This is a genomic window from Saccharopolyspora hordei (assembly GCF_013410345.1).
GTDB lineage: Bacteria > Actinomycetota > Actinomycetes > Mycobacteriales > Pseudonocardiaceae > Saccharopolyspora > Saccharopolyspora hordei.
The window spans coordinates 227415-284220 of the sequence record NZ_JACCFJ010000001.1; the positions used below are offsets into that span (position 1 = coordinate 227415).

Here is a 56806-nt window from a genome sequence, read left to right on the forward strand (position 1 = left end):
CCACGATGTAGGGCAGTCCGCGGTCGTCGAAGAAGTCGATGGACCCGAAGGCGTCCGCCAACCGGCGGGTGTCGACCAGGACCACCGCGCCGATCGCGCCCTTGACCAGGTCGTCCCACATGAACCAGAAGCGGTGCTGGCCCGGGGTGCCGAACAGGTAGAGGATCAGCTCCTCGTCCAGCGACACCCGGCCGAAGTCCATCGCGACGGTGGTGGTGACCTTGCCGGGCGTGGCGCTGAGGTCGTCGACCCCGACGCTGGCCTCGGTCATCACCGCTTCCGTGGTCAGCGGCACGATCTCGGAGACCGAACCGACGAACGTCGTCTTCCCGACGCCGAACCCACCGGCGACCACGATCTTCGTCGAAGTCTTCCGGCCACCCGGCGTCATGCGGGGATCAGAGCCTGCGAAGCCCACTGAGCACCCTCTCCAAGAACTCCATGGACGGCCGATCACCGACGACCATGCCACTGTCGTGAATCAAGACCAGGCCGGTGTCGGCCATGTCGCCGATGAGCACCCGCACCACCCCCAGGGGCAGGCGCAGGTGTGCGGCGACTTCTGCGACCGATCGGGCTTCCACGCACAGCTCGGAGATCGAGCGGTGCTCCGACCTGGCCTGGGCCGCCTGCTTGCGACCGCGTTCGCTGGTGGTCACCAGCGTCTCGATAGCAAGATCATAATCGGTGCGCGTCCGTCCCCTGGTGCGGGCGTACGGCCGCACCAGCGAACCGCTGTCGAGCTCGTCGTCCTCGGCGTCGGCGCTCGGGATGGCCGGCATCGACCCGGAGATCGACGGCATGGACTGCGAGATCGGTGCCATCGGCTGCGAGATGGACGGCATCGACTGCGAGATCGGGGACATCGACTGCGAGATCGACGGCATCGAAACCGAGGGCGGGCCGCCGCCGTCGGACGGGCGGGGCGCAGCCGGCGGCTCCGCGGACGTGTCGTAGCCAGAACCGAACAGGTCGGCCCCGGGACCGCCGAACAGCGCCCGGTCGTACTCGCCGTACGACTCGGTGTCCTGCCCGGACTCGTCGTCCACGAGATCGTCCTGCCAGGACTCGGTGCTCAGCCTCTTGTTGTAGAGGCGGAACAGGTCACCGTCCCAGCTCGGCTCCGAACCGGTGGTCATCGCGAGCTCCCCTCAGCGTTCTCCTGCCCCAGTCACCGGCGCCCCATGCCCTGCAGCTGCGCGCGCAGTTCCGGTGTGAGCTGACGCCCGACCCGCTCGACGAGCAGGGTCATCTCGTAGGCGATCAGGCCGATGTCGGCGTTGGGCGCGGCCAGGACCGCGAGGCAGGAACCGTCGCTGATGGACATCAGGAACAGGTAGCCCTGCTCCATCTCCACGACGGTCTGGGTGACCTCACCGGCTTCGAAGCAGCGCGCTGCCCCCTGGGTGAGGCTGACCAGACCGGAGGCGACCGCGGAAAGCTGCTCGGCGCGGTCCCGCGGCAATCCCTGTGATCCGGCGAGCAGCAGGCCGTCCGCAGACACGACCACCGAGTGCGCCACGCCGGGGACCCGACGCACGAAGTCGGTGATCAGCCAACTGAAGCTGTTGCTGCTCATCGGTTGCTGCACGGACCCGTTCACTCCTGCTCCTCGGGACGGCTCGAATTCGAGCGAGGTTCGGTGGAAACCGGTTCGGCTCTGGAGTGCCTACCCCGTTTGACACCCTGCTGGAAGTTCGTCATCCGGCCGCGCACCGCATCGGCCGAACGCGAGGTGGCGGGCTTGCGGCGGGGAGCCTGCGACGAACGCGGGGTCGCCGAGCCCGGCACCAGGTTCGTCTTGGGCACCCGCTTGGGCAGCCCGGCCGCAGTGGTCTCGTGGACCTGCGGGGCTTGCAGCAGCGCTTCGGCCGCCTTCCAGCCGACGTCGGCACCACCCCACCCCGGGTCGGGGGTGGTGGTGCGCGGGACCTCGGCACTGGGTTCTGCCGCGGTCTCCGCCTGTCCCGCCGCCGACTGGGAGGTCGAGGTCTCGGCCGGCCCCGGCTCCGCACCCAGCGACGGTTCGTCCACATCGGACTCGCGGAACCACTGCGAGAGCACGGCTTCGTAGATCGGCAGGCGTTGCGTCGGCGCGTCGTCCATGTCCCAGGAGGCCCCTCTCGGCTCGTCGTCGGCGAACGCCGGCGGCTGGCCTTGGGCGCCCTGATCCGGGCTCCCCCCTGGGGTCGAGGCGTCCGAGACCGCGTCCTGCCGGGTTCCGTTGTCCGCGGCGCGCTCGGAATCGGTCCTGCTCTCGGTGCCGTACCCGGCCCCGTTCAACGCACTCCCGTTGTGCGCCGGCTCGTCCCGCTCGTCCGGGAACTCCGTCGGCGTGAACTGAGCGGTCTTCTCCGCTTCGAACGGGCTGTGGAACAGATCGGTCGTGGCGGCGGGGACCCCGCACCGGCCGTCGAAGCCGTTCGGGTCCTCGCCGCTCGGCCATTCCTCAGCGCGGACGTCGTCGTCCGCGGGCGCCGTCCGCTCATCCTCCCACCGAGGGACGTCAGTCGCCCCCAACGAATCGCCGGACGACAGCGTGACGGAGTACTCGGTCGGCAGCGCGGTGCCCTGCTCGTCCGGTTCCGGCTCCGGCTCGTCCTGCGGCTGCGGGGCGGGCGCAGCGGGCTGGTCGAGGTCGAGCTTCGGCAGCGGGGCGCGCTCGGTGGGCGGCTCGGCAGCCCGCTCGCTGCGCCCACCGCCGAAGGCGGCGGCCAGGCCGAGGTGCGAGCCGGTCTCGCTGACCGCGTCGCGCCGGTCGTCACCGCGGCCGGTGCGCGGCACGTCGGGCATCGGCATCGGGCCGTCCGGGGTGAGCTGGACGACGTGCTCGCCGGAGAGCCGGACGGTGGCGGTGGCACCGCCCTCCAGGCCGTCGTTGTTGTGCAGCTCGACGCGGATGTCGTGGCGCCGGGCCAGCTGGCCGACCACGAACAGACCCATCCGGCGGGACACCGAGACGTCGATCTCCGGCGGGCGGGTGAGCCGCTCGTTGATCTCGTCGATCTCCTCGGCGTCGATGCCCACGCCGCGGTCGCGGATCTCGATGACGAGCTCCTGCCTGCGGTAGGCGGCGCGGACGGTGACCTCGGTGTCCGGGTTGGAGAACACCGTGGCGTTCTCCAGCAGCTCGGCGACCAGGTGCACGAAGTCGTTGACCACGCGGCCCTGGATGGCCAGGTCCAGCGTGTCGACCACGTTGATCCGCGCGTACTGCTCGACCTCGGACACCGCGGCGCCGAGGACCTCGTTGAGCGGCACCGGGCGCATCATCCGGCGGGTGAGGTCGGTGCCACCGAGGATCAGCAGGTTCTCGTTGTTCCGCCGCATGCGGGTGGCCAGGTGGTCCAGCTCGAACAGGCTGCTCAGCTGGTCCGGGTCCTGCTCGTCCTGCTCCAGGCGGTCGATCAGGGACAGCTGGCGCTGCACCAGGGTCTGGCTGCGGCGGGCGAGGTTGACGAACAGGTCGTTGATGTTGGTGCGCAGCAGCGCCTGCTCGGAGGCCAGCCGCAGCGCCTGCTGGTTGACCGTGTCGAAGGTGCGGGCGACCTGGCCGATCTCCTCGCTGGTGTGCACCGGGACCGGCGGCACGGTGATCTGGCTCGCGGCGGTGGGGTTCTCGTTCACCCGCTTGATCGCGTCCGGCAGGCTCTGCTGCGCGATCTCCAGGGCGCCGTAGCGCAGGGTGCGCAGCGGGCGGAGCATCGAGCGGGCGATGAAGGCCGCCACGCCGAAGGCGACCACCAGCAGCAGCGCCAGCAACGCGGAGTCGCGGACCAGCGACCACCACGCGGAGTCGGACAGTTCGGCGGCGTCGTCGTGGAAGTCGGTGAGCACCGCGTCCTCGACGGAGCGCACCAGGTCGGTCCGCTCCCCGGCGACCTGGCCCCAGGTCTGGGCCGGGACGGACAGCGAGGCGGACTGGTCGCGCTCGGCGCGGATCAGCGCGGTCTGCCGGATCTGCTCGGAGGCGTCGACCGCGGCGCCGGCGACGCGGGCCGCGTAGAGGGACTGCTGCTCGGGGTTCGCCGCGTTCTGGAACTCGCTGTAGGCGGCGTCGAACCGCGCGTCGGCGGCGCGCATCTCCTCGGTCTGGCCGGTGAGGAACCGGTCGCGGAGCGCGGCGCTGAGCAGGATGGAGCGCTGCTGGGCGAGCTGCTCCTTGGCGCGGCCGAGCGCTTCGGACGCCCGCGCGGTCTCGCTGAGCTCCGTGTTCGTCGCGGAGGTCGCGACCGTGCGGTTGACCTGGAGCAGCGTGTCGATGACCGAGTTGTAGGCGACCAGCGTCTGGGGGCTGGTGAAGCTGCTGTTGACGGTGTCGCGCAGTGCGCCGAGGCTGCCGACGCGGTGCACCGCGCTCCGGTAGGCCTGGCGGACTTCTGGCGAGAAGTCGCCAATCCGGCTCTCGAAGTCGCGCAACTGCTGCACGGCGCTGTCGACCGTCCCGGACTGCGCCGCGTAGTCCTCAGCGGACTTGGAGCCGCGGACCGTGGTGTACACCACCGCGAAGTCGCGTTCGCGCTGCAGTTCGTGGGTGAGGCCGGCCGCCTGCTGGGCCAGCTCGACCTGCTCGACGATGGTGCTGAGCCGGCTCTGGGTGGTCACGCCGTCGTAGACGCGGATACCACCGACGGCCAGCGCGGCCAGCGTCGGGACGAGCAGGACGGCGGCCATCTTGTACCGGAGGCGCCAGTTGCGCAGCCACCACCGCTTGGTGCGGGTGGCTCCCAGCTGGTCGGGCCCGTCGGCTCCGGTCGCGGGGTCGTTGTTGAGCATCCCTGTTTCCTGCGCTGCGGCGGACATGTGCGTCACCGCCACGGCCGACTCGCTCTTCGCGCCACGGCGGTGTTGATCATGGTGCTGGGAGTGTGCCCGCGAACCGGCGTCGCCACGCCGAGGACCCACGAGCGGATCCACGAATCCTCGACTCCCGTCGAGCAGCCGCAGACCCAGACTCTGTCAGCCGGGCTTGCCATCACACTCCCTGGTCACAACGTGCATCCCCCGAAGCAAGAGGCCAGTCACCTCGACGGGCGAGACTATACTTAACTGGGCGTCACAAGTCAGGCCCCCGACGCTGGCGTTCGTCACACGGTTGAGTGGTATGGACAACATTTGGGCCAATAGTGTGACAACGAGCTAGTTACAGCTGGTTGTGGGCATTTCGGCGACGTCCTAGAGTTCGGGTGCCCCGCCACCGAACCGCACCGTCGGGGTGCACCGACTGACCGCGAACCCGCAGCCGCGCAGCCGGTGGTCGCCAGTGCCACGAACCGTCCACAGCGCATCCAACGGGCACGCATGCGCTCGGTCGTCGAGCATCGGGCACCGGTCCGTTCTCGACCAGTCCCACCCCGCATCCGAGGAGGAACACATGAGCCCCGTACCCCGCGCCCTCCCTCGCAGGAGCCTGCTGAAGATGGCGGGTGGAGCCGTCACCGCCGGTGCCCTGCTGGGGACGAGCGGCTGCGGACTCCTCGGCGGGTCGCAGGGTGACAGCGGCGGCAACGAGCTGGTGGAGAAGCAGAACCTGCGGGTCGGCGCGCTGCCGATCAACGACCTGGCCCCGCTGCACCTGGCCGTGAAGAACGGCTACTTCGAGGAAGTGGGGCTCAAGGTCGAGATCGTCAACGCCAGTGACGGCAGCGCGGCCCTGGCCAGCACCATCGGCGGGGACTACGACATCACCTACAGCAGCTACGTGCCGTTCTTCGCCGCCCAGGCCAGCGGCACCGCGCAGCTGAGGATCGTGGCGGACTGCGCCTCGGCCGCGCCGAACACCACGGTCATCATGACCTCGAGCAAGACCGACGTCCGGCAGCCGCAGGACCTGGCGGGCAAGAAGATCGCCATCAGCGGCCCGAACACCATCACCGAGCTGCTGGTCAAGGCCACGCTGGACGCGCACGGCGTGGACTACAGCGAGACCGAGCTCACCCCGGTGCCGTTCATCAACATGCCGGCCGCGCTGGACCAGGGCCGCGTGGACGCGGCGATCGTCACCGAGCCGTTCCTCACCATGGCCGCCCGCAACGGTGCGATCCCGGTCGTCGACACCGCCACCGGGCCGCTGGAGGACCTGCCGCTGACCGGCTACGGCGCGACGGCGAAGTTCTGCGAGGAGAACCCGAAGACCGTGGCCGCGTTCCAGAAGGCCATGGACCGCGCGGTCACCGAGGCCCAGGACCGCAGCAAGATCGAACCGCTGCTGCCCGAGTTCGCCAAGATCGACAAGGAAACGGCCGCCATCATCACGCTGCTGAAGTTCAACTCGCGCGCGGACGCCACGCGCCTGCAGCGGGTGCCGCGGCTGATGAAGCAGTACGGCTTCATCGACGCCGACATCAACGTCGAAGAGATGATCGTGGCCCCGAAGGCCTGACCCGGTGGGCGGTGAGCGCGGGACCACGGGTCGTGCGCTCACCGTCACCCGCGGTTCACCGCGGGTTCGGCGCGCGGTCACGCGCGCCGACCGCCAGCGGCCCCGCACGACCGTCCGCCCACCGCGGGTGGTGCAATCCGGTCACACCAACCACGAGCGCCGCGTCGCACCGTCACAGAGCTGGATCGGGTCATGACGAAAACTCTCCGGGGACTGCTCGGACTGCTGGTCTTCCTGGTCGCCTGGGAACTGTTCAGCTGGTCCGGGACCGTTCCCCAGCAGTACTTCCCCCCACCGTCCACGGTGTTCCAGCGCCTCTTCGAGCTGCTCGGCGACCAGGCGTTCTTGCTCGACGTCATCGCCAGCGTGCTGGCCTGGGCCATCTCGCTGGGCATCGCGATCGCCCTCGCGGTCCCGGCCGGACTGCTGCTCGGCAGCGTCCGCAGCATCCGGACCGCCACCCGCGCGATCATCGAGTTCCTGCGCCCGATCCCCTCGGTGGCGCTGATCCCGCTGGCGATCGTGCTGGTCGGGGCGGGCCCGGAGACCAAGATCTCGCTCGCGGTCTACGCCGCGGTCTGGCCGATCCTGTTCAACACCATCTACGCGCTGGACGAGATCGACCCGGTGATGGTCGACACCGCGCGCTCCTTCGGCCTCGGCCGCGGCCGCGTCATGTTCACCGTGGCGCTGCCGAACGCGGCGCCGTTCGTGCTCACCGGCGTCCGGATGTCCGCCGCGGTCGCGCTGATCCTGGTGGTCAGCACCGAGTTCCTGGCCGGCGGCAGCAGCGGGCTGGGCAGCTTCGTGCTGGACGCCAGCTCGGGTGCCGGGCGGATGGACCTGGTGCTGGCCGGGACGCTGGTCGCGGGCGTCATCGGCTACCTGATCAACGAGGCGCTGGAGCTGCTGCACCGGCGCGGTCTGCGCTGGAGCACGGTCGACCGGGAGGCAGCATGAGCAGCCCGCACCACCCCGAGTCCGGCGCCACCGCGGTCCAGGCGCGCCCGGACGACGAGACCACCGCTCATCGTGAGGAGGCGGGACGAGTGACGAGCCGGGTCCGCGAGTTCGTGCGCCGCTGGCTGGTGTTCGTCATCGCGGTCGTGCTGTGGGAGCTGGTCACCCGCCTGGTGCAGAACCCGTTCTTCCCGCCGCCGACGGAGATCGCGGCCGCCGCCGGGCGGAAGTGGTTCAGCGGCCCGGCTTCCTCGCTGTTCCTGACCGAGGAGGTCCACACCGACCTGCTGGTCAGCCTCGGGCGCGTGTTCGGCGGCTGGCTCATCGCGGTGGTCCTCGGCGTCGGCCTGGGCACGCTGCTCGGCCGGTCCCGGACCGGCATGGACTACGTCGGCCCGTTGATGGCGTTCGTGCGGGCCATCCCGCCGCCGGTGCTGGTCCCGGTGTTCCTGGTGCTGCTGGGCATCGGCTCGGAGATGCAGATCACCGTCATCGTCTTCGGCGTGGTGTGGCCGATCCTGCTGAACACGGTGGACGGCGTCCGGTCGGTCGACCAGGTCAAGGTCGACACCGCGCGGTCGTTCCGCATCCCCCGCGGGCAGTGGGTGTTCGGCGTGGTGCTGCCCGCCGCGACCCCGAAGATCTTCGCCGGGCTGCGGGTGAGCCTGTCGCTGGCGCTGGTGCTGATGGTCGTCTCGGAGCTCGTGGGCTCCACCAACGGCATCGGCTACCGGTTGATCTTCGACCAGCGCGCGTTCGACCTGCCCGGCATGTGGGCGGGCATCGTGCTGCTGGGCGTCCTCGGGTACCTGCTCAACACGCTGTTGCTCGCCGTGGAACGCCGCGCGCTGAGCTGGCAACCGTCGTCGGCGAACGCAGTCGGAGGCTGAACTGACATGAACCGAACCGAGACCATGCTGGACGTCTCCGGGCTCGGCCACCGCTACGGCGGACCGAGCGGCCACCAGGCCATCGCCGACCTGACGTTCCAGGTGCGCAGCGGTGAGCTGGCCTGCATCGTGGGCCCGTCCGGCTGCGGCAAGTCGACCCTGCTGCGCTCCATCTCCGGGCTGATCGAGCCGACCAGCGGCGAGGTGAAGCTCAAGGGATCGCCGGTGCAGGGCGTGCCGGAGGACCTGGCCGTGGTGTTCCAGGACTACAGCCGGTCGCTGTTCCCGTGGCTGTCGGTGCGCTCCAACGTCGAGTTCCCGCTGCGCTCGCGCGGGATCGGGAAGGCCGAGCGGCGCCGGCGCGCCGACGAGGTGCTCGAGTGGGTGGGGCTGTCGGAGGCGGCGAAGAAGTACCCGTGGCAGCTCTCCGGCGGCATGCAGCAGCGGGTGTCCATCGCCCGCGCGCTGGCCTGCCGGCCGGCCCTGCTGCTCATGGACGAGCCGTTCGCCTCGGTGGACGCCCAGACCCGGTTCGAGCTGGAGGACCTGCTGCTGCGCGTGCGCAAACAGTACGACAGCACGGTGCTGCTGGTCACCCACGACATCGACGAGAGCATCTACCTGGCGGACCGCGTGTTCGTGCTGTCGAAGTCGCCGGCGAACATCGTGGCCGACCTGGAGGTCCCGCTCGGCGACCAGCGCGACCAGATCACCACGCGCGAGTCGGAGACCTTCGTGCACCTGCGCAGCGAGGTCGCCCGCCTCCTCGACGTCCGCACCGCCGCCGCACCGGCAGCGGCGTCCGATGTGGACGGTTCTGGCGGCTCGACGGCCCAGCAGTGGGCCGAGGCCGAACGCGCCCTCCACAGCTGACGAGGCGAAGGGCGCCGCCCGCCGGCCCAGCTGGCGGGCGGCGCCCTTCACTCCTCCCCAGCTCGAGGGCTCACCGCTCGAAGCGACCAGCCTTGATCGCGGCGATGAACGCCGACCACTGCGCCTGATCAGCGACGAAGTACCCGGCGGCGCGGTCCTTGGAGTCCCGCACCGCGGCACCGTCGGCCACCGCGCCGACCTCGACGCAGGCGGTGTTCTGCCCTGACCGACTCGACTTCCGCCACGACTGGGGCTGCCCGTCGGCGCGGCAGGCGGAGCGAAGCGACAACTCGTGAGCATCGCGTGACGTCATGTGACTCAGCGTACTCACTGAGTGCGGTGTCAGCGCTCGAAACGACCAGCCTTGATCGCGGCGATGAACGCCGACCACTGCGCCTGATCAGCGACGAAGTACCCGGCGGCGCGGTCCTTGGAGTCCCGCACCGCAGCGCCGTCCGCCAACGCACCGACCTCGACACAAGTCTGCGTGGCCGTGGTGTAGCTACTCGTCCGCCACCTGCTGACGTCGTCGTTCTTCATCAGCTTTGCTCTCCCACTCGTCAGCGCTCCGTGACAACAGCGCCACGGACTCGTCGGCGCTGAGTGCTGTTGAGAGAACGGTATCCCGCAGCTGCATGTATGCGGAAACGTCTTCAGGTTCGTCGAGGAAGCCCGATGACCTGTGGTGTTCCAGGTGAACGACAGCGGGCGCCTTGGGGAACTCGAACAACGAGAAAGAGCCATCGATGCCGGGGTGGACGCCGAAAGGCAAGATGCGGATCTCCACGTTCGGCATGGCAGCTACCTTGATCAGGTGCTGCATCTGCTCGGCCATGACTCCGGCGTCGCCGACCGGACGCATCAACGCACCTTGGTCGATGATGGCCACGAACGTCGCCGGATTCCGTCGAACCAAGACGTCTTGCCTGCCACGCCTGATAGCTACGCGCGCTTCCACGTCGGGTTCCGGCACCCCACCACCGATCATGAGCGCACGTGCGTAGTCGTAGGTCTGGAGCAAACCTGGCACCAAGCTGATCGCCAGCTCCGTGATGCGACAGGCATCGCGTTCGAAACCCAGCACGGCAGTCAGCTGCGCAGGCAAGCCAGTCGGCGCAGGAGTCTCCCACCAGACCGACTGATCGAGCTCACGAGCAAGGGTGAGCAGCCTCTCGCGCTCGTCTCCGGTGACGCCGAGGACAGCGAGGATCGCTGAAACATCGGCTTCGTCGACACGCCTCGTGCCGCTCTCGATCCGACTCATGGTCGACTTCGACCAGCCGAGCTTCTTCCCCACCGCCTGAGCCTCAAGGCCTGCTCGCAAACGTGCGGCGCGCAGCTCGGCACCCAAACCACGCGCACGTGCACTCCTCGCCATGGGGCCAGCCTAGATCGAGGATCAGCTCGGTTGCGTGCACTCGATCGAGGAATTGTGCGGTTGCCGCAACTCTCTTAGTTTCTGAAATCGAAGAAACTGAGCGTAGGAGCGCAACTATGTACCCCTTCCACTGGGTTCCGGCTGCTGGGCGGCGGCATGCGAGCACGGATCGGCGGCCGGAGGGGGCGTTGGCCTATCCGAGCGGGACGTCCGTGACGACCCTGTGCCGGGAGCGGCTGACCGCCGACAACTCCGAGATCGGGTGGCTGTGGCCCACCTGCGCCGAGTGCAACGGCGAGGCGCACCGGATCGTCCGCGACCTGCCCGCGTCGTCGACCGGGTGGAGCGCCTGAGATGACCACCGCACTGCCCGGCATCATCATGATCAGCAGCGGCGTCCTCTGCTACCTCTTCGCGCTCTGCTGGAACACCCGCGGTCCGCAGCACGCCGGTGGCCGCGAGGGCGCGCTGCCCGTGTGGCAGCTCATCGCGCACGTCGAAGCCGAACGACAACGGGAACCCACCGGACGACACCGGCTCCGCGAACCCCGCACCGGACCACCGTCCACTCAGGACGACCCCGCGCCGCCGACCGCAGAGGCACCGACCTCAGCACCACCGATCACGGCGCCACCGGTCGAACTCCAGCGCCGGGTCCTCGACGCGCTCCGCCGCCTCTAGAGACGAAAAGCCCCACCAGGGCAGAGATTTCCCGACCTCGGCCCGGCCGCGACCGCGCCCCCGACGATGCGGGCGGGCCCTGCGGGCCGGTCGGTGCTGCGCCCCTCCCCACAGCGCCGACCGGCCACCCCCGGCACCGGCGTGCCGGTGCCCGACACACCGACACCCCGCAACTCCCACCGGAGTTGGACGTGCCACTTCCATGGGAATCGCACGCCCGGCCTCCCTTGACGTCGCGCCCAGAGCACTGGCGTGCGCCCCCAGGGTGCGTGCCCGGTCAGTACAGGTAGCGCTGGCCGGGGTCGACCTTGACGTGCAGCAGGGTGGGGCCCTGCTTGCCCTCGGCGAACTCCTCGGCCAGGGCGGCGTTGAGGTCCTCCGGGGTCTCCACCCGCTTCGCCGGGCAGCCCATGCTGGTCGCCAGGGCGGTGAAGTCGATGCCGCCGAGCTCCACGCCGGGGAGCTTGTCGCCGCCCGCCGCTTCGCCGAGCACCGCCACCGCCGCGTAGCGGGCGTTGTCCAGGATCACGAAGGTGACCGGGGCCTGCTCCTGCACCGCCGTCCAAACCGCCTGGATGCCGTACATGCTGGAGCCGTCGCCCAGCACCGCCACGGTGCGCCGGTCCGGGTCCGCCATCGCGACCCCGACCGCGGCGCAGATGCCGTAGCCCAGCGCACCCGACGAGCCGGTGAAGAACCCGCCGTCGGTGGAGCGGATCGGGAAGAACTCGTGCAGGTCGTTGCGGTGGCTCGGCGTCTCCTCCACCACCGCCGCGTCCGCGGGCAGCGCGTCGGCGATCCGGTCGAACACGTACGCCGCGGTCAGCGGCGTGCTCGGTTCCGGCTTCGGCGGCCGCTCGTAGGTCTTCGGCGCGGGACGCGGCACGTCCTCGACCTGCGCGTTGACCTGCCGCACCGCGTGCCCGAGGCTGCCCAGCACGCCGCGGCCCCGGCGGGCGCGGGCCAGCACCTCCGGGTCGTCGTGCACCAGGAACACCTCCGGCAGCTCGACGTCGCTCTCCCCGCGGTACACGTGGTAGGTGAACGCCGGAGCGCCCCACACCACGACCAGGTCGTGGTCGGCCAGCTCCGCGCTCAGCGACCGCTGCTCGGGCTGCAGGAAGCCGGCGAACTGCGGGTGGTCCTCCGGGAAGGAGCAGCGCGGCGACATCGGCGCCACCAGCACCGCCGCCTTCGTCTTCTCCGCCAGCTCCACCATCTCGTCGACGACGTTGTCGTGGTCCACGGCCGGGCCGACCACGAACGCCGGCCGCTGGCAGCTGCGCAGCGCCTCGACCAGCTCGAACACCGCCGTCGGGTCCGGCGCGAACGCCGGGGTGCGCGGCCGCGCGGGCACCGGGACGCCCGGCTGGTCCCAGTCGTCGGCCGGGACGGACAGGAAGACCGGCCCGTACGGCGGTGTGGTCGCCAGCTGGTAGGCGCGCACCAGCGCGGCCGGCACGTCCTCGGCGCGCGCGGGCTCGTAGCTCCACTTCACGTACGGCTGCGGGAAGGTCGGCGCGTCGGTGGCCCCGAGGAAGGGCTCGCCGAACATCAGCGTGCGGGTCTGCTGGCCCGCCGTGACGATCATCGGCGTGCGGTTGCGGTAGGCCGTGAAGATCGCGCCCAGCGCGTGCCCCACACCGCCCGCGGAGTGCAGGTTGACCAGCACCGGTTCGCGGCGCGCCTGCGCGAACCCGTCGGCCATCGCCACCACCGCGGACTCCTGCAGGCCGAGCACGTACCGGAAGTCGTCGGGCCAGTCCGTCAGGAAGGGCACCTCGGTCGTGCCCGGGTTGCCGAACACGGTGGTCAACCCGAGTTCCCGCATCAGCGTCCGGACGTTGTTGCGGACCGTGCGGTCCTCGCTGCGCATCGAAGCCTCCCTCATCGTGCCGACACCCCCGCTCACCAGCGAGGTTGCCCTGCAACGACACCACATCGAGCAGGTCTGGACCAGGTCGCGTCCATCACCCGCCAACAGCGGCGCACAGCGAGGTGACCGGGACCACCCGGCGAGCGGTCTCGCCGGGTGGCCCCGCGGGTCACACGGACTTCACGCACACGGTGAGCGGCGGCTCGTCCCAGGTCAGGTACTGCTCGGAGTCCTCGCGGCACGCGGCCTCACCGCTGCTGTTGTTCACCGCGGTGGTCACCTGCTGCGCGGCGTCCGGGTCCGAGCACGGCACCTTCGTGGAGATGTCCAGCGCCGGCGCGGTCAGGCAGTCGCCGACCGAGACGTCCGGCACCATGCACATGGTGTAGTCACCGGACTTGGTCAGCGAGTCGTAGTCGCTGCCGCAGCTCTTCATCCCGTCGAGCTGCTTGGCCACCTTGAAGTCGGACTGCGGCGACCCGCACGGGGCGGTTTCCCACTCCGGCGCGGTCGTGCTCGGGTTGGTGAGGTCGATGCACTCGCCCACGGCGATCCCGCCACCGTCGACGGTGCGCAGCAGGGCCACGACCACCACGACGATGATGCCGACGACCACGGTGCCGACCAGTCCCAGCACCTTCTGCACGACGCCGTTCCCCTTCGGCGCCTGCGGCGGCGGACCACCCGGGAAGCCCTGCGGCTGGCCGCCCGGGTAGCCGCCCTGCGGCGGCATCGGCGGCGCGCCGGCCGGGGCACCCTGCGGAGGCACCTGGGGCGGCGGGCCCCACTGCGGTTGCTGCTGCTGCGGGTACTGACCGAATTGCTGTGGATGAGTCACGGACTCCCCCAGTCGGTGGATCTTGGACCCGCGAGAAACTAGCGAACCCGGTGCCACCGCGTGATCAGGTCAACCGCTTCGCAACGCAGGTCACGTCGCGGTCTCACGCACCCCGGACGTTGTTGAAGCAGAACGTCTTCTCGGCGAAGGTGTAGTACCCGTCGCCCTCGCCGCACACCTGCGCCGGCTCACCGCGCGGCGCGACCCGGGTGATCTGGTCCTCCGCCACGGCGCAGTCCAGCTTGAGCGGGATCCGGTCGCTCGCCTCGCTGTAGGGCGTGATGCAGTCGCCCACCTCGACGTCGAGCACGATGCAGTAGGTCTTGCCGTCGATGACGTTGCTGTAGTCGTCCCCGCACACCGAGCGGTCGGTGCCGTTGGCGACCTTGACGACCTGGTAGTCGGAGTCGAGCGTCCCGCAGGTCTCCTCGGTCATCTCGCCGCCGCGCTCGTCCAGCAGCCCGATGCAGTCCCCCGCGGTGACGGAGCCGCTGCCGGACTCCGAGGTGCGGCTCGTCGTCTGCTCGGCGGGGACGGTCCGCTGCTGGTCGGCCTCGTCGCGGCTGTTGACGTTGATGATCATGACCACGACCAGCGTGATGACCGCGAGCACCGCGACCCCGCCACCGACCAGGCCGAGGACCATGCCGGTGGACTTCTTCTTCGGCGGCATCGGCGGCTGGCTCCCGGCGACCTGGCGCCAGAAGTCCTCCGAACCGCCCTGGGGGTAGCCGCCGGTCGGGTAGTTCCCGGTCGGGTACTGCCCACTGGGGTACTGCTGGCCCGAGTACGGCCCCGACTGCGAACCGTAGGGATCAGGCTGCGGTGGGTAGCTCACTGCTCCTCCGTCTCTCCGTTCACCGTGAGCAGGCTATCCGCCCGCCCGAGCCGCGGTGGCTGAACGGCGGATCTCGGACACGCCCCACACCGGCGGGCGGCCGCGAGCTCGGTCACCCGCACCGTCGGCCGTGGCCAGTACCCTCGTCGGTGGCGCGTGACCAGCGCACGCAGGCCGCCCGCTGCCGGCGACCTCACTGAACGCCTGCGGACCCGAGGGAGCTCGCACCCGTGACCGACGGACCCCTGATCGTCCAATCCGACAAGACGCTGCTGCTCGAGGTCGACCACGCCCTCGCCGAGGAAGCGCGCACCGCGATCGCGCCGTTCGCGGAGCTGGAGCGCGCCCCCGAGCACGTGCACACCTACCGCATCACGCCGCTGGCGCTGTGGAACGCGCGCGCCGCCGGGCACGACGCGGAGCAGGTGGTGGACGGCCTGGTGCGCTTCTCCCGCTACCCGGTGCCGCAGCCGCTGCTGGTCGACATCGTCGAGACGATGGGCCGCTTCGGCCGGTTGCAGCTGGTCAACCACCCCGCGCACGGGCTGGTGCTGAAGTCCCTCGACCGCGCGGTGCTCGAAGAGGTGCTGCGCAACAAGAAGATCAAGCCGATGCTGGGCCAGCGCATCGACGACGACACCGTCGTGGTGCACCCCAGCGAGCGCGGCCGGCTCAAGCAGATGCTGCTCAAGGTCAGCTGGCCCGCCGAGGACCTGGCCGGGTACGTCGACGGCGAGGCGCACCCGATCACGCTGGAGCAGAACGGCTGGCAGCTGCGCGACTACCAGGCGCAGGCGGTGCAGTCGTTCTGGGCCGGCGGCTCCGGCGTCGTGGTGCTGCCCTGCGGCGCGGGCAAGACGCTGGTCGGCGCGGCGGCCATGGCCGAGGCGCAGGCCACCACGCTCATCCTGGTCACCAACACCGTCGCCGGCCGGCAGTGGAAGCGGGAGCTGGTCGAGCGGACCTCGCTGACCGAGGACGAGATCGGCGAGTACTCCGGCGAGAAGAAGGAGATCCGCCCGGTCACCATCGCCACCTACCAGGTGATCACGCGCAAGTCCAAGGGCGAGTACAAGCACCTGGAGCTGTTCGACTCCCGCGACTGGGGCTTGGTCATCTACGACGAGGTGCACCTGCTGCCCGCCCCGGTGTTCCGGATGACCGCCGACCTGCAGTCCCGGCGGCGCCTGGGGCTCACCGCGACGCTGGTCCGCGAGGACGGCCGCGAGGGCGACGTGTTCTCGCTCATCGGCCCCAAGCGCTACGACGCGCCGTGGAAGGACATCGAGTCGCAGGGCTGGATCGCCCCGGCCGAGTGCGTCGAGGTCCGGGTGACGCTCACCGACGACGAGCGCCTGCAGTACGCCACCGCGGACGCCGAGGAGCGCTACAAGTTGTGCTCCACGGCGCGCACCAAGACCCCGGTGGTCAAGGCGATCCTGGACCGGCACCCCGGCGAGCCGGCCCTGGTCATCGGCGCCTACCTGGAGCAGCTGCACGAGCTCGGCGAGGCGCTGGACGCCCCCATCGTGGAGGGCTCGACGAAGAACAAGGAGCGCGAGGCGCTGTTCGACGCGTTCCGGCGCGGGGAGATCAACCGGCTGGTGGTGTCGAAGGTCGCGAACTTCTCCATCGACCTGCCGGAGGCGTCGGTGGCGGTGCAGGTGTCCGGCACCTTCGGCTCGCGCCAGGAGGAGGCGCAGCGGCTCGGCCGGCTGCTGCGGCCGAAGGCCGACGGCAAGCAGGCGCACTTCTACTCCGTGGTCTCGCGGGACACGCTCGACACCGACTACGCGGCGCACCGGCAGCGGTTCCTCGCCGAACAGGGCTACGCGTACCGGATCGTCGACGCCGACGACCTGCTCGGTCCCGCGGTCCCGGAGGTCGGGTGACGAAATTCCCCGACACACACGGTCACCTGTCACCCAAATGTGTCCACGGTGGGGCTGGCAGCCGCTACGGTTGCGGTGACGCACGCGAGCTGACCAGGCACGTCGGACCCCGGCCCCGGTCGCCGCGGCCGCGCGGCACCGCAGCCCCCACCGCACTGCGGTCCGCGCACACTGCGGGTGACCGGGCGATCGCGGGCGACGCCGGGAGCAGGACGAGTGCGCCGCGCGCACCGCAGGCAGGGACACTGGAGAGCGGATGACCACCGAGCAGGAACGCACCGCCATGGGCGGGGCGCACCGGTTCGTCGGACTCGCGGAGAACCTCGAACGCCACGCCGGCACCCCGACCGGCGCCGAACCGCCGAACGTGCGCGGCACCAACCGCGGCTACGGGCTCGTCTTCTTCTACCTCGAGCGCTACCACCTGACCACGGTGATCAGCAGCGGCCTGCGCTTCCAGCCGCTGGGCGCCGACCCGGCCCAGGAGCTGGCCTGCACCGTCTACAAGGAGCAGGCCGAGGCGGCGCGGCACCTGGTCGACCTCACCGCCGAGGTGCTGGTGCAGCAGCGCACCCACCTGGTGCCCGACCAGATCGTGCCGAACGAGCAGCCGCTGCTGCCGGGCACCGAGTTCCACGGCGTGCTGGCCAGCGGCCACCCGATGTTCCCGCCGGAGTTCACCCGGTTCACCGACCAGGACGGCGTCGAGCAGCTCCAGGTCTTCACGCTGCTGCCGGTGACCCTCGGCGAGCTCAACTACATCCTCGACCACGGCGTCACCGCGCTGCGCCAGCAGTGGGCGCGCTTCGAGGTCGACGTCTTCGACCTCGGCCGCCCGAGCGTCGCCTGACCGGCGTCCCCTCGGCCCGCCGGCCCGGGGGCGGGGTGACAGGATCGAGGGCATGGACCCTGCGGTGATCGACCTGGCGGACCTGGACGCGGTGCGGGTGTACGCGCTGCCGATGCGCAACGAGTTCCGCGGGGTCACGGTGCGGCGCGGGGTGCTGCTCAGCGGTCCGGCCGGGTGGGGCGAGTTCTGCCCGTTCGAGGACTACGACGACGCACAGGCGGTGCCGTGGCTCACCGCCGCGCTGGAGGCGTGCACCCAGGAGTGGCCGGAGCCGGTGCGCAGCAGCGTCCCGGTGAACTGCACGGTCCCGGCGGTGCCCGCGGAGAAGGCGCACGCCATCGTCGCCGCCTCCGGCTGCCGCACCGCGAAGGTCAAGGTCGCCGAGCCCGGGCAGAGCGCGGGCGAGGACGTCGAGCGCGTCGCCGCCGTGCGGGACGCGCTGGGGCCCGGCGGCGCGATCCGCGTGGACGCCAACGCCGCCTGGGACGTCGACACCGCGGTCGCCCGGATCCGCGAGCTGGACCGGGCCGCAGGCGGCCTGGAGTACGCCGAGCAGCCCTGCCCGTCGGTGGACGAGCTCGCCGCGGTCCGGCGCCAGGTGGACGTGCGCATCGCGGCCGACGAGAGCATCCGGCGTGCCGAGGACCCGCTGCGCGTCGCGGTGGCCGAGGCGGCGGACGTGGCGATCATCAAGGCCACGCCGCTGGGCGGGGTGCGCCGCGCGCTGCGCGTGGCCGAGGCGTGCGGGTTGCCGTGCGTGGTGTCGTCGGCGGTGGAGACGAGCATCGGCCTCTCCGCGCAGCTCGCCCTGGCCGGGGCGCTGCCGGAGCTGCCGTTCGCCTGCGGCCTGGGCACGGTGGCGCTGCTGGACGGCGACGTCGTCGCGGACTCCCTGCTCCCGGTCGACGGGCGGCTCCCGGTGCCGCGCCGCCCGCCGGAACCGGCCCCGGCGCTGGTCGCCGCGGCCACCCCCACGGCGGAGGTGCAGCAGTACTGGCTGGAACGCCTCCGCCGGGTCAACGCCCTGCGCCGCGCCTGACGGGCACGGTGGGGCGGGCCCACCGTGCCCGTGACGGTCTCAGCCGCGACGGCGGCGGCGACGGCGGACGAGCCGGAAGACCACGCCGAGCACGACGACCGCCACCGCGATCGGGGCGAACCGCTTGAGCACCGGGGCGCCCGCGGTGCCGAGCAGGTCGATCGCCTCGTCCGAGGAGGTCTCGCCACCGGTGACGATCGCGTCCGCGCGGCGCGACGGCTGCTCCTTCGCCGAGCTGGAGAAGTCGCTGCCCCCGGCCGCCGGCGTGACCCGCCAGCTCGGCTCCTCCTTCTTGCTCGCGGGACCCGACCCGTCGGTGGAGCCGGCCTCCGCGGCCGCGGGCTTCGCCGCGGCGGGCTCGGCTGCGGCGGCCTCGGCGGGCTTGCTGGCCGCCGGGGCGCCCTCCTCGGTGAGCTGCTTGGCGAGGTTCGCCGCGAACTGGTCGATGATCTTGCCGCCGACCTCGGAGATCAGGCCGCGGCCCAGCTGCGCGGGCTTGCCGGTGACCTTGAGGTCGGTGTCGACGGTGACCGCGGTGCCCTCGCCCTCCTCGGTGAGGACCGCGGTGACGGTCGCCGCGGCGGTCCCGCTGCCGCGGGAGTCCTTGCCGCTGGCGTCGATGACCACGCGCCGGGCCTTCTCGTCGACCTCCTTGAACGTGCCGGTCCCCTTGTACAGCAGGGTCACCGGTCCGAGCTTGACCTTCACCGAGCCGGAGAACTCGTTGCCCTCGGCCTTGGTGAGCTTGGCACCGGGCATGCACGGTGCGACCCGCTCCGGGTCGAGCAGCGCCTGCCACGCCACCTCGACCGGTGCCGGAACGCTGAACTGGTGCTGCATCTGCACGGGGATGTCCTCCTGGTTCGAACTCGGCCCGGCGGGCCGTCCTTGTGCTGAGGCGTCTCCCTCCAGCTTCCCAGCCCGAGCGCCCCACCGATACCCCGTTCGGATCATCGGGGAGTTCGCCTCCGCGGCGGCGTGCCCGGGTCCGACCGGCCGCCCCGGGGCCGGGCCGGCCGCGGCTCGCCCCGCGGCCGGCCCGGGGCTCGCGCCTACCCGCCCGCGGCGGTGAGCACCGCCCGGCCGGTGAGCACCTCGGCGAGGTGCTTGCGGTAGTCGACGTCGGCGCTGGCGTCGGCGGTCGGGCTGGTGCCCTCGGTGGCGTGCCGCGCCGCCTCGCGCACGGCCTCCGCCGTCGCGGGCCGGCCGACCAGGGCCTGCTCCACCCCGGTCGCGCGGACCGGCGTCGGCCCCATGTTGGTCAGCCCGATGCGGGCTTCGGCGATCTGCCCGTCCTCGACCCGCACCGCGGCCGCCACGCCGACGATGGACCACGCCTGCGCCACCCGGTTGAACTTCTCGTAGTGCGCGCGCCAGCCGGTCCACTTCGGCAACCGCACCTCGACCAGCAGTTCGCCCGGTTCCAGCACGGTGGTGAAGTAGTCGACGAAGAACTCCGACGCCGGCACGGTGCGCCGACCGGACGGCCCGGCCAGCACCATCTCCGCGTCCAGCGCGAGCGCCGGGGCGGGCAGGTCACCGGCCGGGTCGGCGTGCGCGAGCGACCCGCCGAAGGTGCCGCGGTGCCGCACCTGCGGGTCGGCGACGGTGCGGGTGGCCAGCGCGATGAGCTCGGCGTGCTGCTGCACCAGCGGGTCCCGCAGCACGTCGTGGTGGGTCGTCATCGCGCCGATGACCAGCGCGTCGCCGTCCTCGCGGACGCCGCGCAGCTCCTCGATGCGGTTGAGGTCGACCAGCAGCTGCGGGTCGGCCAGCCGCATCCGCAGCACCGGCAGCAGGCTCTGCCCGCCGGCCAGCACCTTGCCCTCGTCACCGACCTGGGCCAGCGCCGTGACCGCTTCCTCCACTGTGGAGGGTGCGACGTACTCGAACTGGGCGGGGATCACCGGGCACCTCCCTGGGGGTCGACCGAACCGAGTCCGCCACCGGCTTCCGGTGCGGTGGCACCGCTCGCGCGGGCGCCGGTGATGGCGCGCCACACCCGCTGCGGCGAGCACGGCATCTCCACGTCGGAGACGCCCATCGGCCGCAGCGCGTCCACGATCGCGTTCACCACGGCCGGGGTCGAGGCGATGGTGCCCGCCTCGCCGACGCCCTTGACGCCCAGGACGTTCGAGGTCGCCCGCGTCTCGGTGCGGTCGGTGGTGAACTCCGGCAGGTCGGCCGCCGACGGCACCAGGTAGTCGGCCAGCGTGCCGGTGGTGAGGGTGCCGCTCTCGTCGTACACGGCCTCCTCGAACAGCGCCTGCGCGATGCCCTGCGCGAGCCCGCCGTGCACCTGGCCCTCCACGATCAGCGGGTTGACCACGGTGCCGATGTCGTCCACGCAGACGTACTCGCGGATCTTCACCTGCCCGGTCTCGGTGTCCACCTCGGTCGCGCACAGGTGGGTGCCGTGCGGGAAGGAGAAGTTCTCCGGGTCGAAGGTGGCCTCGGCGTCCAGGTTCGGCTCGACCCCGTCGGGCAGGTCGTGCGCGGCGAACGCGGCGAGCGCCACCTCGCCGAGCGCGGTGCCCCGGTCGGTGCCGCGGACCCCGAAGCGCCCGGAGGTGAACTCCACGTCGTCCTCGCTGCACTCCAGCATGTGCGCGGCGATCTTCTTGGCCTTCTCGATCACCTTGTCGGCCGCCTGCACCACCGCCATGCCGCCGACGGCCAGCGACCGCGACCCGTAGGTGTCCAGGCCCTTCGGCGAGACCTGGGTGTCGCCGTGCAGCACCTCGACGTCCTCGAACGGCACGCCCAAGCGGTCGGCCACGATCTGGCTCCACGCCGTCTCGTGCCCCTGCCCGTGCGGCGAGGACCCGGTGACGACCTCCACCTTGCCGGTCGGCAGCACGCGGATCGAGGCGTGCTCCCACCCGCCCGCGCCGTAGGACAGCGAGCCCAGCACCCGCGACGGGGCCAGGCCGCACATCTCGGTGAACGTCGAGATGCCGATGCCCAGCTGCACCGTGTCACCCCGGCGGCGCCGCTCCTCCTGCTCCTCGCGCAAGCCCTGGTAGCCGAACAGCTCCAGCGCCTTGTCGGTGGCGGCCTCGTAGTTGCCGGAGTCGTAGGTCAGCCCGGCGACCGTGGTGTACGGGAACTCGTCGTGGTTGATCCAGTTCTTGCGCCGCAGCTCCACCGGGTCCATGCCGAGCTCGGCGGCGAGCTCGTCCACCATCCGCTCGATGGCGAAGGTCGCCTCCGGGCGTCCGGCGCCGCGGTAGGCGTCCGTCGGCGTCTTGTTGGTGAACACGTTGGTGCAGCTGAAGTGGTACGCCGGGATCTTGTAGATCGCGTTGAACATGAAGGCGCCCAGGATCGGCACGCCCGGCGTGACCAGCCGCAGGTAGGCGCCCATGTCGGCGAGCAGCTCGACCTTCAGCCCGGTGATCGTGCCGTCCCGGGTGGCCGCCATCGACAGCTTCTGGACCTGGTCTCTGCCGTGGTGGGCCGACACCATCGTCTCGGAGCGGGTCTCGGTCCACTTCACCGGCCGGCCGAGCTTGCGGGCCAGCACGAAGGCGATGAACTCCTCCGGCGTCACCTGCAGCTTGCCGCCGAAACCGCCGCCCACGTCCGGGGCGATGACCCGGATCTTCTGCTCCGGCACGCCCAGCGACATGGCCAGCATCAGCCGCAGGATGTGCGGCACCTGGGTGGCCGACCACACGGTGATCTGCTCGCCGGTCGGGTCGACGACCACCGAGCGCGGCTCCATGAACGCCGGGATCAGCCGCTGCTGCCGGAAGGTCCGGTCGATGCGCACCTCGGCGTTGCGCAGCGCTTCCTCGACGTCCCCACCGGTGCCGGCCTCCGCCGAGTCGAAGGTCCAGGTGGCGTTGCGGTTGGTGCCCAGGTCCTCGTGCACCAGCGGAGAACCCGGCTGCAGCGCGGACTCCATGTCGAGCACCACCGGCAGGTCGTCGTAGTCGACGTCGATGGCGTCCAGCGCGTCGCGCGCCTCGGCCGCGCTGCGGGCGGCGACGACCGCGACCGCCTCACCGGCGAAGCGCACCTCGTCGACCGCCATCGGCGGGGCCGCCGGGGCCTTCATGTCCTCGGTGATCGGCCAGGCGCACGGCAGGCTGCCCTGCTCGTCGGCCAGGTCGCGGCCGGTGAACACCGCGGTGACGCCGGACATCCGCCGCGCGGCCTCGGTGTCGATCGACCGGATGCGGGCGTGCGCGACCGGGCTGCGCAGGATCGCCAGGTGCAGGGTGCCCGCGGGGGTGATGTTGTCGGTCCAGCGGGTGCGGCCGGTGATCAGCCGCGCGTCCTCCTTGCGCTTGCGGGAACGTCCCAGTTCGGGTTCCACGACCGAGGTCATGCCTGCTGTCCTCCCGTCACCTTCGGCTGGGCGTGCTCGTCAGCGGGCGTGCGCGGTGCTGGGGCGTCTCCGGTCCGTTCCGCCTCCGGCCCGGCTCCCGGTTCCATGCGCTGGGCGGCGTCGGAGACCGCGCGGACGATGTTCTGGTAGCCGGTGCAGCGGCAGAGGTTGCCCTCCATGCCTTCCCGGATCTGCTGGTCGTCGGGGTCGCGCACCTCGGCGAGCAGGTCCAGCGCCTGCATGATCATCCCGGGGGTGCAGAACCCGCACTGCAGGGCGTGGTTGTCGTGGAAGGCCTGCTGCAGCGGGTGCAGCCGGCCGTCCTGGGCGAGACCTTCGATGGTGGTCACGTCATGTCCGTCGGCCTGCACAGCGAGGACGGAACAGGACTTCACGCTGCGGCCGTCCAGGTGGACGGTGCACGCGCCGCAGTTGCTGGTGTCGCAACCGACGACGGTGCCCACCTTGCCCAGTCGCTCGCGGAGGTACTGCACGAGCAACAGGCGCGGTTCCACCTCATCGGTGTAGTGCGTGCCGTCGACGTTGACGGTGATGCGCGGCATTTGGGCGGCCTCCTCGGAGGAACTGGCCCGCGGTGCGCGGACGATCGGGAACCTGGACTACTCCGCCTGGGTGACGGGCGTCACATCGGTAGAGCCTGCTACGCCACACAGGCGCGGGCAAGCGCGCAAACGGCTGGCTACCTGATCGCGTTCCGTAGCGACCGGGGCAGTGCCGGCGGAATGGAGTGGAGGAACGCGGAGATCAGCCCCACCGTCCGCAGTTGATGACGACGCCGCAGGAGTTCGCCCGCCATTCCCGCTTCACCGATCCGGGCGAGTACGCGCCGCTGCTCGAGGCGCTGCCCACGGACGTCCGGCAGCTGGTGGGCGTCACCGGCGGCCTGGTGGTGCACTACCGGGGTGCCAGGATCCCGTTCACCGGTGACCGGCTCGCCGAGATCGACTCGCGCTGGGCCGAGCGCCTGCTCGCCACCGACCAGAGCCGGTTCCCGGTGCCGCTGACCGAGCCGCGCCCGCTGGAGGAGCGGGTGGTCGGCTGCTGCCGGGACGTCACGCTGCTGACCGTCGCGGCGCTGCGCCAGCACGGGATCCCCGCCCGCAGCCGCGTGGGCTTCGCCGCCTACTTCCACGAGGGCTTCCACGCCGACCACGTGGTCGTCGAGCACTGGGACGGGCAGCGCTGGGTCCTCGCCGACGCCCAGCTGGACCAGGCGGACTGGCCGTTCGACACCTGTGACGTCCCGTGCGGCGCGACCTCGGCGCCGTTCGCCACCGCGGCGCAGGTGTGGACCGCGCACCGGCGCGGCGAGGTCGACGTGGACCGCTACGGGGTCGGCCCGGACCACCCGATGCGCGGCGGGTGGTTCGTGGCGAACTGCGTGCTGCGCGAGCTGGCGCACCGCCGTCGCGACGAGCTGCTGCTCTGGGACTTCTGGGGCGCGCTGGTGACCACCGACGACGCCGTCGACGTGGAGTTGGTGGACGAGGTCGCGGCGCTCCTGCTGGCCGCCGACGAGGGCGACGAGGCCGCCGAGCGCGAGCTGGCCCACCGCTACGCCACCGACCCGAGGCTGCCCCCGGGCGCGCGGGTGCGCTGCTCCTCCCCGTCCGGTGTGGACACCCTCGTCGACCTCACCTGACCCGGACCGTCGCCCCTGGCACGGCGGTCGCGACGGGTGCCGGTCCCCACCGACCGCACCACGGAACCCCCGACCTCACGGCCCCGGAAGAGGGCACCTCCCCGACCGGGGGAAAGTGCCCCTCACGCCTGCCGGGGGCGGGGTCCGTCGGGTCAGGAGTCGTCGGGGGTGTGGCGGGGGTGGTCGGTGTGGTGGTGGATGGGGCCGTCGAGTTCGGCGAGGCGGACGCCGCGACCGCCCCAGCGCAGGGCGATCAGCTCCGCCGCGATGGACACCGCCGTCTCCTCCGGGGTGCGGGCGCCCAGGTCGAGGCCGATCGGGGAGGACAGCTTGGCCAGCTCCTCCTCGGTGAGGCCCTCCTCGCGGAGCCGGCGGAGCCGGTCCTCGTGGGTCCGGCGCGACCCCATGGCGCCCACGTAGCCGAGGTCCAGCCGCAGCGCCTCCTTGAGCACCGGCACGTCGAACTTCGGGTCGTGGGTGAGCACCATGACCGCGGTGCGCTCGTCCACCCGCCCCGCCGCCGCCTCGGCCGCCAGGTAGCGGTGCGGCCAGTCCACGACCACGTCGTCGACACCGGGGAACCGGCTGTGCGTGGCGAACACCGGCCGCGCGTCGCACACCGTCACGCGGTAGCCGAGGAAGCCGCCCATCCGGGCCATCGCGGCGGCGAAGTCGATCGCGCCGAACACCAGCATCCGCGGCGGCGGCTCGAAGGAGTTCACGAACACCCGCAGGCCCTCGCCGCGCCGCTGCCCCTCGGGGCCGTACTCGATGGCCCCGCTGCGGCCGCTGGCCAGCATGCCGCGCGCGTCGTCGAGGACCGCGTCGTCGATCCGGTCCGACCCCAGGCTGCCGCTGCTGCGGTCGCGCCAGACCAGCAGGTGGGCGCCGACCCGCGCCGCGTCGGGGTGCTCCACGACGGTGACGACCGCGACCGGTTCCTCGGCGCGCACCGACGCGGCGACCTCGTCGAGGCCGGGGAAGGTCTCGCGGTCCACCCGCTCCACGAACACGTCCAGGATCCCGCCGCAGGTCAGTCCGACCGCGAACGCGTCGTCGTCGCTGACGCCGTAGCGGCGCACCACCGGCTCGGAGCCCGCGAGCACCGCGGTCGCCTCGTCGTAGACCGCGCCCTCGACGCAGCCGCCCGACACGCTGCCGAAGGCCTGGCCGTCGCTGGTCACCAGCATCGAGGCCCCCGGAGGGCGCGGCGCCGAGCGGAACGTCGCCACCACGGTGCCCAGCCCGACGGACTCGCCCGCCTCCCAGCGCTTGGTCAACTCATCCAGCACGTCGCGCACAGCGCACCTCCGCTCTCACCGCACCGCCCGACCGAGCACCACCGGCGCGGGACCTGACCCGAACCGGCTCCACGGTCCGTTCGCCGCGCCGGGGATCCGCGACTCCGAGGGGACTCCCGTGGGAGTCGCGTCCGGAGCCCCCGGGAACCGCTGCTAGTCCTCGCACTTCGCCCCTCCGACACCACGTCGGGACAACCGGCGGACCCATGACCACACGTCCTCGAGCGAACGCAGGCTGTGCCCGGCCACCATCCGGTCAACGTGCGGCATGGCCGCAACAATCCCGGACTGCACGGGTTGGTACCCGTCGTGCCCGGCGTGCGGGTTCGCCCAGATCACCGCACGGGCCAACCGCCGCAGCCGCCGCATCTGGTCGGCGAGCTCGGTGGCGTCACCGCGCTCCCAGCCGTCGGAGAACAGCACGACCACCGACCCGCGCGCGATGCCCCGCTGGCCCCACCGGTCCAGGAACACCCGCAGCGTCTCGCCGAGCCGGGTGCCCCCGGAGAAGTCCGGCACCGCGTGGGACGCGGCCAGCAGCGCGGCCTCCGGGTCCCGCTGCCGCAGCTGCCTGCTCACCCGCGTCAACCGCGTGCCGAGCGTGAAGACCTCGGTGCTGGCGGGCGACCTGCGCACCACCACGTGCGCGAACCGCAGCAGCGCGTCCGCGTACGGGCTCATCGACCCCGAGACGTCGACCAGCAGCACCACCCGCCGCGGCCGGTGGGAGCGCCGCTGCCGCCGCAGCCGCACCGGCTCACCGCCCGAGCGCAGCATCTCGCGCAGCGTGGCCCGGGAGCTCAACGTGCCGCGCTGGTTCGGGCGGCGGCGCAGCGCCGGGCGCGACGGCGGGTCGGGGCGCAGCACCGCGAGGAGTCGCCGCAGGTGCTCGCGCTCGGCGACGCCGAGCTCGGACAGGTCGCGGCGGCGCAGCACCTCGGCGTCGCTGGCCGCGGCCGCCAACGGGCGGTCCTCCCCCTCGGCCCCCGCGCCGGCGTCGGCCGGGGCCAGCGCCGCGATCTGCGAGGGCCGCGGCTGCGGCCGGCCCACCGGCTCCGCGGACACCCCGTCCCCGCCGAACCAGGCGGTGAACGCGGCGTCGTAGCGCGGCACGTCGTCGGGGTCGGAGCACAGCGTCAGGCGGCCCGCCCAGTAGAGCGCGTCGCGGTCGAGGCCGACCTCCTCGACGGCGGCGAGGAAGGCCTGCACCCGCGTCGGCCCGCAGGCCATGCCGGAGTGCCGCAGCGCACGGGCGAACCCGACGAGCCCGGTCACGGTGTGCATCGCGCCCCTCCAGCCGGCGTCAGCGCTCGGCGGCCAGCACGCCCGCCGCGCGGACCCGCTCCGCGTCCTCGCGGTACTTCAGCACCGCGCCCAGCGTGGTCGCCGCGACCTCGGTGTCCAGCTCGTCCTGCCCGAGCGCCTGCAGCGCCTGCGCCCAGTCCAGCGCCTCGGCCACCCCCGGCGGCTTGAGCAGCTCCATCTGCCGCATCCGCTGCAGGGTCGCGGCCACCTGCTGCGCCAGTCGCTCGTCCAGCCCCGGCAGCCGGCGCCGCAGGATCGCGACCTCGCGCTCCAGGTCCGGGTGCTCCAGCCAGTGGTACAGGCAGCGCCGCTTCAGGGCGTCGTGCACCTCGCGGGTCCGGTTGGAGGTGAGCACGACGATCGGCGGCTCGGGCGCCGACACCACCCCGAACTCCGGGATGGTGACCGCGTACTCCGACAGCACCTCCAGCAGGAACGCCTCGAACTCGTCGTCGGCGCGGTCGATCTCGTCGACCAGCAGCACGCACGGCGCTTCCTGCAGCGCCCGCAGCAGCGGCCGGGCCAGCAGGAACCGGCGGGTGTAGAGCGAGGACTCGGCGGCCTCGGCGTCCAGCTCGCCCCCGGAGGCCGCCTCCAGCGTGCGCAGGTGCAGCAGCTGCCGCGGGAAGTCCCAGTCGTAGAGCGCCTGGGCCGCGTCGATGCCCTCGTGGCACTGCAGCCGGATCAGGTCCACCCCGAGCGCGCTGGCCAGGGCCTGCGCGAGCGCGGTCTTGCCGGTGCCCGGCTCGCCCTCGCACAGCAGCGGGCGACGCATCCGCATCGCCAGGAACGCCGCAGTCGCGATGCCGTCGTCGGGCAGGTACCCGGTGCCGTCCAGCGCCTTGGCGACCTCGGCCGGGGACTTGAAGTCGAACGCGTCATCCACCGCCATACCGCGAGCGTAGGCGACCGAACGGCTCGGTGGCGATCATCGGATCACCCAGCAGGCACGTGCCTGCCCCCGTCGGTGCCTGTGCGGACCTCCAGGCCGGGCCAGGCGGCTGCTGCGTGTCAGGCCCGCCCGCGCGCGTCGATAGGATCGCGGCGACCTCGGAAGGGGGCGCTTTGAGCCGGTTCAGCGGGTTGCCCGCGCACATCGAGAAGCACGTCGGCCGGGTCCGCGGCGCCGACAGCAGCGTCACCAGCAGCGGCCGCGACCGCGGCTACCACCTGGTGTACTGCGACCACCCGGACGGCGCGCACGTCACCGTCCTGACCAGCGGCCTGCGCGACCGCACCGCGGGCGCGCCGCTGCCCCAGGAGCTGCTGTGCACGCTCAAGGCCGACCAGGAGCTGCACGCCCGCCACCTGACCGGTGTGGTCGCCGAACTGCTGACCGAGTCGAACAGCCGCGTCGGGTACGGCGCGTTGATCATGAACGACCGCGTGCTGCTGCCGGACACCGAGATCGCCGGGGCCCTGGCCGCGCCCCACCCGTACCTCGACGACGAGTTCGACGTCCTCCTCGACGACACCGGCGAGCCGGTCCTGCAGCTCATCACACTCGTCCCGATCACCCGGAACGAGGCCCAGCTGGTCGCCCGCTACGGCCGGGACGCGCTCTACGACCGCTGGGAGGAGAAGGGCACCGACCTGCTGGACGTGCACCGGCCCTGCAGCGCCTGACCCGCCGCGGCGTCGGGGGTGGGTCGGGGCCGGGTCAGGGACCGCCTCCGGGGCGTTCCGGACCCGCCGGGGCGCCTCTCGCGCCACGATCGAAGCATGACCGACGAGATCCCCCACACCACCAGCACCGAGACACCGGAGCGGAAGTTCCGGCGCAGCCGCGACGAGCGGATGATCGCCGGCCTGTGCGGCGGGGCCGCCGAGGCGCTCGGCGTGGACGCCACCCTGGTCCGGGTCGCGCTGATCGCCCTGACGCTGTTCGGCTTCGGCTCCGGGATCCTCTTCTACCTGGCCTGCTGGCTGGTCGTCCCGGAGGAGTGATCAGCGCAGCCCGGGCGCCTGCTCGATGAAGGTGTCCAGCACGCCGTCGCCGACGTAGACCGTCCCCTGCGGGAGGACCTTGTCGGGCTCGGTGCGGATCTCGGCCGCGCGCGCCGCGAGCCGCTGGGCCTCGCCGAAGCGGGCGGACGCCGCGGCCTCGTCGCCCTCGGCCCGCGCCTCCAGGCCGTCGACCGTGCGCACCAGCGCCTGTCCCCAGAGCTCGGTCGCGGCCAGCCACGGCTCCGTCTCCTCGACGAAGGCCGGTGGCGCTCCCGCACGGACCCGCCCCGGCGCCTCCGCGACCGCCTGCGCGTACCCGCGCAGCTCCCGCACCGCGCCCGCGCGGTCGCCGCTGTGCCAGTCGGACCGGAACTGGTCGAAGCGCCGCGCCAGCTCGGGTGCCTGCGGCAGCCACGGCGACCCGTTGGGCAGCGGCCCCATCGTCTCCAGGTCGAAGAACACCAGCAGCGCCTCCACGGTCGCCGGGTCGGCGACCAGGCCCGGCCGGTCCCCGGCGAAGCGCCTGCCCGCCAGGTGCTCGGCCGCCGCGCGCCAGGCCCGCCGCGCGTCGAAGTCCGAGTCGTTCCAGAAGAAGTCGGCCGCCCCCGTCTCCACCACCTGGCTCGCCGTGGCCATGTTCATCGGGTTGACCAGGCCACCGGTGAGCTGCTGGTCCAGCCCGGGCTCCCGCTCGGCGTACGGGCCGAGCAGCACCCGGCCGACCGAGCCCTTGAAGTCGTTGACCGGGTAGTTGTCCCACAGGAACAGCTTGCGTCCCCAGACCTGCTCGGCCTTCTCCGCGTCGGACACCGTGATCTGGCGCGGGATCACACCGTCCCCGGTCCACATCGTCAGCACCCGCGGGTCCAGCGTGGACCGGATCTCCGTCTTGTACGGCGAGTCCTCCACGTCGGAGTACTCGGTGGGCACGAACTGCAGCGGCGCCACCCCGGGGTGGGTGTCGACGAACTCGTGCTGCACGCGGTTGAGCAGCTCCGCCTGCGCCCGGCCCGCCGCGGCCTGCGACGGGGGCCCGTACTTCGCCTGGTCGCCCGGGCAGTTCCACTGGGTGTAGGAGATGTCGTCCAGCGGCACGGAGAAGTCGCGCACCCCGGCGTCGTAGACGGTCTGCAGCTTGGCCAGCAGCGCCTGGACGTCCGACTCGTCGCTGTAGCAGATGGAGGTGCCGGGCGAGAGCGCGAAGGTGAACTTGACGTGGTGCCTGGCCGCCTGCGCGATCAGTTCCCGCACCCGGGCGAACTCCTCCGCCGGGTACGGTTCACGCCACTTCTCCCGGTGGTACGGGTCGTCCTTGGGCGCGTAGACGTAGGTGTTGAGCTTGACGTCGCCGTAGAAGGCGAGCTGGTCCATGCGCTGCTCGTGCGTCCACGGGGGGCCGTAGAAGCCCTCGACGCTGCCGCGCAGCGGCATGTCCGGGTGGTCGAGGATGCCGACACCGGCGATGCGTCCCGGCGAGGCGAGCTGGCGCAGCGTCTGCACGCCGTAGTAGGCGCCCGCCGGGTCGGACGCCCCGATGACCACCGCGGGGTCGGTGCCCCCGCGCCCGGCCAGGACGTAGCCCTCGGGCGGCAGGTTCCCCGGGGCGGTGAAACCGAAGTCCCGCAGCCCCTGCGCCGCGGCCCGCGTGCCGCGGCGGCCGATCTCGATGCGCAGCGCCACGTCCTCGGCGGGCGGCTGCCCCTCCTCCCGCACCACGACGTCGCTCGCTCCGGCCATCCGCAGCACCTGCGCGGCCAGGTCACGGGTGGGCTGGTCGACCACCTGGTCGACCAGGAGCTCAGCCTTGCCCCGCACCGCGATGTCGTCGCCGAGCCGCCGCATCTGCTGCGGCTGCGGCGTCACCTGCGGCAGGCCCTCCCCGGGCAGCGACTGCGCGGGCGGCGGCCCTGCCGACTGCGGGTTCTCGGTGCACCCCGCCAGCACGGCGCACACGAGCGCCGCGACCGTGACGAACCGCCGCCGGGCACTTCGAACGGACATGACCCCTACCTCGCCTGGACTCCCGACGGGATCAAGGAGAGCACATCCCGGTCACGATCGCTGGCAGGCAGCGCCCGGTCAGGTCCGACGACCCGCGCGCACCCGCCTGACCCGGTCCTTCCCGGTCCGTCCCGACACGCCCCGGTGTGTCGGGAGGGTCAGGAGTCGAGCAGCTCCCGCCAGGCGCGGACGCGGTCGGCGTCCACCGCCCCGGACGTCCGGGCGCCGCTGCCGACGTGGAACGCGCGCACACCGGCCGCGCGCAGGTCGGGCACGTGCTCCTCGCGCAGGCCGCCGCCGACGAGCAGCCGCACCCCCTCCACGTCCTGCACCGCGGCGAGTTCCCGCAGGTGGGGAAGGCCCTCGTCGACCCCGTCCGGGTCGCCCGCGGTGAGCACGGTGTCCGGGCTCAGCGACACCGCGTGGTTCCACGCCATCCGGTACTGGGCGGCGTGGTCCACGGCGCGGTGGAAGGTCCAGGGGCAGCCACCCAGCTCGGTGACCACGGCGCGGGTGGAGCCCACGTCGACCTGCCCGTGCTCGTCCAGGAAGCCGAGCACGAACTCCTGGGCGCCGGCCTCCCGCAGCTCCCCGACCCGCCGCCGCAGCAGGTCGACGTCGGCGGTGAACCCGGCGTCCTCGCGCACCATCACCCGCACCGGGAGGTCGGTGGCGGCCAGCACGCTGCGCACGGTCGCCGGGTCCGGGGTCAGGCCGTCGGCGGCCAGGTCCCGGCACAGCTCGACCCGGTCCGCCCCGCCGGCCTGCGCGGCCTCCGCGTCGGCGGCGTCCAGCGCGATGACTTCCAGCAGGGAGCCGCTCATCCCGGCACCGCAACCGCAGCTCCCGGTCGTTGTCACACGGCGAGGAGCCCCGGGAACGGCGAAGGGCCGCCCCCGAACGGGGACGGCCCTCCGGTCGCCTAGGGGCAGGTCACATCATGCCGCCCATGCCGCCCATCGGGTCGGCACCGGCGCCAGCGCCCGCGGCCTCCTTCTCCGGCTTGTCCGCGACCACGGCCTCGGTGGTCAGGAACAGACCGGCGATGGAAGCGGCGTTCTGCAGCGCGGAACGGGTGACCTTGGCCGGGTCCAGGACGCCCGCCTGCACCAGGTCCTCGTACTCGCCGGTCGCGGCGTTCAGGCCGTGGCCCGGGGTCAGGCCCTTGACCTTCTCCGCGATGACGCCGCCCTCGAGGCCGGCGTTGACGGCGATCTGCTTCAGCGGGGCCTCGACAGCGATCTTCACGCTGTTGGCACCGGTGGCCTCGTCGCCCTCCAGCTTCAGGTCGCCGAAGGCAGCCTGCGCGGCCTGCAGCAGCGCGACGCCGCCACCCGCGACGATGCCCTCCTCGACCGCGGCCTTGGCGTTGCGGACCGCGTCCTCGATGCGGTGCTTGCGCTCCTTGAGCTCGACCTCGGTCGCCGCACCGGCCTTGATGACGGCCACGCCGCCGGCCAGCTTGGCCAGCCGCTCCTGCAGCTTCTCGCGGTCGTAGTCGGAGTCCGAGCGCTCGATCTCGGCGCGGATCTCGTTGACCCGGCCGGCGATCTGCTCGTCGTCACCGGCGCCCTCGACGATGGTGGTCTCGTCCTTGGTGACGACGACCTTGCGGGCACGGCCCAGCAGGTTCAGGTCGGCGTTCTCCAGCTTGAGGCCGACCTCCTCGCTGATGACCTGGCCGCCGGTCAGGATGGCCATGTCCTGCAGCATCGCCTTGCGGCGGTCACCGAAGCCCGGCGCCTTGACGGCGACCGACTTGAAGGTGCCGCGGATCTTGTTGACGACCAGGGTGGCCAGCGCCTCGCCCTCGACGTCCTCGGCGATGATCAGCAGCGGCTTGTTGGCCTGCATGACCTTCTCCAGCAGCGGGAGGAGGTCCTTGACGTTGGAGACCTTGGAGCTCAGCAGCAGGACGTACGGGTCCTCCAGGACCGCTTCCATCCGCTCCGAGTCGGTCACGAAGTAGGGCGAGATGTAGCCCTTGTCGAAGCGCATGCCCTCGGTGAGCTCCAGCTCCAGCCCGAAGGTGTTGCTCTCCTCGACGGTGATGACGCCTTCCTTGCCGACCTTGTCCATGGCCTCGGCGATCAGCTCGCCGATCTGGCGGTCGCCGGCCGAGATCGCGGCGGTGGCGGCGATCTGGTCCTTGGTCTCGACCTCCTTGGCGTTCTTGAGCAGCTGCTCGGAGATCGCCTCGGTGGCCTTCTCGATGCCCCGCTTCAGGGCGATCGGGTTGGCGCCGGCCGCGACGTTGCGCAGGCCCTCGCGCACCAGGGCCTGGGCCAGCACGGTGGCGGTGGTGGTGCCGTCACCGGCGACGTCGTCGGTCTTCTTCGCCACCTCCTTGACCAGCTCGGCCCCGATCTTCTCCCACGGGTCCTCGAGCTCGATCTCCTTGGCGATGGAGACGCCGTCGTTGGTGATGGTGGGTGCGCCCCACTTCTTCTCGAGCACAACGTTGCGGCCCTTCGGGCCGAGCGTCACCTTGACGGCGTCGGCGAGGGTGTTCATGCCGCGCTCAAGACCGCGGCGGGCGTCCTCGTCGAACGCGATCATCTTGGCCATTGCGGTGTGGTCCTCCACCTGTCTGGACGCCGCGGAGGTGAGTTCGCACCCCACGGCAAGACTCGTGCTCGGCCAGGCTCGGTGCCCGCGACGGACGACCGCGCGACGGTACCGTCAGGTGGTACCGCCGGAGACGGCCTCACCGTCCCGACCTGGCACTCAACCTTGCTGAGTGCCAATACCGTGTTTAGCACTCTCCCCTGGCGAGTGCAAGCGACGTGCCTGCGGGTCAGTCGCCCGTGGGGACCGTGGTGGGCAGCTCGTTGCTGCTGCGTGTCGAGGTCGTGGTGCTCGTCTCCGTCGAGCCGCCGGAGCTGCCCATGTTGGCCATCACGACGAAGACCACGACGATGAGCACCAGGGCGATGCCCACCAGACCCCCGACGATCCACTTCGCCGAGCTGCCGGAGCTGGTCGCGAACGACGCCGAGCCCGCGGGCATCGGGGGACGCAACCGCACCGGGTCGCTGGCCGGCGGTGGCAGCGGGCGCGGGGGCTGCTGCTGAGGGTAGTGCGGCGGGTAGCCCTGTGCAGGGAGAGGCTGGCTCGGCGGGTACTGCACGGGCTGCGGGCCGGACACCGGGCCCGGCACCGGCCCGGCCGGGCGCGGCTGCGGCGGGGCGTCCCCGGCGGCCTGCCCGAGGGCGGCGCGCGCCGCCGCGACCAGCTCCTGGCAGGTCCCGAACCGCTGCTCGGCCTTCTTGGCCATGCCCCGGCGCAGCACCTCGTCGATGCCGCCGGGCAGCACCACCAGCGAGGTCGCCGGCGGCGGTTCGGCGTTCAGGTGGCCCTGGATGACCTCCTGCACCTGCCCCTGGAACGGCGGGCGGCCGGTGAGGCAGGCGAAGAGCATGCAGGCCAGCGCGTACTGGTCGGTGCGACCGTCCACCGGTTCGCCGCGCAGGTGCTCCGGCGCGGCGTAGGTCGGCGAGCCGAGGAAGTCGCCGCTGGCGGTGCGGTGCCCGGTCGCCCCGCGCCGGGTGAGCCCGAAGTCGGCCAGGTAGACGTGCTCGTGCGCGGACTCGCGGGAGGTCACCAGGACGTTGGCCGGCTTGAGGTCGAGGTGCACCAGACCGCGCTCGTGCAGCATGTCCAGCGCCTCGGCGACCTGCGACAGCAGTTCCAGGGTCCGCTTCGGCGAGATCGGCCCGTCCTTGATCAGGCTCGCCAGGTCGGAGCCGTCGACCAGCCGCATCGCGATGTAGAGCATGCCGTCGACCTCGCCGAAGTCGTACAGCGGCACGATGTTGGCGTGGTCGATGGCCGAGGTGTTGCGCGCCTCGTCGACGAAGCGCTCGCGGAACTCGGCATCACCGGTGATGTGCTCGCCCATCACCTTGAGGGCGACCTTGCGGCCGAGCCGCACATCGGTGGCGCGGTACATCACGCTCATGCCACCGCGACCGAGCACTCCGTCGATCTTGTAGTGGCCGAGGCGCTTCCCGGTGAGGTCTTCCGACACGGCCAGCAGCCTAACCGGCCGAGATCACGCTCGTCTCACGGTTGCCCCAGCGGGGCGTGAACGCCCCCGGTGAGGCCCAGCACAACGGCCCGGCCCCGCGGTCGGGACCGGGCCGTGCGCGCGAAGCTCGTCAGACCTTGCGGACCCCGTCAGCCTGGGTGCGGCCGTCACGCCCCGCCTTCACCTCGAATTCGACCCGATCGCCTTCGGAAAGGGTGCGGAAACCCGACATGTTGATGGCGGAGTAGTGGACGAACACATCGGACCCACCATCCGTCGCGATGAATCCGTAGCCCTTCTCCGAGTTGAACCACTTGACCGTGCCGACCGCCACGGTGTCCTCCTCATGAAAAGTGATGCACGGCGCGAGCGCCGCTGGAGCACCGGCCACACTACCCCCGAATTCGGGCCTCGTCGCGGGTTGAGCAATGCAACTTTCCCGTTAAACGCTGAGCCGAACGGGTGCCTTTCCCGAGCACCGTCCGTCATCGCGCCGAGATGATCCCCCAACCGCACCAATCCGTTCCGCCTGCAGCGGAACGCCTGGCAGTCCGGTTGCGAGCCCGCGGGGGCGGTCCGGACGACGCGGGAGTCCGCAGCGTCCGCGCGGGGCCGACCACCCCCGTCTCACCCGCGAATCACTCGAACAGCCGCTTGCGCAGAATGCGTTCGCGTGCAATTCGGTCAGGACCGAGCGCCCAATCCATTCGCCTGCAACCAGGTGATGAGCCCTCGCGGATTCCGCGTCTGGGTCAAGATCTGTCCCGGACCGGCGAAATCGAACACCAGACCTTCCCCGCTCTTGAGGGACTGCACCGCGCCTTGGCTGATCTGGCGCAGGCGGCTCTGCACCGTGTCGGCGTAGGCCACCACGTGACCGGTGTCGATCGTCACGTACTCACCCGGCTGCAGCGTCACCACGTCCAGCGCGCCGTAGCAGGACAGCACCAGCGGACCCTGCCCGACGGCGTGGGTCATGAAGCCGCCCTCGCCGCCGAAGAGGCTCTTGAACCCGCCCCACTGGGTCTCCAGCTGCACCGTGCTCGCCGACGCCAGCCACGAGGACTTGGTGACGCACCAGCCGACCCGCCCGTCGAGCTCGAGCACGTTGAGGTCGCCGGGCAGGTTCGGCGCCACGTCCACCCAGCCGCCCTGCTGCGGCGCGGTGAAGGTGGACACGAAGAACGACTCTCCCCCCAGCGCGGCGCGGGCCAGCGACTTCAGGAAGCCGCCCTGGGCGCGCGCCTCCACCGTGACCCCGTAGCTGCTCGCCAGCATCGCGCCGCTCTCGACCTGCACCGGCTCGCCGGGCGCCAGCACCAGCCGGGCCACCCCGAACGACGGCGTGTGGCGGGTCCGAACCTGCACGAGTACCTCCCTGTCCCCTCGGACCGCTCGGCTCACCGGGCACCGCGCACACCTGCGGCCGTCGCGGACAGCGCCAGGCCCGAGGCCCGCGCAGCGGTCACCCGGGAGATCGTTCCGAGCGCTCGATCGAGTCTGCCACGGCGGGATCCGGTGTCGATCCGCACGCCGGTGGCGACAGCGGGGGTGGCCATGGCCGATGATCGGGGCGTGTCGCACGGAACACCGAACCCCGACCTGACCGCGGTCGCCGAGCACCAGGCGACGGTCGCCGCGCTGCTGCAGCCCACCGAGGTGGAGGTCACGCCGCTCGCGGACTGCCTCGGACGGGCGCTGGCCGAGGACCTGGTCGCGCCGATCCCGCTGCCGCCGTTCGACAACTCGGCGATGGACGGCTACGCGGTGCGCTCGGTCGACCTGGCCGACGCCGGACCGGAGCAGCCGGTGGAGCTGCCGGTGGTCGAGGACGTCCCGGCGGGCCGGGTCGACGTGCCGCCGCTCCAGCCCGGCACCGCGCACCGGATCATGACCGGCGCCCAGGTGCCGTCGGGCGCCGACGCGGTGGTCCCGGTGGAGCGCACCGACCGCGGCACCGAGCGCGTGCGGGTGTTCACCTCGGTGCAGCCGGGCGCGCACCTGCGCCGCGCGGGCGAGGACGTCGCAGTCGGCGCGACGGTGCTCACCGCGGGCACCACGCTGGGGCCCTCGCAGCTCGGCGTGGCCGCCGCGGTCGGCGCGGCGGAGCTGCCGGTGCACCGCCCGGTGCGGGTGCTCGTGCTGTCCACCGGCTCGGAGCTGGTCGCCCCCGGCACCCCGCTGCAGCCGGGCCAGATCTACGAGTCCAACGGCCTGATGCTGGCCGCGGCGGTCCGCGACGCCGGTGGCGAGGCGACGCTGCTGCGCTTCGTGCCCGACGACGTCGACGCCTTCCACGAGGCGCTGGCCCCGCACCTGGACGGCACCGACCTGCTCATCACCTCCGGCGGGGTGAGCGCGGGCGCCTACGAGGTGGTCAAGGACGCGCTCACCGGCAACGGGGTCGAGTTCACCAAGGTCGCGATGCAACCGGGCATGCCGCAGGGCTGCGGCCGCTACCGGGGCGGGACGGCGGTGGTGACGCTGCCGGGCAACCCGGTCAGCTCGATGGTGTCGTTCGAGGTCTTCGTGCGCCCCGCGCTGCGCGCCGCGGCCGGGCACCGGGTGACGCGACGACCGGTGCGGCAGGCCACGCTGACCGAACCGCTCACCGCCCCGCCCGAGCGGCGGCAGTACCGGCGCGGCCGGTACGACCCGGGAACCGGGACGGTGAGCCTGCAGGGCGCGCCCGGGTCGCACCTGCTCGCCGGGATGGCGAAGGCGAACTGCCTGCTCGAGGTCCCCGAGCACGTCACCGAGCTCGACGCCGGGTCCACAGTGGACGTGATGCTGCTGGATTGACTGCACCCGTCCCGTCACCAAGACTGCACCACCGTCCCCGTCCACCCCTCCGGAGCTCTGCACCGTGCGAGGCCCCTGGCGAGCCGCCCTGGCACTGGCGCTGCACATCGCCTTCTTCGTCGCCCCGATCGCGCTGGTCCTCGGCCTGCTCACGATCGCCGTCGTCACCTTCCGCTACGACCAGACCAGCGGGCTGAAGGCCGCTGCCGCCGCGCTGGTCGTCGGCGCCCTGTTCGCGGTCGGCCTGCGGGCCGTGCTGCGCTCGCGGGTGCGGCCGCGCGGGGTGCTGCTGAGCCGCAGCGAGCAGCCCCAGCTGTGGCGGATGACCGAGTCGATCGCCGCGGCGGCCGAGGCGCCGGCACCCGACGAGATCCGCATCACCTCCGAGCCGGTGGTGGTGGTCCGGGAGGACACCGCGCTGCTCGGGCTGCGCACCCGCACCCGCTACCTGGAGCTCGGGCTGCCGCTGCTGGCCGCGCTGACCGTCGGCGAGCTGCGGGCCGTGATGGCGCACGAGATCGGTCGGCTGACCGGGCGCAACCGGCTGACGGTGCTCGCCTACCGCACCTCGGCCAGCGTCGAGCGCACCGTGACGAGCCTGACCGGCGGGCCGACGAAGTGGCTGTTCGCCGGGTACGCGCGGGCGTTCACCGCGATCGCCGCCACCACCGCGCACGAGCTGGAGCTGTCCGCCGACGAGGTCGCCGTCCGGGAGGCCGGCACCCGCACCGCGGTGCTGGCGCTGCGCAAGACCGTGGCCGTCCGGATCGGCTGGCAGGAGTACGCCGACGAGTACCTGAGCATGGCCAAGGCGATCGGCCACACCCCGGACGTGCTGCTGGGCTTCCGCAAGTTCATGTCCCACCCGGCGCGCAAGCCGCAGCTGGCCGAGCGCGCCAAGCAGGCCATCGCCGAGGACCCCGAGGGCCGGGTGCGGCGCCGCATCGAGGCGATGAAGCGGGCCGGGAACCGGGAGCGCGAGGCCGACGAGCGTCCCGCGTTCGCGGTGCTGCGCAACCCGCGCAAGAGCGTGCCGGAGCTGGAGGACCGGCTGACGGTCGACACCCTCGGCCCCCGGCTGCCGTGGCCGGAGCTGGCCAAGCAGGCCGGTGCCGCGCACGTGGCCGAGCAGGCCGCGCTGCTCAGCGCCGCGGTGGAGCAGAGCGGACTGCCGGTGCAGCCGTCCATCGCCGGGGTGCTGGCCGCCATCCACCGCGGCCAGGGACGCGACCTGATCAACCCGGTGCTCAACCCCGGCCTGAGCCCGGAGCTCGTGGACGAGGCGGCCGTGGACATGCTGGTCGAGCTGCTCGGCTGCACCGTGGTCGACGCCCTGGTCTGCGCGCGCCGCGCGCACCACGAGCTGGACTGGGGCGGCCCGTCGCAGGTCCGGCTGGCCGGCGGCCAACCGCTGGACCCCGACCGGTTGGTGCGTCCCGCGGTGGTCGACCCGCGGCTTGTCCCCGGCCTGCACCGGGCGCTGGTCAACCTCGGCGTGCCGCTGAACCACGCGCGCAAGCCCGCGCCGGAGCCGGAGCCCGAGCTGGCCGGGATCGTCAGCCCGGTGCAGTGCGCGGGCAGCAGCTACGACCTGCTGGTCACCGACCGCGGGCTGGTGCTGCTGCCCAGCTCCGCGAGCACCACCAAGCGCCTGCTGGCGGGCACCCTGGCCCGGTTCCGCGAGGCGGAGCTGGAGCAGCTGGGCGAGCTCGCCGCGACGCCGGTCCGCCAGCTGCGGGAGCGGCCCGGCGCGCAGTGGGTGGACAGCCGCGACGTGGCCAGCGCCCGGCTCGACCAGGACCGCACCGGCTGGTCGCTGTCGCTGGAGCTCTACCTCGACGAGTACGCGGTGTCCGAACTGGACGACGAGCTGGTGCAGGACGTGGCCGACGGGGCGTCCGAGCTGGTGCTGCGCAGCACCGCCGACGGCGTGGAGCACGGCGACCCGTACCGGGGGCTCGGGGAGCTCATGGGTGCGCGGATGCAGGTCGAGGAACCGCTCGCCGCGAGCGGATGAAGAACGACAGCGCGGTGGTCACGCACGGTCACGTACACGCTCGCACGCATCCTCCGAAAGAGGCTACGGACTTGCTGTGACCTCAATTACACTGGGTGTCGCGTAACGAACTGTCGCTCAGCGACATCTCACAGACGTCCGCGGGAACGCCCTCGTCACCGGGCGGAGCGGACATCCGAAGGGCCGTGCGCCGTCGGGGGGCGCACGGACCCGCACGCCAGGGGCCGTTCGGCGGCCACGGGGAGCCGCCGATCGGCCCCTGGCTCATGACTTCACCTCGTCGAGTGACCGCGGTGGTCCTGCCGCTGTACCATCTCTGCGCGCCAAATGCGCAGGTCAGCTAGGCTGTTGTTGATCAACAGCGCCCCCTGGCGTCGGTTGGCCCGGGGCGTCCGAGATGCTGTACCGACCACGGCGCCGGCCACCGGTCCCGGACACCCGAGGGACTGGCGACCGCGCGCCGCACCAGAACCCGCCGACGCAGGGGCGAAGCACCTCGATGAGCACCGCGAGAGAACCGAAGACCAACCCGCTGGCCCACCTCGTCGGGCTGGCCCGCGACACCATCCCACCGATGCACCCGGCCGGACGTCCGTTCGTGCTCGGCGCCGCGGCCGCGACCCTCCTGCTGCGCCGCCTCTGGCGCCCGGCAGGCCTGCTCGGAGGCGTGCTGACCGCCTGGTGCGCGTGGTTCTTCCGCGAACCGGCGCGCACCACCCCGAGCCGCGAGGGCCTCGCGGTGGCGCCCGCCGACGGCACGGTCTCGCACGTCGAGCCCGCCGTGCCGCCCGCCGAACTCGGCCTCGGCGACGAGCCGATGGTGCGGATCAGCGCCTTCCTGACCATCTTCGACGTGCACGTCCAGCGCATCCCGCTCGCCGGGCGGGTCGAGCGCATCGCCTACCGGCCCGGCAAGTTCCTCTCCGCCGACCTGGACAAGGCCAGCGAGGACAACGAGCGCAACTCGATGGTCATCCGCGGCACCGACGGCACCCGGGTGGCCGTGGTGCAGATCGCCGGCCTGGTGGCCCGGCGCATCGTCTGCTCCGTCGCCGAAGGGGAGGAGGTGGCCGCGGGCAGCACCTACGGCCTGATCCGGTTCGGTTCCCGCGTCGACCTCTACGTGCCCGCCGGCAGCCGGGTCCTGGTGGAGCCCGGCCAGCGCACCATCGGCGGTGAGACGCCGCTCGCCGAACTCCCCCGGGACGACTCATGAGCGTGCGGACCAACCCCGGTGTCCGGCTGCTGCCCAACGCGATCACCGTGTTGGCCATGTGCGCCGGGCTGTCCGCGGTCCAGTTCGCGCTGACCGACAACCTGTACGGCGCCATCGCCGCCATCGCCGTCGCGGCGGTGCTGGACGGCCTCGACGGGCGGATAGCACGCCTGCTCGACGCCACGTCGAAGATGGGGGCCGAGCTGGACTCGCTGTCCGACGCGATGTCGTTCGGCGTCGCGCCGGCCCTGACCCTCTACGCCTGGCAGCTCCAGGACAACCGGCTCGGCTGGGTGGCCGCGCTGGTGTTCGCGGTGTGCATGGTGCTGCGCCTGGCGCGGTTCAACACCCTCCTGGAAGACGCCGACCAGCCCCCGTACGCCAAGGAGTTCTTCGTCGGGGTGCCCGCCCCGGCGGCCGGGCTGCTCGCGCTGCTGCCGCTCATCCTCACCGCGCACTTCGAGCACGCGGGCTGGTGGGCCGACCAGACGGTGGTCATCGTCTGGATGGTGCTCATCGCCGCGCTGGCCGTCAGCCGGGTCCCCACGCTGTCGCTGAAGACCGTGAAGGTGCCGCCGCGGCTGGTGGCACCGCTGCTGGTGCTGGTGGCGATCCTGGCCGCCGCGGTGATCGTGTTCCCGCTGATCTCGCTGGCCGTCGTCATGGTGGTGTACCTGGTGCACGTGCCGTACGCGGTGTACCGGCACAACTGGCTGGCCAAGCACCCGGAGGCGTGGGACGCGCCGCCCCGCGAGCGCCGCGCGATCCGGCGCCGCACCCAGCGGCGCATCGGCCTCCGCCCGCCGCTGCGCCGCAGCGTGGCCGGCGCGGCCCGCCGGGTCCGCCGCCGCTACAGCCACCCCGACGGCCCCCGCCGCAGCTGGCGCCGCCTGGAGCTCCGCCGCAACCGCAACGACACGACGAGCTGAGGGGTTGCCGGGCGCGTGCTGCGCGGCGGTGCCGGAACCGCAGCGCCCCCAGCCGCGGCCCGGGGCACCGTTCGCCGCCCCGGGCCGGTGGGAGGTGCCTTGCGCTCCTCTCCGCCGGGGGCGCACCCGCTCCCCGGGGTGCGCGCGTCTCGCCACTCGCCGCCCGGCCCCCCGCGCCTGCGGCCCGCGGGCGGTCGGGTGGCCGGTTCGCGTCTGCCCGGGCGGCGGCGGGAGCCGTGGGGCTGGCAGCCGGAAGATCGGGATCGCGCGAGGGCCGCACCGGGCGCGGTTAAGCTCGCGGCGTGTCGTCGACAACGCTGACCGCTCGGGTCTCGACCTCCGCCAAGGACGCTCGGCGCGGAGTCGTGCGCCTGCACCCCGAAGTGCTCGACGCGCTCGGGCTGCGGCCCTGGAACGCCGTCCAGCTCACCGGCGCACGGATGACCGTGGCGCTCGCCGCCGCGGCCGCGCCCGGCACGCCCACCGGCGTGGTGCTGCTGGACGACGTGGCGCTGATGAACCTCGGGCTCACCGAGGGCGCCGAGGTCGGCGTCGCCCCCGTGCAGGTCAGCGCGGCGAAGCGGGTCGTCGTCGCCGGTTCGCGGATCGCGCGCGCCACCGTCGCGCCGGAGACGCTGCGGCTGGCGCTCACCGGCAAGGTCTTCAGCACCGGCGACACCGTCTCGCTGCTGCCGCAGGACGTGGCCCCGGCGACCGCCGCGAACCCGGGCGAGGTGCGCCGCAAGCTGTCCACCGCCATCGGCTTGACCTGGACCAACGAACTCATCACCATCGCCGCCACCGACCCGGCCGGGGCGGTCGCCGTCCAGCCGTCCACGGTGGTCGAGTGGCGCGACGGCACCAGCCCGGCCCCCGTGCCGACCGCGCCCGCCGAGGCGCCCGCGGAACACCCGCCCGAGGCGGTGGTCCCGGTCGCCGACCTGGTCGGGTCCCGCGACGCCGCCAAGCGGCTCGGCGAGTGGCTGCGGCTGGCCTTCGACCAGCCCGAGCTGCTGCGCCGCCTCGGCGCCGAACCGCACCTCGGCGTGCTGCTCAGCGGGCCGTCCGGGGTCGGCAAGGCCACGCTGGCCCGTGCGGTCGCCGCCGACGTCGGCGCCGAGCTGGTCGAGCTCGCCGCACCGAGCGTCGCCGCGCTCGAAGCGGCCACCGCCGCGCAGCGCCTGCACGACGCGATCGGCCGGGCCACCCGCGCGCAGGGCAACCGCGTGCTGCTGCTGACCGACGTGGAGGCCCTGCTGCCCGCCGGCGACCCGCCCCCGCTGGCCACCGTGGCGCTGGACGCGATCCGCGGCGCGGTCGGCGCCGACGGGCTCGCCGTGGTCGTCACCAGCTCCCAGCCGCAGTCCGTCGACCCCAGGCTGCGCGAACCCGGCCTCGTCGACCGGGAGCTCACGCTCGGCCTCCCCGACGACACCACCCGCACCGACCTGCTGCGGGTGCTGCTGCGCGGCGCGCCGCTGGCCGACGACGTGCAGCTGTCCGAGGTCGCCGAGCGCACTCCCGGCTTCGTCGTCGCCGACCTGGTCGCGCTGTGCCGGGAGGCCGCCGTCGGCGCGGCGCTGCGCCACCAGGACGACACCACCGACCCGCGCATCCGCCAGCAGGACCTGCTGGACGCGCTGGCCTCGGTCCGGCCGATCTCGATGTCCACATCGGACAACCTGCAGACCGGCGGGCTGACCCTGGACGACGTCGGGGACATGGCCGAGGTGAAGCAGTCCCTCACCGAGACGGTGCTCTGGCCGCTGCAGTACCCGGACTCGTTCACCCGGCTCGGCGTGGAGCCCCCGCGCGGTGTGCTGCTCTACGGCCCACCGGGTTGCGGCAAGACGTTCCTGGTCCGGGCGCTGGCGGGCACCGGGCGGCTGAACGTGCTGGTCGTCAAGGGCGCGGAGCTGATGGACAAGTGGGTCGGCGAGTCCGAGCGCGCGGTCCGCGAGCTGTTCCTGCGCGCCGCCAACGCGGCCCCGGCGCTGGTGTTCCTGGACGAGGTGGACGCGCTGGCGCCCCGCCGCGGGCAGTCCTCGGACTCGGGGGTGGCCGACCGGGTGGTGGCCGCGCTGCTCACCGAGCTGGACGGCGTGGAACCGCTGCGCGACGTGGTGGTGCTGGGCGCGACGAACCGCCCGGAGCTGGTGGACCCGGCGCTGCTGCGCCCCGGCCGCCTGGAACGACTCGTCTACGTGCCCCCGCCGGACGCGGCCGCCCGCGAGGCGATCCTGCGCGCCGCGGCGAAGAACACCCCGCTGGCGTCCGACGTGGACATCGCGGCGCTGGCGGCCGAGCTGGACGGCTACTCGGCGGCGGACTGCGCCGCCCTGGTGCGCGAGGCGGCGCTCACCGCGATGCGCGAGTCGCTGTCCGCCGCGGAGGTCTCGGCCGCGCACCTGGCCACCGCGCGCGAGGCGGTCCGCCCCTCCCTCGACCCGGCGCAGCTCGCGGCCCTCGAGTCCTACGCCCAGTCGCACCGGCCCTGAGCGCCAGGGGTCACTTGGCCGAGACCGGGCCCGTGTAGTCGTTGGTGATGATGGCGATCAGGCCCGGCGTCGCGTCCTGGATGCCCTCGAAGCGGGGCTCGGCGCGGGCGCCGATGAAGACCGCGAGGTCCTCGGCCTGGCGCTCCTCGTCGGTGCCCGGGCGGAAGTAGACGGTCGTGGTGGGGATCCGCCCCGCCGAGTAGTTGCCCACCTCGGGCACCTCGTACCCGGCCCGGCGGAAGTCCTCCGCCGCGCGGTGCGCGAGCCCGCTGATGGTGCTGTTGTTGTAGACCCGCACCGTGACCAGCTCGACGCCGTGGCCGGTACCGCCCGGCACCTCGGGCTGCTGCTGGCCCGCCGGCGGGGCCGGCTGCTCCTGGCCCACGGGCGGCAGCGGCGCCTGCGACGGCTGCTGCGGGTCGGAGGCGGCGGGCAGCGAGGGGGTCGGCGACGGCGCCAGCGACGACCCCACCGGGTAGTTCCCGGGTTCGGGGGGCAGCGGCTGAGCGGAGTCCGGCGCGTCGCCGCCGGAGACCAGCGTGGCGACGCCGATGGCGCCCGCGATCACACCGGCCCCGATCAGCCCGTAGCCGACGAGCTTGGCCTTGGCGGGTCCGGCGGATTCCCCTGAAGTCATCAGTGCAACTCGATTCCCAGTCGTTGGGCGGCCCGCGCGCGCTGCCGGGCCGCCCGTGCCTTGCGCAGCCGTTTGATCAGCATAGGGTCCGCCCGGAGAGCGGCCGGACTGTCCAGCAGCGCGTTGAGCACCTGGTAGTAGCGCGACGGCGACATGTCGAACAGCTCGCGGATCGCCTGCTCCTTCGCGCCCGAGCGCTTCCACCACTGCGCCTCGAACGCGAGCACCCCGCGCTCCCGCTCGGTGAGCTCCCCGGACGCGGCGGGCTCGGGTTCCGGCTCGGGCTCGGGTGCGGGTTCCGGGGCCTGCTCCGCAGCGGGCTCGGCCACCGGTTCGACGAGCCGCAACCGCCGTCCGTCCGGCGATCGTTGCTGCTGCTCCTGGAGGCGCGCCAGCTGCTCGCACTGGCGAGCGATCTCCTGCGCGGTCAGCATCTGGGCGGCGTCCATCCGACTCCTCGCCTCCGCGGTCCGGGCCTTCGGCGCGTTCGGGAATCACACGGCTGTGATTCCGTTCTTGATTACACCACGACCGGCCGACGCAGCAGAACGGATCACACCGGCGGGTAGCGGACCGGCCGCCACCGGTCCGACGACCAGCGCGACCGATAGGGTCCCCTCCATGGCTGTTCACCCGATCCGCGTCTACGGCGACCCGGTGCTGCACAACCCCACGCGCCGGGTGGAGCACTTCGACGACGACCTGCGCACCCTCGTCGAGGACATGTTCGAGACGATGGCCGCCGCGAACGGGGTCGGGCTGGCGGCCAACCAGATCGGCGTGGACCTGCGGGTCTTCGTCTACGACTGCCCCGACGACGAGGGCGTGCAGCACCGCGGCCTGGTGGTGAACCCGGAGCTGACCACCTCCGAGGTCCCGCAGACGATGCCGGACCCGGACGACGACTGGGAGGGTTGCCTGTCGGTGCCCGGCGAGTCCTTCCCGACCGGCCGGGCGAGCTGGGCGAAGGTCACCGGGTCCGATGTGGACGGCAAGCCGATCGAGGTCGAGGGCACCGGGTTCTTCGCGCGCTGCCTGCAGCACGAGACCGACCACCTGGACGGCTACGTCTACCTGGACCGCCTGGTGGGGCGGCACAAGCGCGCCGCGAAGCGGATGGTCAAGCGCAACGGCTGGGGCGTGCCCGGCCTGTCCTGGGACCCCGCCGAGCACGGTGACCCGTTCTCTGAGGACTGAGGCCGACATCGGGGTGACCGGGCTTGGCACCGGGCCGGAGCGCGGCTAGCCTCGGCGCCGACTGGTGAAGACCGCGGGAGCTCGCACCTGGAGCGGGCTGAGAGGGCGGCTGGGGCCGCCGACCGCATGAACCTGACCGGGTAATGCCGGCGTAGGGAGTGGAGTGGCAGTGGCCGACGTGCGTCCGAACGCGTCCGAGAACGCCAGCGAGATCACCACCGGGCCGATCAGCGGGTCGCGGAAGGTGTTCCACAGCACGGGATCCGGTCTGCGAGTGCCGTTCCGCCGCATCGAGTTGACCAACGGCGAGCACCTCGACGTGTACGACACCTCCGGGCCGTACACCGACGAGACCGCCACCGTGGACGTCCACAGCGGACTCCACCGGGTGCGAGCGGGGTGGACCGACGGACGGGAGCACCGGACCCAGCTGGCCTGGGCCAGGGCCGGGGTGATCACGCGGGAGATGGAGTTCGTCGCCACCCGCGAGGGCCTGAGCCCCGAGTTCGTCCGCGAGGAGGTGGCCAGCGGCCGGGCGGTCATCCCCGCCAACCGCTGCCACCCGGAGAGCGAGCCGATGGTCATCGGCAAGAACTTCCTGGTGAAGGTCAACGCCAACATCGGCAGCTCCGCGGTGACCTCCTCGGTCGAGGAGGAGGTGGAGAAGATGGTGTGGGCCACCCGCTGGGGTGCCGACACCGTCATGGACCTGTCCACCGGCAAGCGCATCCACGAGACCCGCGAGCGGATCCTGCGCAACTCGCCGGTGCCGGTCGGCACCGTGCCGATCTACCAGGCCCTGGAGGAGGTCGGCGGCGACCCGGCCGAGCTGAGCTGGGAGGTCTACCGGGACACCGTCGTCGAGCAGTGCGAGCAGGGCGTGGACTACATGACCGTGCACGCCGGGGTGCTGCTGCGCTACGTGCCGCTGACCGCCCAGCGCGTCACCGGCATCGTCTCCCGGGGCGGGTCGATCATGGCCGCCTGGTGCCTGGCGCACCACCGGGAGAACTTCCTGTACACGCACTTCAGCGAGCTGTGCGAGATCCTGCGCGACTACGACGTCACGTTCTCCCTCGGCGACGGCCTGCGGCCCGGCTCCATCGCCGACGCCAACGACCGCGCGCAGTTCGCCGAGCTGGAGACCCTCGGCGAGCTCACCCGCATCGCCCGCGAGCACGACGTGCAGGTGATGGTCGAGGGGCCCGGCCACGTCCCGATGCACCTCATCGCCGAGAACGTGCGGCGCGAGGAGGAACTGTGCGGTGAGGCGCCGTTCTACACGCTGGGGCCGCTGACCACCGACATCGCGCCCGCGTACGACCACATCACCTCCGGCATCGGTGCGGCGGTGATCGCGCAGGCGGGCACCGCGATGCTCTGCTACGTCACGCCCAAGGAGCACCTGGGCCTGCCCGACCGGGACGACGTCAAGACCGGCGTGATCACCTACAAGATCGCCGCGCACGCCGCCGACCTGGCCAAGGGCCACCCGCGCGCGCAGGAGCGGGACGACGCGCTGTCCAGGGCGCGGTTCGAGTTCCGCTGGACCGACCAGTTCCGCCTGTCGCTCGACCCGGACACCGCGCGGGCGTTCCACGACGAGACGCTGCCCGCCGAACCGGCCAAGACGGCGCACTTCTGCTCCATGTGCGGCCCGAAGTTCTGCTCCATGAAGATCACCCAGGACATCCGGGAGCTCGCCGAGGAGCGCGGGCTCACCACCGTCGAGGCGATCGAGGCGGGCATGCGGGAGAAGTCCGAGGAGTTCGCCCGCACCGGCGGCGAGATCTACCTCCCCCTGGCCGACTGACACCCCGCAGGCGCCCCTCCGGCGTGCCGCACCCGCCGCGCGCCGGAGGGGCGCGGCCCCGGGGCTGCTTCCGCTCCTCGCACTGCCGCGCGAGAGGCGTGACCTCCGACGAAGGGAGCAGGTCGTAGCATGGGTCCGATGCACGAGACCTCGGCGGAGCACGCAGCACGGCCCGCGAACGACACCGCCCCACCGACCGCGCTGACCATCGCCGGCTCGGACTCCGGGGGCAGCGCCGGGATGCACGCCGACCTGCGCGCGTTCTTCGCCTGCGGGGTGCACGGGATGACCGCGGTCACCGCGGTGACCGTGCAGAACACCGTCGGCGTCACCGGGCTGGTGGAGATCCCGCCGGAGACCGTCGCCGCGCAGGTCGAGGCGGTGGCCTCGGACATCGGGGTGGACGCCGCCAAGACCGGGGTGCTCGCCTCCGCGGCGACCATCGAGGCGGTGCTGGAGGTCTGCGACGCCCACGGCATCGGCCGCGGCGGTCGCACGCCGTTCGTGGTGGACCCGGTCGCCGCCTCCCGCAGCGGTGAGCCGCTGCTGCGCCAGGACGCCCTGGACGCGCTGCGCCACGAGGCCTTCCCCCGCGCCTCCCTGGTGACCCCCAACCTCGACGAGGTGCGGCTGCTCACCGGCATCGACGCCCGCACCCGCGCCGACCTGCTGGACGCGGCCAAGGCGATCTACGACTTCGGCCCGGAGTGGGTGCTGATCAAGAGCGGGCACCTGCCCGACGACCCGGAGTGCGTCGACCTGCTCTACGACGGCTCGACCGCCACCCCGCTGGCCGGTCCCCGCTACGCCACGGTGCACACGCACGGCGCCGGCGACGTCTTCGCCTCGGCGATCACCGCGGCGCTGGCCAAGGGCGCCTCGATGCCGGACGCGGTGCGCGCCGGCAAGCGGTTCGTCACCCGCAGCGTGGAGCACGCCTACCCGCTCGGCGCCGGGGTGGGGCCGGTGTCGACGTTCTGGCGGGTCAGCCCGCGGTCCTACTGACACGCCGACACCCCCCATGAGCCCCCTAATAGAGTGATTTTCATCCCGGATCCGTAACCCGAATGGTGTGGCTCATCGACAACCTTGTCGAGAAGCGCGTATTTCCCAGGACCGCACGCCTCTGCCGCGCGCGGTCCGCTGCGCGCTGCGCGGACGATCATGAACAGGGGTTTTCGACAGCGTGGGCGACTCGGTCAGGACTGCTCAGTCGGCGGTGAGCACGTGGGCCCGGCAACTGCTGGCCACCGAGGCCGGGGCACCGGACCCGCACCAACGCCAGTACGCGGTGCTGGTGGTGGCGGCGGTGGTCGCGGGCACCGCGTTCGGCTGGTTGTTCGACCTGCAGACCCCCGCGCTGATGGCCGGGCTGACGGCGGTGCTCGCGCTGGTCGCCACCGGCGGCCAGTCGCTGCGCTCGGACCTGCGCCGGTTCGTCTGGTTCACCCCCGCGCTGGTGCTGGTGATGACCGTCGGCCCGCTGCTGGCGAACGTCCCGGTGCTGGCCTGGCTGGTGGTGGCGCTCGTCGTCTTCGGCGCCGGCATGCTGCCCGCGCTCGGCGAGCACTACCGGGTCGGCGGGCAGACCTTCGCCGCGGCGACCCTGGTGTCCACCACGACCGGCCTCGGCAGCGACCAGCCGGCGTGGGTGCTGCTGGCCGCCTCCGCGTCCGGTGCGGTGTTCGCCCTGCTGCTGCGGGTGCTCATCGGGCTGAGCGACCCCGGCCGGGCGACCCGGGTGGCCGTTGCGCGGACGTTGACCGAACCCGGCCCCGGTGTCGTCGAGTCGGCCGCCGCCGCGTGGCGGGCTGACGGCTCCAGCACCTGGCTCGGCGAGGTGCTGGCCGGTGCCACGCGCTTCCGCGCCGCTCGCGAGGTGCTGCTCGCGCAGGCCCAGCAGAGCGACCGCATCGAGGCCGAGCGGCTGCACCGGATCGTCGCGGAGGCCGACGAGGTCGCCGCCGAGCTGGCCAGGGCGGTGCGCGCCCGCGCCTGCACCGGGCTGCCCCACGCCGCGCGGCGCGACCCGGCGGAGGCGGTGCTGGCCCGGGGCGGTCGGCAGGACCTGCCGGACGCGGTGCGCGGGCTCAACGAGGGCCTGGACCGGATCCGCGCCACCGTGGTGCGCCGCGTCGAGACCCCGCTGCCCCCGCAGGCCCCCGGGGCACGCCGGGAACGGCTGAAGGGCGCGGTGCGGGCGCACCTGTCGCTGCGCTCGTCGCTGTTCCGGCACGCGATCCGCTGCACGCTCGCGGTGTCCCTCGGCATGGTGATCGTGCTGCTGCTGCGCGACCCCTCGGCGTCGAGCCTGCTGCTCGCGCTGTACGTGGTGCTCCAGCCCGCGGCCCGGGACAGCATGACCGGCGCGTTGGAGCGCACCGGTGGCGCGGTGCTCGGCGTGACCGCGCTGGCCCTGCTCATCACGCTGCTGCCCGGGGCGTTCCTGCTGGTGCCGCTGGTGATCGGCGGGATGCTGCTGAGCATGCCCCGGCTGCGCACCGAGTACCAGGCGCTGCTGAGCTGCCTCATCGTGATCACCGTGGTGGACCAGGCGATGCGGCTGGACCGGCCGCTGGTCAACGTCGGGATCAGCTTCGCCGCGAACACCGCGGTCGGCGCCGCCATCGCGCTGATCGTCGGCTACGTCGCGTACCTGGTGCTGCCCAGCAGCATCCTGCCGGACGTGCGGGGCGCGGTGCGCTCGACGGTGTGGGCGGTGTCCGAGCTGCTGCGCAGCGTCCGCGCGGCCGGCCAGGGCGTCGACCTGCCCGCGGCCCTGCAGGCGGCGAACGTGCTGGCGCTGCGGCGCACCCAGGACCTGATGGGCGTGCCCGCGCTGCTGGACGGCACCGGCGAGGAGACCGACGACGAGCGCGCCACGCGGGACGCGGCGATCGCCCTCGACGCGCTGCGCCAGGACGTGTCGACGCTGGCCTTCCGGCCGGAGGCCGAGCAGGCGGTGGCGGTGCCGGCGCTGCGCGCGGTGGACGACCTGCTGGGCGGCAAGCCGACGGCGAAGATCCCGGACGTGCCGGAGGGCAGCGCCCCGGCGACGGAGCTGCTGGCCAGCTCGCTGCTGGAGAACGCGCTGCACGCCCGGCACGCGATCGACCGCACCTTCGGCTACGACAACCCGTGGAAGAGCTACACGATCTCCTTCGTCCGCCCCGAACGTCTCCACATCCGCTGACCCGCGGCGGGCCGGTTCCGAGCGCTGGGGCGGGACGCGGTCCCCAGCGACCGACCCGACCACGGCACCGTCCCCGCGCACCGTCGAGGCGAGAACGCGCGTGCCCTCGGCGAGCAGGAGGGAAGGGCACCTCCGCTCAACTGCGTTGGCGGAAGGTGCCCTTCACCTCGTGCAGCGCGGCCGGGGTTGAACGGTTCGTCAGCCCATGGGGCGGCCGGGGCTGGAGGCTTCGGCCCAGAAGCGCTTCGGGATGCGGCCCGCGAGGGACGCCAGGCGGCCCGCCTCGACCGCCGACCGCATGGCCGCCGCCATGCGCTCCGGGTCCTGGGCGCGGGTCACCGCCGTGGCCAGCAGCACCGCTGAGCAGCCCAGTTCCATCGCCAGGGCCGCGTCGGAGGCGGTGCCGATGCCCGCGTCGAGGATGATCGGCACCGAGGCCCGGGAGACGATCATCTCGATGTTGTGCGGGTTCCGGATGCCCAGGCCGGTGCCGATCGGCGAGCCCAGCGGCATCACCGCGGCGCAGCCGACCTCCTCCAGCTTCAGCGCCAGCACCGGGTCGTCGTTGGTGTAGGCCAGCACCACGAAGCCCTGGTCGACCAGCTGCTCGGCGGCGTCCAGCAGCTCCACCGGGTCAGGCAGCAGGGTGTCGTCGTCGGCGACGACCTCCAGCTTGACCCAGTTCGTCTCCAGCGCCTCGCGCGCGAGCTGGGCGGTCAGCACCGCCTCGGCCGCCGTCCGGCAGCCCGCGGTGTTGGGCAGCGCCTCGATGCCGAGCTTGGCCAGCAGGTCGAGCACACCGGTCCGGCCGCCGGCGTCCGCGCGGCGCATCGCCACGGTGGTCAGCTCGGTGCCGGAGGCGATCAGCGCGCGCTCCAGCACCGCGAGGTTCGTCGCCCCTCCGGTCCCGGTGATCAGCCGCGAACCGAACTCGCGGCCGGCGATCACCAACGGGTCGTCCATGTCACCCTCCTTGCACTGCGGTGAGGACCTCGATCGCGGCCCCGGGCCGCAGCTCGGTCCCCGGCCAGCTCGCGCGCGGCACCACGGCGCCGTCCACCGCCACCGCCACGCCCCGTTCGGGGACGCCGAACTCCGCCAGCACCGCAGCGAGGTCGGCGTCGTCGGCGACCTGCCGCGACTCCCCGTTGATCACGACGTCCACTGCTGTCCTCCCCATCGACTCGGATCGGCGGCCTTGACCAGCGCGTCCGGCTCCCCGCCGCGCAGCAGCGCGAGCACCGCGTCCGCGGTCACCGGGGCGAGCAGGAAGCCGCCGCGGTGGTGCGCGGTGGCGGCCAGCACGCCCGGCTCCAGCCAGCCGAGGACGGGCAGGTTGTCGTCGGTGCTGGGCCGCAGCCCCGCCCTGACCTCGACCAGCTCGTACTCCGCGATGCCCGGCAGCACCTGCTCGGCGTCGGCGATGAGGTCGCGCACGCCGCCCACGGTGACCGCGGTGTCGAACCCGACCTCGTGCTGGGTCGCGCCGAGCACCAGTCCCCCGTCGTCGCGCGGCACCAGGTAGACCGGCCGCCCGTGCACCGGTCCGCGGACGGTGCGGCTCGGCGGCGGCAGCGCCGTGGACCGCGCGCGCAGCCGCAGGATCTCGCCCTTGACCGGCCGGATCCGGCCCCGCAGCGCGGGGTGCAGCTCGCCGGAGTGCGCCCCGGCGGCGATCACCGCCACGTCGCAGTCCACAGTGGAGCCCTCGAGCTCCACCGCGCCCGCGCGCACCGCCTCCGCGCGCGCCGCGACGAACTCCACCCCGGCCGCCGTCGCCGCCGCGCGCAACGCGGCCAGCGCCTGGCGGTTGTCGACCGCGAGGTCACCGGGGACGTCGAGGCCGCCGCGCACCGCGGGCCCCAACGACGGCTCCCGCCGTCGCGCCTCGCGCCCGGACAACCGGGTCACGGTGCGGCCCCGGCGGGCCAGGTAGTCGGCCAGATCGTCCAGCAGGGCCCGGTCGGCGCTGTCCACCCCCACCACCAGGGTGCCCTCGCGGCGCAGACCGGACGGCAGACCGGACGCGCGGCTCAGCTCGTCGGCGAACGCGGGCCAGCGCTCCAGCGACGCGCTGCCCAGCTCCAGCAGCTCCTCCTCGCCGGGCCAGGCCTCGGCGATGGGCGCGAGCATGCCGCCCGCCACGAACGACGCCCCGGACGCCGGTTCCGGGTCGACCACCTGCACTCGGTGCCCGGCGGACGCTGCGCGCCAGGCGACGGACAACCCGATGACCCCGCCGCCGATGACGACGACGTGTTCGGTTCGCTTCCCAGACAACTCCACGCTCCCTGCGCCGGCATGACCCGGATCAGGTTCGACGGTCGGGGCCTGCGCCCCCTCTCAGCCCGGCTGCCGGGCTCCCGTGCTCACCGCCCCACACCGTACCCCTCGACGGCGCCGGTTCCGAGCCCGCTGCCGTGCGCACCGAAGACGGGTAGGGCTGCTCCGTCTGGAGCTACCCTGTGGGGCATGCCTGGACTGGACGGCTTCGGCATCCGCGCCCGCCTCGCCGAGGCGAAGCTCTACCTGTGCACCGACGCGCGCACCGAGCGCGGCGACCTCGCGGAGTTCGTGGACGCCGCGCTGGACGGCGGGGTGGACATCGTGCAGCTGCGCGACAAGCAGCCCAGCGGCGCACCGCTGGAGGCCCGGCACGAGCTGGCCGCCCTGGAGGTGCTGGCCGAGGCGTGCGTCCGGCACGGCGCCCTGCTGGCGGTCAACGACCGCGCGGACATCGCGCTGGCCGCCGAGGCCGACGTCCTGCACCTGGGGCAGGACGACCTGCCGGTGGAGGTCGCGCGGCGCATCGTCGGTGACCAGATCGTCATCGGCCGCTCCACGCACGACGTGGTGCAGGCCGACGCCGCGGCGGCCGAGCCGGGCGTGGACTACTTCTGCACCGGCCCGGTGTGGACGACGCCGACCAAGCCGGGGCGGCCGGCGGCCGGGCTGGACCTGGTGCAGCACGCGGCGGAGCACCGCGGGCACGGCCGGCCGTGGTTCGCCATCGGCGGCATCAGCCTGGACAACCTCGACGAGGTGGTGAAGGCCGGCGCGGAACGGGTCGTGGTGGTCCGCGCGATCACCGAGGCCGAGGACCCGGGCGCTGCCGCCCGCGAGATCCGCGCCCGCCTCCCCTGACCCCGCACAGGCCGACGCGCCGGGCTGCGTGCGCGCGTCCGGACACGAGAACGGCCCCCGGCACCGGTGCCGGGGGCCGTCTTCAGTGGGGACCGATCACTGCGTGAGCAGGGTCAGGCCGTAGGCCGACAGGATCGGGTTGACCGGCTGGAAGTAGGTCGTGCCGCCGGAGCTGCAGTTGCCCGAACCGCCCGAGGTCACGCCCTGCGCCTGGTCGCCGGAGATGAACGAGCCACCCGAGTCACCGGGCTCGGCGCAGACGTTGGTGCGGGTCAGACCGCTGACGGTGCCCTCCGGGTACTGCACGGTCTGGCTCTTCGCCTCGATCGAGCCGCAGTGCCAGCCCGTGGTCGAGCCGGAGCGGCAGACCGACGAGCCCTCCGAGGCCTCGGTGGAGCCACCGACCGCGACGGTGCTGCCGTCGTAGCGGTTCACCGCCGCGGTCGGGGTGTCGGAGGTGACGCTGACCCAGGCGTAGTCGTTGCCCGGGAACCGCGAGGCCTCGAACTGGCCGGTCGGCTGGGACGTGCTGTCACCGGCCGAGCCGCAGTGGCCGGCGGTCACGAAGCCGCCCTGCACCGAGAACCCGACCGAGCAGCGGGCGCCGCTGCCGATGTAGTAGGCGTTGCCGCCGACCACCGCGTAGGTGCGGGGGTTCTCCGTCGACTCGACGACGCGCACGGCCTCGGCGAGGACGCCCGCGGTCTGCACGAACTGGGCCGCCTCGGCCGCGGTGCCGGGCCGGGTGGTGACGATGACCGAGTTGTCCCGGGCCTTCGCGTACCAGCCCGTGACCGCCTTCGGCGCGGTGGCGGCGCGGGCGTTGAGCCCCTGGACCACGCCGTCGAGCTGCTCGGCGGTGAAGTCGGCCTTCTTCGGGTCCGCGCCCGCCGCGCGGATCTCGTCGAAGCGGGCCTCGTCGGTCGTCAGGACGACCAGCTGGCCCTTCCGGGAGTCGAAGTAGGAGCCGCCGTACACGCTGCCCAGCGACTGGCGCAGCACCTGCTCAGCGCGAGCGGCCTGTGCCTCCTGGTCGAGGCGCTGCAACGCCTGCTCCCGGGTCAGGCCGAGGTCGCGTTGCATCGCTTCGAGCTGGGTCACCGCCAGGGTCTCCGGCGGGGCGGTTTCGGTCGCGGTCGCCGGCATGGTGAGCGCGGCGACAGTCCCCGCTGCCAGGAGCACGGTCCCGGCCACCCGAGCCGCGAGTCTCCGCTTCATCTGGTGTCTCCCTCGTGTGAGATGGATCTCAGCGCCCCCGTCGCGAGATCCAGTATCAGAGGACGACACCAGTCCCACATCCACCATTTGCCACATCACGCACAAAAACGGCCTGATCGAGGGAGATGTGGCCCCGTTCGCAGCACCACGACGTGCGGACACCGGAGGAACAGCGCTGTGCCACCTGACGGCACGCGCGGGAAATGAGTGAAAAATTTGCGCGGAGCGCTCGGCCGTCGACCGGCGCTCCGCGCGAGGCGCTCCCGGCGGTTCAGCCCGGGAACGGCTCCGGGAACGGGCCCGTCGGCGGCACCGACTCGCTCGGTTCCTGGCTCTGCGTCGGCTGCCGGGTCGGGGTCCGCTCCGCCGAGGTCTCCTCCGTCGGCCGCTCGGTGGGCTGCGGCGCCTCCGACGTCGGCTCCGGCGCCGTCGGCCGGGTGGGCGGGGCCTCGGGGGTCGACTCCGGGGCGCGGCTGGTGGTCTCCACCGGCTCCTCGTCCTCCGTCGTCGTGGGCGGCGCCACCGGCTCGCGGGGCTCGCGGTGCAGCACCTGGCCGAGCGTGGTGCCGCCGCCCCCGCCGGACAGCGACCGGCCGGTGATCCCCTCGAAGCCGGTGACCACGACCATGCTCACCACGAACGCCAGCGCGCAGGTGGCCGCCGCGACCAGCCAGCGCCGCCGGACCCGGCGCCGGTCGACCGGTGGGGACTCCTCCCGGACGTCCTCCGCCACGGCGCTCGCGTCGATCCGCTTGGTGGCGTCGGGGTCGACGACCTGCTCACCGCCCGGCCAGTGCATGCCGGCCTCGATGCGCTTCGTCTCGGCGGACGACGCCCCCGGCGACCGCGTGGCCCCCTCCTCCGGCTCCTCGCCGGAGGACTCCCGCAGCTGCACGCGGGTGCGCGCCTGGGCGGCCTGCTTGGCCTTCTCGGCCGCGATCAGCGCCTTGTCCTTCGCCCGCTCGAACGACCGCTGGTACAGCGCACCACCGACGGTGATGATCACGCTGGTCATCCCGGCACCGATCACGGTGCCCGCGACCCCCAGCCGGGACCCCAGGA

52 protein-coding genes and 1 riboswitch (2 of these 53 only partly in view) are annotated in these 56806 nt (G+C 72.7%); of the genes, 22 read left to right on the top strand and 30 right to left on the bottom strand.

The window, feature by feature from the left end; all coding sequences use genetic code 11:
- The 4 genes in view from HNR68_RS01105 to HNR68_RS01120 are tightly spaced (at most 32 nt apart) and all read right to left on the bottom strand, a layout consistent with a single transcriptional unit that may run on beyond the window.
- Window positions 1-391 carry the 5' portion of a GTP-binding protein gene (locus HNR68_RS01105; protein ID WP_218888157.1) on the bottom strand. It extends 179 nt beyond the left edge of the window, so only the first 391 of its 570 coding nucleotides appear in the window; the start codon lies at window positions 389-391; the stop codon falls past the left edge of the window.
- Between the two features lie 7 nt (window positions 392-398).
- On the bottom strand, window positions 399-1139 hold the full coding sequence (locus HNR68_RS01110) for a DUF742 domain-containing protein (RefSeq protein ID WP_179716737.1): 741 nt from the start codon (window positions 1137-1139) through the stop codon (window positions 399-401).
- Window positions 1140-1171: 32 nt separating this feature from the next.
- Entirely contained in the window at window positions 1172-1579 is a 408-nt protein-coding gene (locus HNR68_RS01115; protein WP_179716739.1) for a roadblock/LC7 domain-containing protein, read from the bottom strand.
- Between the two features lie 20 nt (window positions 1580-1599).
- Window positions 1600-4776, bottom strand: a complete 3177-nt coding sequence (locus HNR68_RS01120; protein WP_179716741.1) for a sensor histidine kinase — start codon at window positions 4774-4776, stop codon at window positions 1600-1602.
- Between the two features lie 643 nt (window positions 4777-5419).
- Between HNR68_RS01120 and HNR68_RS01125 the strand changes: the two genes are divergently transcribed.
- The 4 genes from HNR68_RS01125 to HNR68_RS01140 all read left to right on the top strand — a co-directional run bounded on the left by HNR68_RS01125 (window position 5420) and on the right by HNR68_RS01140 (window position 9105).
- The gene (locus HNR68_RS01125; protein WP_246330365.1) at window positions 5420-6382 is read left to right on the top strand and encodes an ABC transporter substrate-binding protein; all 963 of its coding nucleotides are present in this window, start codon (window positions 5420-5422) and stop codon (window positions 6380-6382) included.
- 192 nt (window positions 6383-6574) lie between these two features.
- Entirely contained in the window at window positions 6575-7342 is a 768-nt protein-coding gene (locus HNR68_RS01130) for an ABC transporter permease (RefSeq protein ID WP_179716743.1), read from the top strand.
- Window positions 7339-8232 carry an ABC transporter permease gene (locus HNR68_RS01135; protein ID WP_179716744.1) on the top strand — a complete coding sequence of 298 codons (894 nt, stop codon included), beginning with the start codon at window positions 7339-7341 and terminating at the stop codon, window positions 8230-8232. The genes HNR68_RS01130 and HNR68_RS01135 overlap by 4 nt, the downstream gene beginning before the upstream one ends.
- Before the next feature lie 6 nt (window positions 8233-8238).
- Window positions 8239-9105 (top strand): ABC transporter ATP-binding protein, encoded by an 867-nt coding sequence (locus HNR68_RS01140; RefSeq protein ID WP_246330366.1) that lies wholly within the window; start codon window positions 8239-8241, stop codon window positions 9103-9105.
- A 70-nt stretch (window positions 9106-9175) separates the two neighbouring features.
- Here HNR68_RS01140 and HNR68_RS01145 read toward each other — a convergent pair whose 3' ends face one another.
- The 3 genes from HNR68_RS01145 to HNR68_RS01155 are packed head-to-tail and all read right to left on the bottom strand — an operon-like array spanning window position 9176 to window position 10483.
- Window positions 9176-9394, bottom strand: coding sequence for a DUF397 domain-containing protein (locus HNR68_RS01145; protein ID WP_246330367.1), 219 nt, complete (start codon window positions 9392-9394; stop codon window positions 9176-9178).
- 53 nt (window positions 9395-9447) lie between these two features.
- Window positions 9448-9567, bottom strand: coding sequence for a DUF397 domain-containing protein (locus tag HNR68_RS27530; protein ID WP_380575054.1), 120 nt, complete (start codon window positions 9565-9567; stop codon window positions 9448-9450).
- Window positions 9568-9607: 40 nt separating this feature from the next.
- Complete coding sequence (locus HNR68_RS01155; RefSeq protein WP_179716747.1) at window positions 9608-10483, bottom strand: helix-turn-helix domain-containing protein; 876 nt, start codon at window positions 10481-10483, stop codon at window positions 9608-9610.
- Between the two features lie 116 nt (window positions 10484-10599).
- Here HNR68_RS01155 and HNR68_RS01160 point away from each other — a divergent pair, with 116 nt between their 5' ends.
- Together HNR68_RS01160 and HNR68_RS01165 are read left to right on the top strand one after the other, a co-directional pair.
- Window positions 10600-10836, top strand: coding sequence for an HC3 family zinc finger protein (locus HNR68_RS01160; protein ID WP_179716749.1), 237 nt, complete (start codon window positions 10600-10602; stop codon window positions 10834-10836).
- 1 nt (window position 10837) lies between these two features.
- Window positions 10838-11164, top strand: coding sequence for a hypothetical protein (locus HNR68_RS01165; RefSeq protein WP_179716751.1), 327 nt, complete (start codon window positions 10838-10840; stop codon window positions 11162-11164).
- A gap of 277 nt (window positions 11165-11441) precedes the next feature.
- Here the strand turns inward: HNR68_RS01165 and mdlC are convergent, their stop codons facing one another.
- The 3 genes from mdlC to HNR68_RS01180 all read right to left on the bottom strand — a co-directional run bounded on the left by mdlC (window position 11442) and on the right by HNR68_RS01180 (window position 14716).
- Entirely contained in the window at window positions 11442-13040 is a 1599-nt protein-coding gene (mdlC, locus tag HNR68_RS01170) for a benzoylformate decarboxylase (RefSeq protein ID WP_179716753.1), read from the bottom strand.
- Between the two features lie 169 nt (window positions 13041-13209).
- Window positions 13210-13878 carry an LppU/SCO3897 family protein gene (locus HNR68_RS01175; protein WP_179716755.1) on the bottom strand — a complete coding sequence of 223 codons (669 nt, stop codon included), beginning with the start codon at window positions 13876-13878 and terminating at the stop codon, window positions 13210-13212.
- Window positions 13879-13981: 103 nt separating this feature from the next.
- The gene (locus tag HNR68_RS01180) at window positions 13982-14716 is read right to left on the bottom strand and encodes a hypothetical protein (protein WP_179716757.1); all 735 of its coding nucleotides are present in this window, start codon (window positions 14714-14716) and stop codon (window positions 13982-13984) included.
- 230 nt (window positions 14717-14946) lie between these two features.
- On the opposite strand from HNR68_RS01180, the gene HNR68_RS01185 reads away from it, so the two are divergent.
- From HNR68_RS01185 to HNR68_RS01195, 3 genes are all read left to right on the top strand, one after another.
- Entirely contained in the window at window positions 14947-16608 is a 1662-nt protein-coding gene (locus tag HNR68_RS01185; RefSeq protein WP_179716759.1) for a DNA repair helicase XPB, read from the top strand.
- Between the two features lie 256 nt (window positions 16609-16864).
- Window positions 16865-17458, top strand: a complete 594-nt coding sequence (locus HNR68_RS01190; protein WP_179716761.1) for a suppressor of fused domain protein — start codon at window positions 16865-16867, stop codon at window positions 17456-17458.
- A gap of 52 nt (window positions 17459-17510) precedes the next feature.
- A complete protein-coding gene (locus HNR68_RS01195; RefSeq protein ID WP_179716763.1) occupies window positions 17511-18497 on the top strand; it encodes an o-succinylbenzoate synthase in 987 nt (328 codons plus the stop codon).
- 39 nt (window positions 18498-18536) lie between these two features.
- Here HNR68_RS01195 and HNR68_RS01200 read toward each other — a convergent pair whose 3' ends face one another.
- From HNR68_RS01200 to HNR68_RS01215, 4 genes are all read right to left on the bottom strand, one after another.
- Window positions 18537-19343 carry an SRPBCC domain-containing protein gene (locus HNR68_RS01200; RefSeq protein WP_179716765.1) on the bottom strand — a complete coding sequence of 269 codons (807 nt, stop codon included), beginning with the start codon at window positions 19341-19343 and terminating at the stop codon, window positions 18537-18539.
- 206 nt (window positions 19344-19549) lie between these two features.
- Entirely contained in the window at window positions 19550-20404 is an 855-nt protein-coding gene (locus HNR68_RS01205) for an FAD binding domain-containing protein (RefSeq protein WP_179716767.1), read from the bottom strand.
- Window positions 20401-22833 carry a xanthine dehydrogenase family protein molybdopterin-binding subunit gene (locus HNR68_RS01210; RefSeq protein WP_179716769.1) on the bottom strand — a complete coding sequence of 811 codons (2433 nt, stop codon included), beginning with the start codon at window positions 22831-22833 and terminating at the stop codon, window positions 20401-20403. Before HNR68_RS01210 ends, HNR68_RS01205 begins: the two co-directional genes overlap by 4 nt.
- The gene (locus HNR68_RS01215) at window positions 22830-23396 is read right to left on the bottom strand and encodes a (2Fe-2S)-binding protein (protein WP_179716770.1); all 567 of its coding nucleotides are present in this window, start codon (window positions 23394-23396) and stop codon (window positions 22830-22832) included. Before HNR68_RS01215 ends, HNR68_RS01210 begins: the two co-directional genes overlap by 4 nt.
- A 224-nt stretch (window positions 23397-23620) precedes the next feature.
- Between HNR68_RS01215 and HNR68_RS01220 the strand changes: the two genes are divergently transcribed.
- Entirely contained in the window at window positions 23621-24496 is an 876-nt protein-coding gene (locus HNR68_RS01220; RefSeq protein ID WP_179716771.1) for a transglutaminase-like domain-containing protein, read from the top strand.
- Between the two features lie 152 nt (window positions 24497-24648).
- On the opposite strand, the gene HNR68_RS01225 is transcribed toward HNR68_RS01220, so the two are convergent.
- From HNR68_RS01225 to HNR68_RS01235, 3 genes are all read right to left on the bottom strand, one after another.
- The gene (locus tag HNR68_RS01225) at window positions 24649-25797 is read right to left on the bottom strand and encodes an XdhC family protein (RefSeq protein WP_179716772.1); all 1149 of its coding nucleotides are present in this window, start codon (window positions 25795-25797) and stop codon (window positions 24649-24651) included.
- A 153-nt stretch (window positions 25798-25950) separates the two neighbouring features.
- Window positions 25951-27081 carry a vWA domain-containing protein gene (locus tag HNR68_RS01230; protein WP_179716773.1) on the bottom strand — a complete coding sequence of 377 codons (1131 nt, stop codon included), beginning with the start codon at window positions 27079-27081 and terminating at the stop codon, window positions 25951-25953.
- A gap of 19 nt (window positions 27082-27100) precedes the next feature.
- Window positions 27101-27994 carry an AAA family ATPase gene (locus HNR68_RS01235; protein ID WP_179716774.1) on the bottom strand — a complete coding sequence of 298 codons (894 nt, stop codon included), beginning with the start codon at window positions 27992-27994 and terminating at the stop codon, window positions 27101-27103.
- A 173-nt stretch (window positions 27995-28167) separates the two neighbouring features.
- Between HNR68_RS01235 and HNR68_RS01240 the strand changes: the two genes are divergently transcribed.
- Window positions 28168-28728, top strand: coding sequence for a suppressor of fused domain protein (locus HNR68_RS01240; RefSeq protein WP_179716776.1), 561 nt, complete (start codon window positions 28168-28170; stop codon window positions 28726-28728).
- A 96-nt stretch (window positions 28729-28824) separates the two neighbouring features.
- Window positions 28825-29049, top strand: a complete 225-nt coding sequence (locus HNR68_RS01245; RefSeq protein ID WP_179716778.1) for a PspC domain-containing protein — start codon at window positions 28825-28827, stop codon at window positions 29047-29049.
- Here HNR68_RS01245 and HNR68_RS01250 read toward each other — a convergent pair whose 3' ends face one another.
- From HNR68_RS01250 to HNR68_RS01275, 6 genes are all read right to left on the bottom strand, one after another.
- Window positions 29050-31050 (bottom strand): glycoside hydrolase family 84 protein, encoded by a 2001-nt coding sequence (locus HNR68_RS01250; RefSeq protein ID WP_179716780.1) that lies wholly within the window; start codon window positions 31048-31050, stop codon window positions 29050-29052.
- A 158-nt stretch (window positions 31051-31208) separates the two neighbouring features.
- Complete coding sequence (locus HNR68_RS01255; RefSeq protein ID WP_179716783.1) at window positions 31209-31874, bottom strand: copper homeostasis protein CutC; 666 nt, start codon at window positions 31872-31874, stop codon at window positions 31209-31211.
- 109 nt (window positions 31875-31983) lie between these two features.
- A complete protein-coding gene (gene groL, locus HNR68_RS01260) occupies window positions 31984-33618 on the bottom strand; it encodes a chaperonin GroEL (protein WP_179716785.1) in 1635 nt (544 codons plus the stop codon).
- A gap of 229 nt (window positions 33619-33847) precedes the next feature.
- Window positions 33848-35080, bottom strand: a complete 1233-nt coding sequence (locus tag HNR68_RS01265) for a protein kinase domain-containing protein (protein ID WP_179716787.1) — start codon at window positions 35078-35080, stop codon at window positions 33848-33850.
- A gap of 130 nt (window positions 35081-35210) precedes the next feature.
- Window positions 35211-35414, bottom strand: a complete 204-nt coding sequence (locus HNR68_RS01270; protein ID WP_093268692.1) for a cold-shock protein — start codon at window positions 35412-35414, stop codon at window positions 35211-35213.
- Window positions 35415-35764: 350 nt separating this feature from the next.
- Window positions 35765-36448, bottom strand: coding sequence for a TIGR00266 family protein (locus tag HNR68_RS01275; protein ID WP_179716789.1), 684 nt, complete (start codon window positions 36446-36448; stop codon window positions 35765-35767).
- A gap of 189 nt (window positions 36449-36637) precedes the next feature.
- Here HNR68_RS01275 and moeA point away from each other — a divergent pair, with 189 nt between their 5' ends.
- The 5 genes from moeA (at window position 36638) to HNR68_RS01300 (ending at window position 44542) form a co-directional block, all read left to right on the top strand.
- A complete protein-coding gene (gene moeA, locus HNR68_RS01280; RefSeq protein WP_179716791.1) occupies window positions 36638-37882 on the top strand; it encodes a molybdopterin molybdotransferase MoeA in 1245 nt (414 codons plus the stop codon).
- A gap of 64 nt (window positions 37883-37946) precedes the next feature.
- On the top strand, window positions 37947-39899 hold the full coding sequence (locus HNR68_RS01285; RefSeq protein ID WP_179716793.1) for a M48 family metalloprotease: 1953 nt from the start codon (window positions 37947-37949) through the stop codon (window positions 39897-39899).
- A 499-nt stretch (window positions 39900-40398) separates the two neighbouring features.
- A complete protein-coding gene (locus HNR68_RS01290) occupies window positions 40399-41115 on the top strand; it encodes a phosphatidylserine decarboxylase (protein WP_179716795.1) in 717 nt (238 codons plus the stop codon).
- The gene (gene pssA / locus HNR68_RS01295) at window positions 41112-42044 is read left to right on the top strand and encodes a CDP-diacylglycerol--serine O-phosphatidyltransferase (protein ID WP_179716797.1); all 933 of its coding nucleotides are present in this window, start codon (window positions 41112-41114) and stop codon (window positions 42042-42044) included. Before HNR68_RS01290 ends, pssA begins: the two co-directional genes overlap by 4 nt.
- Before the next feature lie 302 nt (window positions 42045-42346).
- The gene (locus tag HNR68_RS01300) at window positions 42347-44542 is read left to right on the top strand and encodes an AAA family ATPase (protein ID WP_179716799.1); all 2196 of its coding nucleotides are present in this window, start codon (window positions 42347-42349) and stop codon (window positions 44540-44542) included.
- 10 nt (window positions 44543-44552) lie between these two features.
- Here the strand turns inward: HNR68_RS01300 and HNR68_RS01305 are convergent, their stop codons facing one another.
- Entirely contained in the window at window positions 44553-45179 is a 627-nt protein-coding gene (locus HNR68_RS01305; RefSeq protein WP_179716801.1) for a LytR C-terminal domain-containing protein, read from the bottom strand.
- Window positions 45179-45508: a DUF3263 domain-containing protein gene (locus HNR68_RS01310; protein ID WP_343050434.1), complete on the bottom strand. Its 330-nt coding sequence runs from the start codon at window positions 45506-45508 to the stop codon at window positions 45179-45181. Before HNR68_RS01310 ends, HNR68_RS01305 begins: the two co-directional genes overlap by 1 nt.
- A 292-nt stretch (window positions 45509-45800) precedes the next feature.
- Between HNR68_RS01310 and HNR68_RS01315 the strand changes: the two genes are divergently transcribed.
- From HNR68_RS01315 to HNR68_RS01330, 4 genes are all read left to right on the top strand, one after another.
- Entirely contained in the window at window positions 45801-46376 is a 576-nt protein-coding gene (locus tag HNR68_RS01315; protein WP_179716805.1) for a peptide deformylase, read from the top strand.
- Between the two features lie 169 nt (window positions 46377-46545).
- Window positions 46546-48189, top strand: coding sequence for a phosphomethylpyrimidine synthase ThiC (thiC, locus tag HNR68_RS01320; protein WP_343049872.1), 1644 nt, complete (start codon window positions 46546-46548; stop codon window positions 48187-48189).
- 138 nt (window positions 48190-48327) lie between these two features.
- Window positions 48328-49194 (top strand): bifunctional hydroxymethylpyrimidine kinase/phosphomethylpyrimidine kinase, encoded by an 867-nt coding sequence (gene thiD / locus HNR68_RS01325; RefSeq protein WP_179716807.1) that lies wholly within the window; start codon window positions 48328-48330, stop codon window positions 49192-49194.
- 214 nt (window positions 49195-49408) lie between these two features.
- The gene (locus tag HNR68_RS01330; RefSeq protein ID WP_179716809.1) at window positions 49409-51382 is read left to right on the top strand and encodes an FUSC family protein; all 1974 of its coding nucleotides are present in this window, start codon (window positions 49409-49411) and stop codon (window positions 51380-51382) included.
- A 198-nt stretch (window positions 51383-51580) separates the two neighbouring features.
- Here HNR68_RS01330 and thiG read toward each other — a convergent pair whose 3' ends face one another.
- From thiG to thiO, 3 genes are all read right to left on the bottom strand, one after another.
- Window positions 51581-52345 carry a thiazole synthase gene (gene thiG, locus HNR68_RS01335; protein WP_179716811.1) on the bottom strand — a complete coding sequence of 255 codons (765 nt, stop codon included), beginning with the start codon at window positions 52343-52345 and terminating at the stop codon, window positions 51581-51583.
- Between the two features lies 1 nt (window position 52346).
- Window positions 52347-52547: a sulfur carrier protein ThiS gene (thiS, locus tag HNR68_RS01340; protein ID WP_179716813.1), complete on the bottom strand. Its 201-nt coding sequence runs from the start codon at window positions 52545-52547 to the stop codon at window positions 52347-52349.
- Window positions 52535-53662, bottom strand: a complete 1128-nt coding sequence (gene thiO / locus HNR68_RS01345) for a glycine oxidase ThiO (protein ID WP_179716815.1) — start codon at window positions 53660-53662, stop codon at window positions 52535-52537. The genes thiS and thiO overlap by 13 nt, the downstream gene beginning before the upstream one ends.
- Window positions 53654-53759, bottom strand: a riboswitch (TPP riboswitch). Its footprint overlaps the gene before it by 9 nt.
- A gap of 95 nt (window positions 53760-53854) precedes the next feature.
- Here thiO and thiE point away from each other — a divergent pair.
- The gene (gene thiE, locus HNR68_RS01350; protein ID WP_179716817.1) at window positions 53855-54526 is read left to right on the top strand and encodes a thiamine phosphate synthase; all 672 of its coding nucleotides are present in this window, start codon (window positions 53855-53857) and stop codon (window positions 54524-54526) included.
- A 96-nt stretch (window positions 54527-54622) separates the two neighbouring features.
- On the opposite strand, the gene HNR68_RS01355 is transcribed toward thiE, so the two are convergent.
- Both HNR68_RS01355 and HNR68_RS01360 read right to left on the bottom strand, forming a co-directional pair.
- A complete protein-coding gene (locus HNR68_RS01355; protein WP_179716819.1) occupies window positions 54623-55744 on the bottom strand; it encodes a S1 family peptidase in 1122 nt (373 codons plus the stop codon).
- Window positions 55745-56015: 271 nt separating this feature from the next.
- Window positions 56016-56806, bottom strand: the 3' portion of a protein-coding gene (locus HNR68_RS01360) for a superantigen-like protein SSL4 (protein ID WP_179716821.1). Its footprint extends 136 nt past the window's final position; 791 of the gene's 927 nt are visible here — the last part of the coding sequence; the start codon falls outside the window, past its right edge — the gene reads right to left on this strand; its stop codon occupies window positions 56016-56018.

Bases quoted from the DNA above. Each gene is read 5' to 3' on its own strand.
- HNR68_RS01210 (WP_179716769.1), bottom strand. From the start codon at position 22,833: ATGACCTCGGTCGTGGAACCCGAACTGGGACGTTCCCGCAAGCGCAAG.
- HNR68_RS01140 (WP_246330366.1), top strand. From the start codon at position 8,239: ATGAACCGAACCGAGACCATGCTGGACGTCTCCGGGCTCGGCCACCGC.
- HNR68_RS01355 (WP_179716819.1), bottom strand. From the start codon at position 55,744: ATGAAGCGGAGACTCGCGGCTCGGGTGGCCGGGACCGTGCTCCTGGCA.
- HNR68_RS01255 (WP_179716783.1), bottom strand. From the start codon at position 31,874: ATGAGCGGCTCCCTGCTGGAAGTCATCGCGCTGGACGCCGCCGACGCG.
- HNR68_RS01115 (WP_179716739.1), bottom strand. From the start codon at position 1,579: ATGAGCAGCAACAGCTTCAGTTGGCTGATCACCGACTTCGTGCGTCGG.
- HNR68_RS01220 (WP_179716771.1), top strand. From the start codon at position 23,621: ATGACGACGCCGCAGGAGTTCGCCCGCCATTCCCGCTTCACCGATCCG.
- HNR68_RS01195 (WP_179716763.1), top strand. From the start codon at position 17,511: ATGGACCCTGCGGTGATCGACCTGGCGGACCTGGACGCGGTGCGGGTG.
- HNR68_RS01155 (WP_179716747.1), bottom strand. From the start codon at position 10,483: ATGGCGAGGAGTGCACGTGCGCGTGGTTTGGGTGCCGAGCTGCGCGCC.
- HNR68_RS01165 (WP_179716751.1), top strand. From the start codon at position 10,838: ATGACCACCGCACTGCCCGGCATCATCATGATCAGCAGCGGCGTCCTC.
- HNR68_RS01160 (WP_179716749.1), top strand. From the start codon at position 10,600: ATGTACCCCTTCCACTGGGTTCCGGCTGCTGGGCGGCGGCATGCGAGC.
- pssA (WP_179716797.1), top strand. From the start codon at position 41,112: ATGAGCGTGCGGACCAACCCCGGTGTCCGGCTGCTGCCCAACGCGATC.
- thiG (WP_179716811.1), bottom strand. From the start codon at position 52,345: ATGGACGACCCGTTGGTGATCGCCGGCCGCGAGTTCGGTTCGCGGCTG.
- HNR68_RS01290 (WP_179716795.1), top strand. From the start codon at position 40,399: ATGAGCACCGCGAGAGAACCGAAGACCAACCCGCTGGCCCACCTCGTC.
- HNR68_RS01235 (WP_179716774.1), bottom strand. From the start codon at position 27,994: ATGGCGGTGGATGACGCGTTCGACTTCAAGTCCCCGGCCGAGGTCGCC.
- HNR68_RS01130 (WP_179716743.1), top strand. From the start codon at position 6,575: ATGACGAAAACTCTCCGGGGACTGCTCGGACTGCTGGTCTTCCTGGTC.
- HNR68_RS01250 (WP_179716780.1), bottom strand. From the start codon at position 31,050: ATGTCCGTTCGAAGTGCCCGGCGGCGGTTCGTCACGGTCGCGGCGCTC.
- HNR68_RS01315 (WP_179716805.1), top strand. From the start codon at position 45,801: ATGGCTGTTCACCCGATCCGCGTCTACGGCGACCCGGTGCTGCACAAC.
- HNR68_RS01110 (WP_179716737.1), bottom strand. From the start codon at position 1,139: ATGACCACCGGTTCGGAGCCGAGCTGGGACGGTGACCTGTTCCGCCTC.
- moeA (WP_179716791.1), top strand. From the start codon at position 36,638: ATGGCCGATGATCGGGGCGTGTCGCACGGAACACCGAACCCCGACCTG.
- HNR68_RS01190 (WP_179716761.1), top strand. From the start codon at position 16,865: ATGACCACCGAGCAGGAACGCACCGCCATGGGCGGGGCGCACCGGTTC.
- thiD (WP_179716807.1), top strand. From the start codon at position 48,328: ATGCACGAGACCTCGGCGGAGCACGCAGCACGGCCCGCGAACGACACC.
- HNR68_RS01305 (WP_179716801.1), bottom strand. From the start codon at position 45,179: ATGACTTCAGGGGAATCCGCCGGACCCGCCAAGGCCAAGCTCGTCGGC.
- thiE (WP_179716817.1), top strand. From the start codon at position 53,855: ATGCCTGGACTGGACGGCTTCGGCATCCGCGCCCGCCTCGCCGAGGCG.
- mdlC (WP_179716753.1), bottom strand. From the start codon at position 13,040: ATGCGCAGCGAGGACCGCACGGTCCGCAACAACGTCCGGACGCTGATG.
- HNR68_RS01215 (WP_179716770.1), bottom strand. From the start codon at position 23,396: ATGCCGCGCATCACCGTCAACGTCGACGGCACGCACTACACCGATGAG.
- HNR68_RS01230 (WP_179716773.1), bottom strand. From the start codon at position 27,081: ATGCACACCGTGACCGGGCTCGTCGGGTTCGCCCGTGCGCTGCGGCAC.
- HNR68_RS01135 (WP_179716744.1), top strand. From the start codon at position 7,339: ATGAGCAGCCCGCACCACCCCGAGTCCGGCGCCACCGCGGTCCAGGCG.
- HNR68_RS01245 (WP_179716778.1), top strand. From the start codon at position 28,825: ATGACCGACGAGATCCCCCACACCACCAGCACCGAGACACCGGAGCGG.
- HNR68_RS01120 (WP_179716741.1), bottom strand. From the start codon at position 4,776: ATGCTCAACAACGACCCCGCGACCGGAGCCGACGGGCCCGACCAGCTG.
- HNR68_RS01125 (WP_246330365.1), top strand. From the start codon at position 5,420: ATGGCGGGTGGAGCCGTCACCGCCGGTGCCCTGCTGGGGACGAGCGGC.
- groL (WP_179716785.1), bottom strand. From the start codon at position 33,618: ATGGCCAAGATGATCGCGTTCGACGAGGACGCCCGCCGCGGTCTTGAG.